The following is a 57,671-nucleotide window of genomic DNA, read 5'->3' on the forward strand; positions in this document are numbered from 1 at the left end:
CCCCCCCTCCCTTTTTTTTACACCACACGCCCACACCCGAGACCAACCCCTCTCATATCCGCGGCAGCGCCCGTTGTGTATAAGCGCCCGGGCCTGGGGGATCCCCCACGGGGCGGGGGGCGAACCGTTGCGATGGAGGCCCTTCCGGAAGGATGGACGAGCGCTCGTCGAGCGCCGCGTCGGCCACTTCCCGCAGCGACGGACCGCACGCCGCCAGGAAGATCACCAGGACCCACGGCAAGGCGATGACGGCAACGGCGTCGGAACGAGCCATGGGAGGGAAACCTCGCGGCACTGTAGCCACCTCCGGCAGCTTGGGTCAAACCACGCGCTGGTCGTATGATGGTCCGGTCCGCGCACTTGCGGAGACACTTCGGGCCGCATGCGAGGAGGGACTCCATGAAGCGATGGATCGTGCCGACCGCATTGCCCGCCGCTCTCCTGCTGGCGCTCCTCGTTGACAGAGGGCAAGCGCAGGAGCAGGAAGAGCGGTTCGTCGAGATCGACACCCTCAACGTCCGCGACACGCTGTACCACCTGGGGGAGGGCGGCGCGAACGGTCTGGCCCTGATCGACGAGATCAACGGCGGGGTCATCCTCGTCGGAACCAAGCTGCCCGGCTGGGGGCAGCCGGTGATAGACGCCGTCTACCAGGTCACCGACCTGCCGGTGACGACGATCATCAACACCCACTCGGATCGGGATCACACCGGCGCAAACAGCGAGTTTCCGGATGTGACCGAGATCATCGCCCACGAGAACACCGCGGCGAACATGGCCCGCATGGACCTGTTCGCGGGGAGCGCGGCGGGCCTGCCGAACACCACCTTCACCGACCGCTTCGGCCTGCTCGAGGACCTCGACCGCGTCGAGCTGTACTACTTCGGGCCCGCCCATAGCGACGGCGACATCGTGGTGGTCTTCCCTCAGAAACGGACCGCGTATCTCGGCGAGCTGTTCCCGGACAAGGCGGCGCCGGTCATCGACACCGCCAACGGCGGGAGCGGCATCGCGTTTCCGGAGACCCTGGCGAAGGTCGTGGAGGCAATCGACGGCGTGGACCGGGTCATCACCGCCCACGCCCCGATCCCGACGACCTACGCGGGGCGCGGCCGGCGCGACCGCGGCGAGCGACGCGCGTGGACGGGATGGCTGACCTGGGACGACCTGCGGGAGTACGCCGACTTCAACCGGGACTTCCTCACCGCCGTGCGCGCGTCCCACGAGGCGGGACGGAGCGTAGACGAAGCGGCAGCGAATCTGGACTTGCCGGAGCGCTACGCGGACTACGGCATGGAGCAGGCGCGGGCAAACGTCGAGGCGATCTACGCGGAACTGGAAGGCCGCTGACCCGGGCGAGGAAGACATCATGACAATGTGGCGTGCGGCGGCGGCGATCGGCGGCCTGTTGGCGCTTGCGGGCGGCGCGGCCGACATCCGCGCGGACGACTGGCCGGAGTTCCGGGGCGAGGGGCGCCTGGGCGAGTGGCGCGAGACCGGTCTGATCGAGTCGTTTCCCGCCGAGGGGCTCAAGGCCCGCTGGCGGGCGCCGATCAAGGCGGGTTTCGCCGGCCCGTCGGTAGCGGACGGCCGGGTGTTCGCGTCCGACTGGGAGCCGACCAACGGCATGCGCGGGACCGAACGCGCCCTGGCCTTCGACGAGGCGACGGGCGAGTTGCTTTGGGTCCAGGAGTGGGACGCAGACTACGCCGGCATCCAGTGGGAAACGGGCCCCGGCGCAACGCCGACGGTCGACGGCGACCGCGTATACGTCCTCGGCCGCACCGGAGTCCTCTCCGCCCTTCGCGTCGACACCGGCGAGTTGCTGTGGCGGAGAAACTACGGCGAGGACTACGCGGTGGATCGGATGCAGTGGGGTTTCGACTGGGGCTTCGCCAGCGCGCCTCTGGTCGACGGCGACCGGCTCATCTGCTTCGTCGGCGGCGAGCCCGACGCGCGCGTGGTGGCCTTCGACAAGATGACCGGCGAGGAAGTCTGGCGGGCCCTGCCGAGCGAGGAGGATCTCGGTGTCGCGCAGCCGATCATCGTCGAGGCGGGCGGTGCAAGGCAGCTTATCGTCTGGAACCCGGAGGAGGTGGCGTCACTCAATCCGGTCACCGGCGAGATCTACTGGCGGCAGCCGTACATCGTCGGCGGGGCAATGACCGTGGCGGTCCCCGTGCAGGTGGGAGCGCAACTGTTCTTCACGACCTTCTACGACGGCCCGATGATGCTGACCCTCAATCAGGACCGGCCCGAGGCCACCGTGGCATGGAAGGGAACCAGCAATAGCGAGATCCGGACGGACGGGCTGCACGCGGTCCTGGCCACCCCGATCATCGACGGCGGCTACATCTACGGCATCTGCAGCTACGGCCAGCTCCGCTGCCTGAACGCCACGACCGGCGAACGCATCTGGGAGACCCAGGAGGCCACCGTCGAGCGGCGGCGCTGGGCGTCCGGCTACATGGTGAGAAACGGCGACCGCGTGCTCATCAACAACGACCGCGGCGAGTTGATCATCGCGCGACTCAGCCCCGAGGGCTACGAGGAGGTGAGCCGCACCAAGCTCATCGCGCCCACCTCCCCGCCGGGCAACCGCCGCGAGCTCCGGTTCGTCAACTGGGTCCACCCCGCCTACGCCAACAAGCACATCTATACGCGCAACGACGAGGAGATCGTGGCCTTCTCGATGGACGCGGCCGACTACGAGTGAGTCCGCGGCGCCGCGACGGCGTCAGGCGCCACCGGAAAACCGAGGGAGGCGGCGTTCCGGCGAATCCGATCGTCAAACGACAGCACCTTCACATCCGGCGCCAGGTTCCTGACTGTCAGCACTGTCGCGAGGTGAATCGCGTCGAGGGCCCGGACCGGCTCACGTGGAAACGACCGCCGCGATCGATGGACGATCTCCGCGTCCATTGCGTAGAGCGTCCAATGCGCCGACGCCGTGTCAAGAATGGCCTGCAGCCGTACCGACTCGCTTGCAGTCAACCGTCCGGTCAAGGAGCCGCGGCGAAACGTCCTATCGCATTCGATCAGGGTCAGGTCGGATGTATGGACCGTATCCGCAGCTACGAGTTGAGACCAGGCTCGATCACCGCGCTCTTCGTCCAGAAGCCAGGCCACGACCGCACTTGTTTCGGCATACAGATTCACCGGTCACCCCGCGTATCGTCGAGCAAGTCCTGCACTATCCGGGTCGGCAGGCGGCGCGAAGGACGCGGGTAGACATCCGGGCGATTCGGGGCGCCGAGGCGAACGCTGCCCCCGCGCGCGCGGCGGCGTAGCTCCGCCTGCGCTTCGTTCTCGGTGGTGTGCGTGGGCGGTCCCAATTCGGCCACTATCCGGCCCCGGTGGGTGACGCCGACGCGCTCTCCCCGCTCCACCATGCGGAGGTAGGCGCTCAAGCGGTTCTTGACATCTCGAACACCGGAGGTCTTCATCGCACCCAATGTAGACACATGAAGCTACAATGTCAACGCGCTACTTCGACGCGGCAAAGCCGACGATGGGCGGATGGGACAGGAAGTCGTCCCAGAACGGATTGCCGCGCTCTGAAGGCCGCAACGAGATATCCACCCATCGGAACTCGGCGAATCCTGCTGCTCGAAACGCCTCCTCGTACGTCTCCGGCTTCAGATAGAAGTTCTGGACCTCGAACTGCCGGCTGTCCGCATTGAATACCGTGAAGTGAACGGTGTCTCCCTCGGACGGCGAGCTCGCGCACGTTCTCTCGAGTCCGTACTTCCTCCACGTGGCGTTCGCGGGAGGTGGATTCGGGACATTGTCATTGAGGCCCACGAACCGCCCGCCCGGGCGCAACGCGTCGTGACAGGCCTTGCAGAACCGCCGAAGTTGCTCACCCGTGCGAGCGTAGCCGAGCGAGTAGATAGCGACGACCACGTCGACCGGCTCAGACGCCGTGTATGCGGCGATGTCCGAAACGCTGTACTCGCAGCCGAGCGGGTCGCGCCGCTCCTCGGCTTGCGCCCGCTGGATCATGTGCGCCGAGACATCCACGCCGATCGCCTTCGATGCGCCAGCCCGCTTGAGCCAACGCGTGTAGAAGCCGTCGCCGCACGCCATGTCCAGCGTCGTGGCGCCGGAGATGTCTCCGACCAGCTCCCGCAGCGTGTGCTGTTCCACGACCTCCCGGAAGGGAAGCCGCATGGAATTCGCATACAGGTCGGCGATGGTTTCGTATTCCGTGATCTGATCCACCGGGCTCCTCCGTGACTTGCGTATCCTCAGCTCCTGCCGGGTACTCTACCGTGCAACAGGGCCGTCCGGTCACCTACGCGGGCGGATTGGCATCACGTCGCACGCATGCTCCGGAACAGCCGGCGATGCCCCTCCACGATCCGCCTCTCGGCTTCCGCATCGACGTCCAGGCTGCCGTTTCCGCGCTCGAACGTACCGCCGAGAAGAATGCCGTCCGCCCGCGGAAACATGTACAGCCCCCTCTGAATCGCGATGTAGTCGACCTCGGGCTGCGGAAACAGGATCGTCAACTGGCCTTTGGCCGGCATGAGCTTGCTGTCGTCGAAGAGCGCGCCGGCCCCGAGGCCCGTGCAGTTGATTACGATCCGCTCCGGCAGGGCCGCCACGGCCTCCTGGCCGCGCAGCTCACCCACGACGACCTTGCCGCCGGCGATATGCACGTCGCGTAACTGGGCGCTCAGGAAGATGGCCGGCTCGATAAGCATCGTGCGGACGCGCTGCGCGTAGGCCGCCGCGAACGGATGCTGGCCCGGCCCTAACTGGGTCGCGCTCGCGAAGACGTCGGGCAGGAGGTCGAACAGCCGGCTCTCCCGCGGTTCGTCCGACAGGTAGTAGTTGTCGATCCAGCGGACGCCGTAGCCGGCGCCCACGAAGTCCTGGAAGTACCGGAAGGCAATCCGGCTCGCCTCGACGAACTGCGTCATGAACGCGGGCGTCACCGCGTCGGGGTCGAAAACCGACGCCGGCGTCCATTGCCCGCCCGCCACGTTGGAGGTGGTGCGCGGCGGCAGATCCCGTGCGTAGATCGTCACCTCCCAGCCTCGGAGCTGCAGGAGGCGGGCGGTCGCCAGACCTACCACGCCGCAGCCGAGCACGGCCGCCCGGCGCTCACCCCCGGCGGTGGCCATCGCGGCCTCGCGCGCCGCGAGCTCGGCGGTTCCCCACGACAGCGTGATACCGCCGCCGCCATGCCCGTAGTTGTGGACGATCAGCTTGTCGCCCATCCGGACGGATTCCAGCCGGAAGCCGGCCGGCCGGTAGGGCCGAAGCCCGACGACCCGCCGGATGATGCGATCCCACGCGACGTCGACCGGCACGAGACCGGTCGCGCCCACACCCGGCCCTGTTACGGGCGGGCGGCGGATCCCGCAGGCGGAAGCGGCAACCGCGCCGAGCGCAGCCTGCCCGCCCAACCGCAGTGCCGCTCGACGGGTCACCATGGCGCGTCCTCAGGCCGACGGCCGGCGTGGCTGCTCGCTACCGTAGACGAACGCTTCCAGCTCGCCGTGGACGCGTTCGATGGTGCCTGCGGACGGCGCCGGCGTGAACGCCGACACGAGCAGCGCGGTCGCGCCGTTGACCAGCAGGGCCCAGATGGCGCCGTGCATTCCCAGCGGATGCGGCACAACCACCAGCGTCACGTACAACGTGGCCAGGCCGGCCGCGATGCCCGCGACGACGCCTGCCCGGGTGAGGGTCCGGCGGGTCGGGAAACAGACGCCGACCACGCCCGGCAGCAACTGCAGGGCGCCGGAACCCGACAGCGTGATGAGCACGACCAGGAAATCGAACGTGCTGACGGTGAGAACGTAGCCGACCGCGAGGAGCAGGACGACGAACACCCGCCCCACCCGCAGGTAGTGCGCCTGACTTGCGCCCGGCCGGACGTAGCGCCGGTAGATGTCGTGCGTGAGGACGGCCATGTTCGAGTGCAGGATGGAATCGAGGGTCGACATCGCGGCAGCGGTGGCGCCGGCCAGGATCGCGCCCGTCAGCCACGGAGAGACGTGCGCGAAAAGCAGCTCGGGAAAGATCCGGTCCGGGACGTCGAGGTCGGGCATCGCCACGGCGCCGCCGAGGCCGACGAACGCAGCCGGAATGTAAAGCGTCATCAGGTAAATCGGCGTCGTCGCGCCGAGCGCCCTCAGGGTCTTCGCGTCTACCGCGGTGTAGTAGCGGATGAGCATGTGCGGCTGCAGGATGATGCCGAACGACAGGGTGACGATCATCCCGATCCACATGCCGGGCGTGAAAAACCCGTTGGGTCCGGGCAGGGTGAGCAGGTCCGGCCGCTGCGCGGCAACCTCCCTCCAGAGCTGGAGCGGTCCGCCGAACAACTCATAGGCGAGCACGAGTGCGCCTATCCAGACGGCGAAGTACATCCAGACGCCCTGCAGAACGTCGGTCCAGTAAACGGCCCGCAGCCCACCTGCGATCAGGTAAAACGCCGCCACTATGAGCAGCAGCAACGTCCCGACCTCGAACGAGACACGCCCGCCGGTGGCCACCGTGATGATGTAGCCAAGCCCCTGCGCCTGAACCTGGATGTACAGGATGGTGAAGACCACGGACACGACCGCGACAACGACCCGGACCGCTTCCGACTCGTAGAAGTCGGCCAGCAGATCGGCCGGCGTAATGTAGCCGAACGCCTTGCCCAGCGCCCAGATGCGCGTGCCGAGGAAATACGTGATGGCGCCCGCCAGCACGGTCCACGCGCCCGCCGCCCAGAAACCGATGCCGTGCGTATAGAAGAATCCGCCCGATCCGAGAAACGCGAAGGCCGAATGGAACGTCGCGACGATGGTCAGGTAGAGGACGATGAAACCGGCCTTCCGGCCGTAGAGCATGAAGTCCTCCACGTCGACGGTCAGGCGCCGGTTCGCGAGCACGCCGAGGAGGAGGGTGAAGCCCAGATAGGCGACGATCAGGGCGGTCGCGACTTCCCAGGCTTCCATCGGGTTCCTTCTCGCGCAATGCCGTCAGGCTAGCCGGCGCCAGGCCCAGATCAGGATGCCGATCAGTGCGACGTACACCGCCAGCAGCGCGGAATACAGGAAGGGCGCCCCGAGAATCCAGGGTTCGGTGCGATTGAGCACCGTATGCGTAACTGGCGGCAGAGCCAGTAGAAACACCGCCAGGAACGCGACAACGGCAATCCAACCATCGCGGGTTCGGGGAATCAGATGCGAGCGCCGGGGCGCACCAATCGGCACGGGCTGCTAATCGGGCGATTCCACGCGAACCGTCACAACGTCCGTCTCGTGATACTGCTGGTGGCGGACGGATGATGCGAGGTGGCGGAGGAGCCGCAGCGAGACTTCCTGCTCGGCCCGGGCGCCGGTTACACGGTCCCCGAGCACGGCGATGCGGTCCTCGATGTTGGACTTGTCGGTTGCGGCAATGAACTCCAGTTCGGCGGCGCGGCCGTCGTTGCGCGCGCTGATCCGCAGACGCCGTTCGGTGGCGGCCTCTCCTTCATCGCTGGGTCGAATCAGCGTGATCAGCGTCTCCTCGCCCACCGCGCGGAGCCGGTCCGTCATTGCCTCATCCCAGCCGCGGCTGGACGCGAACTGCGCCAGGAACTTGTCGATCTTCGGGTAAGCGGCAGTGTTCAGGTCCGTCTGAAGGCGGAGCGGCCGCGGCCTCGACCACTCCAGGAACAGCGTCATGAGGATCGCCGCGAGGCCGCCGGACGTCATGCCGTTACTCAGCAGCCCGCTCCACGCCCCGAGCGCGTCGGCGAAGAGCAGCTCGTTCTGGAAGCCGAGTCCGATCCAGAAGCCAACGCCAGCCACGATGCCCTTGCGGTAGTCGGTACCGTCCTCGACGACCACCCGCATGCCGAGCACGAAGAGCGTGCTCATCAGCACGATGGTGTAGGCCCCGACCACCGGCCCCGGAATAGCGAGGATCAGCGACATGAACTTCGGCAGGAACGCGAGGACGATGAAGACGGCGCCGATGGCGACACCGACGGCGCGCGCCGCGACACCGGTGATGTCGGTGACGGAGACGCTCGACGAGTACGTCGTGTTCGGCACCGTGGCGGCGAGCCCCGACAGGAGATTCCCGACGCCATCGGCGGCGACGGCGCCCTGCACGACGCGGAAGTCGGTCGCCCGCGGCTTGCGCCGGGAGACACGCTGAATCGCGACACTGTCGCCAATCGTCTCGATGGCGCCGATCAACGTCACGAACACGAACGCGGGCAGCAATGACCAGAACGCGACACCGAAGTTGAGATCGAAACCCGGCCAGGCGCCCGCCGGCAGCCCGACCCATTCCGAATCGGCCACCAGCCGGGTGTCGTACAGACCGTAATAGGCCGCGGCCACACAGCCCGACGCAATCCCGATGACGGGCGCCCAGAGCCGCCAGTAGCCGGTGGCACGCAACGTGACCGCCACTGTCACCAGCAGCGTGACGATCACGCTCACCGGAGCCGCACCGGGCGATGAACCCTCCGGCACGTCGTCCAGCATGCCGAACATGATCGGCATGAGGGTCACCGGGATCAGCATGATGACCGTGCCGCACACCGTCGGCGTCAGGACGCGGCGCAGCAGCGACAGCTTCGTCGAAAGGCCGAACTGGAAGAGGGCGGAGAGGGTGACCAGGGTCGCCAGCAGTCCCGGTCCGCCCTCGGCGAGCGCCGTGACGCAGACCGCGATGAACGCGGCCGAGGTCCCCATGAGCAGCACGTGACCGGAGCCGATCCGACCGACACGCACTGCCTGCAGGATGGTGGTGATCCCGCTGATCGCGAGCGCTGCGAACGCTGCCCAGGAGAGGAAGTCCTCACCCGCGCCGGCCGCCCGCACGACGATGGCCGGCGTCAGGACGATCCCGGCGACCGTGAGCATCGCGAACTGAGAGCCCAGTCCCAGCGCGAGTGCCGGCGGAGGCGTTTCCTCGGGTTCGTAGCGAAGCTCCCTGACACGCTCGGCGCTCATCGCGCGGACTCCTCTCCGTAAACCAGCCGTGAAGGTTAGTTTGTACACCATTACACCAGGAAGCCGTGGTGAAGCCCGTGTCGCGCCGGCAGCGGTAGGCGTCCGGCGTCGGCGGTAGGCAAACCGCGCTACAATGACGCCATCCCGCCGCACGGGCAGCAATCCAGATGGCAAAGGTCAAGAGCCGGGTAAGTGGGGGGCAGCCGACGCCAGCCGGGCCACCTACGGGCAAGCACGTCTGCGTCTATCTTGGCGGACACCTAGGGCGGGACGAGCAATTCCGCGATGAGGCCGACGCCCTGGGTCGCATGATGGCCGCCGAGGGAATAGGCCTCGTATACGGCGGTGCGAGCATCGGTCTGATGGGCGTGCTCGCCAACGCCGCCCTCGACGAAGGCGGTTATGTCACCGGCGTGATCCCCCGGCAATTGTCGTACCAGGAGCTTGCTCACGAAGGGCTGAGCCGCATCGTCGAAGTCAACACGATGCACGAACGGAAGCACCTGATGCAGAGTCTCGTCCAGGGATGCCTGGCCCTGCCCGGTGGGTACGGCACGACCGAGGAGATCTTCGAAGCGCTGACGTGGTCCCAGGTTCCGGTCGAAATGCACGAGAAGCCGTGCGTGTTTGCGAACATCAACGGTTACTTCGATCACATGTTCAGTTTCCTCGACCACGCCGTCGAGCAAGGACTACTGCTGCCCCACAATCGCAACCTTGCCATGCAGGCGCCGACCGCCACGGGAGCACTGCAGAAGATCCAGAACGCCTGGGCCGAGGAGGAACAGGCGATTCTCGACGTGATCAAGTCCTACGAGGCGTGACGCCGCCGTCGCCGGCATGCAGTACGCGTTCGCTTCGGACGCCGACCAACGCCTGACGCTGACTGAATTCGTGCGCGAGCTGGAGGGCTGGCGCCGGTACGGCAAGGCAACGACCGTGTCGGAGTACGCCGGCGTGCCCGTCATCGCGAACGAGTTCTGGACGTCCAGGCAGCGGGCCGCGCACTCCCTGCACGAGATCTCCTACCGCGCATGCTTCAAGCCGCAACTGCCACGCTTCTTCATCACGCGCCTGACGAACCCGGATGACGTGGTCTTCGATCCGTTCATGGGACGGGGAACGACGCTGCTGGAAGCCGCGCTGCACGGGCGGCAGCCCCTGGGAAACGACGTCAACCCGCTGTCTCGCCTCCTGCTCGAACCGAGGCTGGACCCACCATCGATAGAGGCCGTCGTCGATCGCCTGAGCGCGCTGTCGCTGGACGACCCGGCGGCGCCTCCCGACGGCTTCGATGTCTTCTTCCACGAGCGTACGCTGAACCAGATTTGCCGTTTGCGGGAGTACCTGCGCGAACGTCGTGCCGGCGGTTCGACCGATGCTGTCGATCGCTGGATCCAGATGGTCGCCATCAACCGGCTGACTGGACATTCCCCGGGGTTTTTCTCCGTCTACACGCTGCCGCCGAACCAGGCAACCACCATCGAACGGCAGCGCAAGACCAACGCGCGCCGCAATCAGCGGCCGGAGTACCGCGATGTCGCCGATCTGATTCGCCGCAAGACGCGTTCGCTCCTGCGCGACGTGCCGCGCCAGGCGCCGGCGGAGCGGAACGGCGGGTTCTTCGAACAACCGGTCGGAGAACCGTTCGCCTACGACGGACCTCCGGTAACGCTCGCCGTCACGTCGCCGCCGTTCCTCGATGTCGTCAACTACCGGTCGGACAACTGGATGCGGTGCTGGTTCGCGGGCGTCGATCCCGAGGAGGTCGAGATCACGCAGACCGGCAATCTGGAGGCATGGCGCTCGCTCGTGCGGGAGACGCTCGAGAACGTAGCCTCGATGGCGTCCCACGACAGCGTCTTCGCGTTCGAAGTGGGCGAGGTTCGTAGCGGGTCGCTGCTGCTGGATCGTGTGGTCGTGGACGTGGCGCGGGACACGCCCTGGGAACCCGTCTGTGTCGTCGTGAACGAGCAGGCGTTCACCAAGACGTCCAACACCTGGGGCGTCCGCAACAACCGGGCCGGCACCAATTCCAACCGAATCGTCGTCATGCGGCGTGGTTGAGCCGGCGGCTCGTGATGAAACCCCCGCTGCATTCGAGCGGCGATGCATCCCGCCCGACCGTTCGGCTACACTTGGCGAACCGATGGCCGGCCGCGATCGCCGGCCGCTTACCGGCCCCGTCACGGGCCCGCTAGGAGAGCAGAGGATGGCCGAACGCAGACTGGACCGACGTCACCCCGATCCCGGAACGAGCCGGCGGGAGTTCTTCAAGTTTCTGGCCGCCAGCCCCTTGCTGGGCCTGGCTGCGTCGGGTCTGCCGGCAAGCTGGCAGCGCGCCCTTGCCCATGAGGCCGAGCGCGGCGCGGCGCCCGGATCCGCGGCGCTGCAGTGCCGGGCTTGCGGGACGGAGATCATCCCTTCACTGGAACAGCCTCGTTTCGGGGCCGCCCAGGAACCGCAACTGCCTCCCCAGAACGCCATCGAGGATCAGTTGACGGGGCAGATGATCGAGTCGCCGGACGAAGCCATCAACGTCTGGGACTTCGAGCGCGTGGCGCATGCCAACAACCTGCCCCAGCACTGGGACTACCTGCACATGGGAGTCGACGACTACGAAACGAGGCGTGCCAACCGGGAAGGATTCCAGCGCCTGATGCTTCGTCCCCGGCGGCTCGGCGGCGAGGAGTTGCCGGAGCTCGACACCTCGGCCGAGTTCTATGGCCGGCGCTGGGCCTCTCCCCTCTTTCTCTGTCCGGTCGCGAGTCTCGAGGCCTATCACACGCAGGGCGAGAGCGGCGCCGCGCGGGCGGCCGGGGCGAGAGACATCCTGCAGATGCAGTCGCATCAGAGCTCGCAGTCATACGTGGAGATCGCCGAGGCCCGCGGCGAGCCGCACTGGTTCCAGATCTACACGGTGCCCGACTGGAACGTGAACAAGCGGGTCATCGACCGCGTCGCCAGCGCGGGCTGCCCCGCCCTGGTATGGACCATCGACCTGCTGGGCGGCAGCAACCGCGAGTTGCAGCGACGCACGCTGGCGGGCGAGGGTTACGAGTCGGTGCTCTGCCAGAACTGCCACCAGCACCATCCGGACTACCTGCGGCCGATGCGGGCCGGCCTGGAGGGCCCCGAAGGCGAGCGCTATCCCTACACTTGGGACTACATCAAGCGCCTCAAGGACGCGAGCGACATGAAGCTCATCCTGAAGGGCATCATGACCGCCGAGGGCGCCGAGCAGGCGATCGAGCACGGCGCGGACGGGATCTTCGTGTCGAATCACGGCGGCCGGGCGGTGAACAGCATGTGGTCGTCGATCGACTCGTTGCCCGAGGTCGTCGGCGCGGTCCGGGGCCGGGTGCCGGTCTTCATCGACAGCGGCGTCCGTCGGGGCACCGACCTGTTCAAGGCGGTCGCGCTCGGGGCCGACGGGGTGGGGATTGGCCGCCCCTACGTGTGGGGTCTCGGCGCCTTCGGAGAGGACGGCGTCACCAAGGTGATCGACCTGATCCACGCGGAGTTCCGGATTGCCATGCGGCAGACGCGGACGACGTCGGTCGAGCAGATCACGTCCCGCTTCGTCATGGAGGCCAAGAACCCCATCATGATGCGTGACAACAGCTTCGGCTTCGGGTTGTGATGGGACCGATCGGTCCGCGCCCTGCCGCGCAACGAGGAGGACACAGGATGCTCGTCGCACGTCGAACCGGTTTCTTGCTCCGGTCCGTGACCGGCGCTGCGCTTGGTCTGGCACTGCTGGCCGGCTCCGAGGCGGCGGCGCAGTCCACGGTGGAGTTCACCGTCTCCGGCACATCGACGGTCCGGGGATGGACCTGTTCGGTCAGCGGAACGGCAGACGTTGCCTCCGGTTCGTCCGCGCCGGCCCCCGGCTTCGATTCCGGGGTCCAGTCGGCCACGCTGACGGTTCAGGTAGCCGACTTCGAGTGCCCTGACGAAACGATGACCGAGCATCTCCAGGAAGCGATGAAGCCGGAGGAGTTCGCCGAGATCACCTTCGAGCTCGAGAGCTACGAGGCCTCCGGGGCCGGCGCCCAAGCCAGCGGCGCGCTCACCATCCATGACGTGACCACGCCGGTGACCTTCCCGATTTCGCTCACCCCGGCCGCATCGGGTGTCGAGATCGCCGGTGAGGTCACATTGGACATGACGACCTACGGCGTGGAACCGCCTGTCGTCATGCTCGGACTCCTGCGCGTTCGGCCGGAGATACGCATCGAGTTCAGCGGCCTCGTCGTTCCGTAGCGACACCCGACGGCTCAGGGCAGCGTGCCCCGCGTCGGCCTCTTCGATCAATCCAGGTCGAAACGATCCAGGTTCATCACCTTGGTCCACGCCGCCACGAAGTCGCGCACGAATGCCTGCTGCGCGTCGTCGCATGCGTAGACCTCCGCGATGGCGCGGAGCTGCGAGTTCGAACCGAAGACAAGATCGACGGCGGTACCGGTCCACCTGATGTCGCCCGACTCGCTGTCGCGTCCCTCGAATACGCCATCCGACGACGAGGACGGCTGCCACGTCGTGTTCATATCGAGCAGGTTGACGAAGAAGTCATTGCTCAACGTCTCGGGCCGCTCAGTGAAAACGCCGTGTTCGGACTGGCCGACGTTCGCGTTCAGGACGCGCAGGCCGCCGACGAGGGCGGCCATCTCGGGAGCGGTCAGGGTCAGCAACTGCGCCCGATCCACCAACAGCTCTTCGGCGGCACGGCGGTGTCCGTTGCCGGCGTAGTTGCGGAACCCGTCCGCGGTGGGCTCCAGCACGGCAAACGACTCCACGTCCGTCTGTTCCTGCACCGCGTCGGTGCGCCCCGGCGCGAACGGAACCTCCACGTCGCGGCCCGCGTTCCGCGCCGCCGCCTCGACGGCGGCGCACCCGCCCAGAACGATGACGTCCGCGAGCGAGACCAGCTTCCCGCCGGACTGCGCTCCGTTGAAGTCCTTCTGGATTCCCTCCAGGACCCCGAGCACGCTCGCCAACTGGGCCGGCTGGTTCACGTCCCAGTCCTTCTGCGGCGCGAGGCGAATGCGCGCCCCGTTCGCGCCGCCGCGCTTGTCGCTCCCACGGAACGTGGAGGCGGAAGCCCAGGCGGTAGAGACAAGCTGGGAGATGGACAGCCCCGAGTCGAGGATCCGGCCCTTGAGCGAGGCAACGTCGTCCGCGTCAATCAGCTCGTGATGGACAGCGGGCACCGGGTCCTGCCACAGAAGCTGCTCGTCGGGAACCTCCGGGCCGAGGTACCGCGAAACCGGTCCCATGTCACGGTGCGTCAGCTTGTACCACGCCCTGGCGAAGGCGTCCGCGAACTCGTCCGGGTTCTCGTGGAAGCGCTTCGAAATCGGCGCGTAGATCGGGTCCATTCGCAGTGCGAGGTCGGTCGTCAGCATCACCGGGGTGTGCCGCTTCGACGGATCGTGGGCATCCGGCACGGTGTCCGTACCACCCGAGTCCTTCGGAACCCACTGGTTCGCGCCAGCCGGGCTCTTGGTCAGCTCCCACTCGTAGCCGAACAGGGTGTCGAAGAAGCTGTTGTCCCAGGTCACCGGGGTGGGTGTCCACGCGCCCTCCAGCCCACTGGTGATCGCGTCGCCCCCCTTGCCGCTCGCGAAGGTGCTCGTCCAGCCGAGGCCCTGCTCTTCGATGGAGGCCCCCTCGGGCTCGGGGCCGACGTGGGTATCCGGGGCCGCGCCGTGGGTCTTGCCGAACGTGTGCCCACCGGCGATGAGAGCGACCGTCTCTTCGTCGTTCATCGCCATCCGGCCGAACGTCTCGCGAATGTCCCGGCCGGCCGCAACCGGGTCCGGGTTCCCGTTGGGCCCCTCGGGATTCACGTAAATCAGGCCCATCTGCACGGCGCCGAAGGGGTTCGCTAGGTCCCTCTCGCCGCTGTAGCGCTCGTCGGCCAGCCACTCGGTCTCAGGCCCCCAGTAGATGTCCTCCTCGGGTTCCCAGACGTCCTCGCGCCCGCCGGCGAAGCCGAAGGTCTTGAGCCCCATCGACTCCAGGGCGCAGTTGCCCGCGAGGATCATCAGGTCGGCCCACGAGAGCTTCCGGCCGTACTTCTGCTTGATCGGCCAGAGCAGCCGGCGCGCCTTGTCGAGATTAGCGTTGTCCGGCCAACTGTTGAGGGGAGCGAAGCGCTGCGTGCCGGAGGCGCCGCCGCCGCGTCCGTCGTAGATCCGGTACGTGCCGGCGCTGTGCCAGGCCATCCGGATGAACAACGGGCCGTAGTGGCCGTAGTCGGCCGGCCACCACTCCTGCGACGTCGTCATCACCGCCTCGATGTCCTTCTTGACGGTATCCAGATCAAGCGTCTTGAACTCGTCGGCGTAGTTGAACTCCCCGTCCATCGGATCGGACAACGCGGAGTTCTGGTGGAGCACCTTCAGGTTCAGTTGATTCGGCCACCAACGCAGATTCTCCGCGACTCGAGCCGCCGTGTGCCGGTGGCCTACTACCGGGCACTTGCCTTCGCCCGCCGTCTTCTGATCAGCCGTCTCGTGCATGTCGTTCAACCCTTTCTGTTGTTTGCCCTTCCTGTCTTGCTGCCCGCGAGCCGGTTGCGACAGCCGGGACAGTACCCCCAGTAGATGACTTCGGCCTCCACGATCTCGAAGCCGTGATCGTCGTCGGCGGTGAGACAGGGCGCCTCACCGACAGCGCAGTCTATGTCGACCATGTCGCCGCAGGCGCGGCAGACGAGGTGATGGTGATTATCGCCGACCCGATCCTCGTACCGCGCGGGCGACCCCGCGGGTTGAATCCGGCGGGCCAAACCCCTTTCGACCAGCGTTCCCAGCGTGTCGTACACCGCCTGCCGCGAAATCGATCCGATGCTCCCTCGCACATCATCGGCGAGCTCGTCGGCCGTCGCGTGCGGGTGGGTCGCCATGGCCCGGAGCACGGCCAGCCGCTGCGCGGTGACCTGCAATCCGTGCTGCCTCAGGAGCCGCTCAGCGTCCTCGTTCACCACCGGAGGCTAATCCCTGATTCTGGACAAAGTCAAGTATTTGCATGGATCGAATATGATCGGCCTGCCATGCAGGCGGCGGCGCGATTCCCGCGGTCCAACGATTCCCGGCACCGTGCCCGGCTGGCCGGCCTCGTCTTCCTGTCCGGGGCGGCCAGCCTCGTGTACGAGGTGCTATGGCTGAAGGAGCTGAGCCTGCTCTTCGGGAGCACGGCGTACGCCGCCTCCACGACGCTCGCCGTCTTCTTTCTCGGCCTGGCGGTGGGTGGCGCGTTATTCGGGCGCTGGTCGCCGCACCTGCGGTCGCCGCTACGCGCCTATGCCTGGATCGAGCTGGCGGTCGCGGCGGCGGCAGCGCTGTACTTCGTGCTGCTGGAGGTCTACTTCCAGCTCTACGGTCCTGTCTACGACGCCCTCATCGACCGGCCCGCCGCCTTCAACGCGTTCAGGCTAGCGCTGGCAACACTGGTGCTCCTGCCCCCGGCCGCCTTGATGGGCGGCACGTTGCCGGTCCTCGGCCAGCATCTGGTCCGACAGCCGCACGAACTCGGGCGGTACGGATCGTGGCTGTACGCGATCAACACGATTGGCGCGGCTACTGGCGCGTTTCTTGCCGGTTTCGTGCTGCCGCTCGCGCTCGGCTTCGACCGGGCGTATCTGCTGGCCATGGCGGTCAACGTGGCGGTCGCCGGCCTCGCCTGGCGGATGTCGCGCATCGACGAGCGCGAGGCGGCGCCGGATCCGGGGGTGCCGGCCGAACGACACCGGCAGCGGGACCGGCGCAAGAAGGGCGCGCGACGCTCGCCATCGACCGCGTCCGCCGCCGACGCGGCCAGCCCCGCGTGGCTCCTCGCCGCCGTTGCCGGCCTCTCCGGCGCGTTCGCACTCGGACTCGAGGTGCTCTGGACGCGCATGTTCGCTCAGGTTCTACAGAACTCGGTCTACACCTTCTCGACCATTCTCGTCGTGTTCCTGGCCGCGCTGGCGACCGGCTCGGCGATCGCGAACCGCCTTTGCCGCGTACGGGGAGCGGCCCCGGCGCAGGTCCTGTGGATGCTCCTCACGCTGTCCGGCCTCGGCGTCGCCGCCACACCCTTTGTCTTCCATGATCTAACGGCCGGCGTCAGCACGCTGACCACCGGCGACGCCTGGATTTCCTACGTCGTCTCGATCTTCGGCAACACGATGGTGTTGCTGTTCGTGCCGGCAGCCCTGCTCGGCAGCGTCTTCCCCTACCTGCTGCGAGCCGCGGAAGGGTCGCCGGCCGCGCCGGGCGCCATCATCGGCCGTCTCAGCGCACTCAACACGGCCGGCGCCGTCGTCGGCTCACTCGCCGCAGGGTTCGTGCTGCTCGGTGCGATCGGGCTCTGGAACAGCATCCGGCTCATCGCCGCCAGCTACCTGGTCCTTGCGCTGGTTTGCGCCTGGCGCGGCTGGCGGACGCCACGCGCGCGGCTGCTGCCGACAGTGGCCACATTCGGCGCGGTGGCGCTGCTCGGCACCGCGCTCGACGCCTCGCGCCTGACCCTCGTCAACGTCACCACAGAGCGCGGCGAGGAGCTGCTCGCCACCTGGGAGGGACCCGAGGGCATCGTCGCCGTCGTCGAACGTGCCGGGAATCGGCACATCAAGATGAACAACTTCTACACCCTGGGGGGGACCGGCTCCATCGAGCAGGAGCAGAACCAGGCGCTGCTTCCCCTGATGACGCACCCTAGCCCGCGTGCGGTCTTTCTGCTCGGTCTCGGCACCGGCATAACCGCGGGTTCCGCCCTGCGGCATCCGGTCGAGCGGCTCCTGGTCTGCGAGATCGCGTCCGACGTGATCGTGGCCGCCGCGACCTACTTCAACGCACCGAGCGGCGGACTCTTCACCGACCCGCGGGCGTCCGTCCGTGCCTGCGACGCCCGCAACCACCTGCTGGGCACGGCGGAGCGCTACGACGTGATCATCGCCGACCTGTTCGTCCCCTGGCGGGCTGGCGTTGGCAACCTCTACAGCCGCGAGCACTTCGAAGCAGCGCGCGACCGGCTGACCGCCGGTGGGGTTTTCGTCCAGTGGCTGCCGCTGTACCAGGTCTCCCGCCGCGAGTTCGACCTGGTGGCGCGCACCGTGCTGAACGTCTTCGAGCAGGTCACGCTGTGGCGCGGCAGCTTCAGCCCGGAAATCGCGTACGTGGCGTTGGTCGGCGCGACGGAACCGACCGCGCTCGACCCGGCCGTGATCGAGCGCAACGGGCAGCATCTGAGCGGCGGGGCGCCGCTGCCCGACGCCACCGCCCTCGCGGTGACGCTTCCGTTCTACGCGGGAAACCTGTCGGCGGCCGACGGACTGATTCCGCCCGGGCCCCTGAACACCGACGATCGGCCGCTCGTCGAGTACCTGGCCCCGGTGACCCATCGGGAAGAACGCGCCGGCGCGGCCGGATGGTTCAATTCCGCCGACCTGGCGGCCTTTCTCCGGCGCCTGACGGAGTTGGCGCCGCCGGCGCGCGACCCGCACCTGGCGCTGTTGAGCCCCGCGCAACGGGACTTCGTCAGGGCCGGTCTAAGCTACTACGAGGGAGCGGTGGCCCGGCAGCTCGGACGCGATGCCGAGGCCGACGCGCACTTCCTCGACTTCGCCCAGCGCATCCCCATTGAGTTCTATCCACCCCTGGACGAGAGGGACGCGGACACCGATGTCGTCCCGTAGACCCCGCTGAATAGGATGCTCACTGGCAGGCTTGACCTGTCCGGGCGTCATGCCTTCCAATCGCCCCTGTTGGGACGTCCGAGTTCTGTGGAGGGATCAATGAGCAAGCGTCTGGTGCAAGCGGCTCTGGCCGGTCTATTGCTGATTGTCGTTGCGCCGCCAGCGGCCGCGGAGGTCATCCGATGGCAGGTCGATGGCCGGACGCGCGAGGCCATCGTTTACGGGCCCGAGTCGCCGACAGCGGAAGGAGCACCACTGGTCCTGGTGTTTCACGGGTTCGGCGACAACATGCGGAACTTCCAGCGCGCGAATCTTCACGTCGCCTGGCCGGAGGCTATCGTCGTGTACTTTCAGGGACTGCCGACGCGCCGCGGCCTTCCGGGTTGGCAGGGGGAGCCCGGCGCCGCCAACCGCGACCTCAAGCTCGTCGACGTGGCCCTCCGGTCGCTGCGGGAAACGCACAACATCGACGACGACCGCATCTACGCGACCGGCTACTCCAACGGCGGGATGTTCACCTACCTCCTCTGGGCGGAGCGCCCCGGCGTGTTCGCGGCCTACGCCCCCGTGGCGGCCCGCCTCCGCCCTTCGGTGCGCCCTTCGCAACCCAGCCCCGTCTTTCACGTTGCCGGCGCGCGCGATCTGGTGGTGGACTTTGCGGATCAGGAAGCCGCCATCGCGGTCGCCATCGAGGTGAACGGCGTTGACGCGGCGACAGAATGTGGAGCCGGCTGCACGGTGTACGGAGCCGGCACGGCCGCGCCGGTCATGACCTGGATCCATGGGGGCGCTCACGTCTACCCGCGCGGGACCAGCGAGCGGATCGTCTCGTTCTTTCGCGAGCTGTCCCGTTCGCGCTGAGCGCAGCCAAGAGGGCGTGCTAGGATTTTTTGGTGTGGGCCGCTAGCTCAATTGGCAGAGCAGCAGACTCTTAATCTGCGGGTTCGGGGTTCGATTCCCTGGCGGCTCACCACTACCGCAGCGTCTCCGGCGGCGCCGGACACGTCGGCGCCTCATTGAGCACGTCTCTCAGCCACCGCCGAGCCTCCTCGTCGAACTCTCTTTCTCGACGGGATCGCTCGCCTGCGAGCGCCAGCACGCTACTGCAGCAGGTCGAAGAGGTGCGTGTACTTGACGATCAGGCTCTTGCCGCTGCCGGTCGGGATGTAGTCGAGAAGGCCGTCGGTCTGGTTGTAGACGACGAACAGTCCGGTGTTGCCGTCCTGCAGCCAGCCGAAGCGGAGGTTTATCGACCAGAGGTCGGCGCTGTCGTTGTACTGCAGGAACGCCTGGGTGAACACGCGGGGCGAGAAGTTGTAGGCGATGCGGCTCGTCGCGAGGTTGGTGATGACATGCCCGGCCGGCAGATCGATGTCGTTGCGCGTCCAACGGAACTCCACGTTCAGTGCCTCGCCACGGCGGAGTTGCAGGGTCGGGCCGGCCGACCGCAGGGTGCCGCCGAAGAAGCCGCTCCCCAGGAAGCGAAACCCCCACGCGACCGGCGCCGAGCGGTTGGAGTTGTAGAAGAGGTTCGCTTCGTGCCAGGGGTACGAGCCGGGCGCCACGGTGACCCCGGATATCGGGAAGGCTCTGATCACCCCCTCTTCCCGGATGTTCCAGGCCGTGATCAGGGATGAGCTGTCCTCGAACTCGATGACGCTGTCCATGTGGAGGAGCGAGGTCTGGACGAACCGGCTGCCCAGACTCCAGAACCGGTTGAACGTAACGTGAGGCTGCAGCTCCTGAATGCGAAACCGGTTGGGACCGGGGCGCGTCGTGTTGAAGAGGCCGAAGTCCACCTTCCTGAACCCGGTGCGCCGGACGTAACCCACTTCCGGGTTGAAGTTCTCCCCCATCTCCATGTAGCCGGCACGCACCCGCCAGCTCTCGGCGTTGTAGTCGAGGGCCGTGTCCCAGGCGTAATCGCGGCCCCTGAGCCCCGGCGTCTGCGTCCGCGAGGCGAACCCGGAAACCAGCCCGTTCTGTCCGAAGCCCCAGCGTCCGTCGACGGCGAACGTCCGGTTGAAGTTGTCCGCCCCCGCGAGCGCGCCGGTCGCCTGCCGGCTGACGAGAAGCCCCCCGACGCTCGACCGGTTGGGCAGATCGCGCCGCATCCGCGCCACCGTGAAGTTGTTCGCGGGGGCTGACTCCCCCGCCGCCTCGGTCTGCATGTTCAGGAAGCCTACGGTGACCGATTCGGTCACCTTCCCCGACAGCCGGGCGCCGGCTGTAATCGGAATCGCCTCGCCCGCGGCGCCGATGCCGATCCGCCGGCTGAAGAACAATTCGGTCTGACCCGGGTCGTTGAACGCCGCACCGCCGCTGTTGCTCACCGTGAACGCACCGGCGTTCTCCAGGAAGAACGGCCGTTTCTCCGGGAAGAAGAGGTTGAACCGGTCGAGGTTGATCTGCTGATCGTCCACCTCCACCTGCGCGAAGTCGGTGTTGTAGGTGAGGTCGAGAGCCAGCCCCGAGGTCACGCCGTACTTCAGGTCGCCGCCGAAGTCGCCGAGGTTGCTCGTGATGTCGCGTGCGACGGCGGTGTCAGGACGGCGCGCCGTCTCGCCGACGACGTACGGTGTCAATTGCAGAGTGCGCCACAACCCCTCGGGCGCCACGATGCCCGTCACCTGGCCCGCCTGGGAGACGCGGAACAGATCGAACTGCCGCGGAATCGGCGCCCAGTACGCCGTCTCGTTGCGCCGTCGGATGTTGCGCTGGAAGTTCACTCCCCAGGTCTGGGCGGAACCCGCCGGAAAGCGGAGCGTCCGGAACGGGATCGCGAACTCCGCGCTCCAGCCGATCTCGGAGATCGCGGTGCGTACCTGCCAGACGCCATCCCAGTTCTGGTTGAAGCCGCCGCCGGCGCCGCGCGCCTGGCCGCCCTGTCCCGTCCGTCCCATGCCGCTGCCGCCCGCCCCCTCGTTGGCGAGTTGGCCGTCGTATTCCTGTCCAGACGGCGACGTCCCGAAGACGAACCCATTCTGCCGGTCGAAGAAGGTGTCGAAGATTAACTGGAAGCTGTCGCTGTCCATGAGCGACGAGTCGCGGCGGCTGTCGGTCACGATGATCGACGCCGGGTCCCGGTCGTAGCAGACGACGCCGACGTAGATCGTGTCGGCGGTGTAGATCATCCGGACTTCGGTCCGCTCCGACGCGGGCTGCCCTTCATCGGGCTGGTTCTGCACGAAGCCGGTCGCCGGCTCCGCCTCCGCCCACGCGGGGTCGTCCAGCACGGCGCCGTCGAGCACCGGTGCGTTAGCGGCAGCAATGGCGGTCAGCGACCGAGTTCCGCCGATCGACGCGACCTGGATGCCGGCAGTCGCGGGAGCCGGCTCGGCGGGCGCCTGCTCACGGCTGCGCCGCCGCGGGACCAGCTAACACACCGGCGGCGAGGCCGAGTGCAGCTACTCGCCTGGCGCCGGCGCGCCCGCAGGGCCGTGCGAGGACGCGGGCCGCCAGACTGCCGCCGGAGCGCCTTTGTGATGGCCAGCGGCTCATCGCTTCCGTGCTCCGGAGCGCCGGTCAGTCGTGGCCGTCGAGGACGTCGAAGAGGTAGCTGTACTTCAGGATGACGCTGCGCCCGGCGTACTCGGGAAGGTACTGACCGATTCCCTCCGTCTCGTTGTAGACGAGGAAGAGCCCGGTGTTCGCATCCTGCAACCAGCCGAACCGGAAGTTCACGGACCAGAGTTCGGCGCTGTCGTTGTGTTGCACCAGCGTCTGCACGAAGACGCGCGGCGAGAAGTTGTAGCCCAGGCGGATGCTGGTCAGGTTGGTGATGGTGCTGCCGCTATCCAGGTTGATGTCGTTGCGGCTGTAACTGAGGGACAGGTTCAGGATCTCGCCGTAGCGGGCGCGGATCCGCGGCCGTAGCGTCACGATGTTCCCGCCGAAGAAGCCGCCCGCCTCCGCGCGTATACCGGCGCCAAACGGCGCGGACCGGTCGGAGTCGTACGAGTACGAGAATTCGCTCCAGTCGTAGCGGTCGGCCGGGATGCCCAGGCCGGAAACGCTGAACTCCTCGAAGACATGCTCGCTCCGGACGTCCCACGCAAAGCCGGTGGACGAACTGTCCTCGAACTCGCCGGTGAAATGCATATGGAGCAACGATGTCTCCATGATGCCGTCGAAGTTCCAGAAGCGGGAGAAAGTCACGTGCGGCGTCAGCTCCTGGAACTTCAGGAAGCGCTCGGGCCGCGACGTGTTGTTGACCGCCAGGTCGTACTTCCGGAACCCGCGCCGGCGCAAGAAGCCGACCTCCGGGTTGAAGTCCTCGCCATTCTCCTGATAGCCGCTGATGATGCGCCACATCTCCGAGTTGTAGGTGCCGGAGAGGCTCATCGCGTGGTCACGGCCGGTGTACCCGGGCGTCTGCGTCCGGCCGAGGAACCCCTGCACCATGCCGCTCTCGCCGATTCCCCAGCGGCCGTCGAGCGCGTACGTGCGATTGTGGTTCTGCGACCCCGCGAACACGCCCGTGGCCTGGCGGTTGACGAACAACCCGCCGATGCTCGACCGGTTCGGCAGGTCGCGCCGGAGCCGCGCCACCGTGAAATTGTTGGCAGGGTTGACCGTGTCCATCCCCTCGGTTTGCATGTTGAGGAAACCGACGGTCATCGTGTCGGTCACCTTGCCGGACAGACGCGCGCCGGCGGTGATGGGGATCGGCGTGCCGGCCGCGCTGATCCCGATCTTCCGGCTGAAGAAGAGCTCGGTCTGGCCCTGGTTCCGTCCGCTCGCCGAGCTGTTGCTCACCGTGAACGCGCCCGCGTTCTCCAGGAAGAAGGGGCGTTTCTCCGGGAAAAAGAGATTGAAACGGTCCAGATTGATCTGCTGATCGTCAACCTCGACCTGCGCGAAATCGGTGTTGAAGGTACCGTCCAGCGTAAGCCCCGACGTGACGCTGTACTTCAGGTCGCCGCCGAAGTCGCCCACCCCGCTGGGCCCGCTGCCGGGATCGCTATCGCGCGTCGACAATTCCCCGACGACGTAAGGCGTCAACTGGAGGTGGCTCCCCCCCCCGACCGGGGCGAGCAGGCCGGCGAGCTGCCCCGCCATCGAGACGCGGTAGAGGTTGTACTGGCGTGGGAGCGGCGACCAGTACGCGGTCTCGTTGCGGCGACGAATGTTCCGCTGGAAGTTGATGCCCCACGACTGTTCCTCGCGAGCCGGATAGCGGATCGTCGTGAACGGGATGGCGAACTCCGCGCTCCACCCGACATCGGAGATCCCCGTCTGCACCTGCCAGGCGCCGTCCCAGTTGATGTTGAAGCCGCCGGCGCTCCCCCGCGAGAACCCGCCGCCGCCGGAACGCCGGGAGCCGCCACGGGGGCCGCCCTCGTCGATCACCTGGCCGTCGTACTCCTGCCCAGCCGGCGTGGTCCCGAAGATAAAGCCGTTCTGGCGGTCAGAGAAGGTGTCGAAGACGATCTGGAAGCTGTCGGCGTCCGTCATCGACGAGTCGCGACGGCTGTCGCTCATGATGATGGACGCCGGGTCGCTGTCGTAACAGACGACGCCGACGTAGATCACCTCGCCGGTATAGACGATCCGAACCTCGGTACGCTCGGACGCGGGCCGTCCCTCGTCGGGCGCGGTCTGGCGGAAGCCGCCTACCGGCGTCGCGTCCGCCCAGGCAGGGTCGCCCAAGACGTCCCCGTCGAGCGCCGGGGGCTGTTCCACCTCGACCGCGCGAATGATCTTGGCGGTCCCCTGTGCGGCGATTTCGAAGCCCGCGACGGGGCCCGGTTCGGCCGGCGCGCTGCCCGATCCCTGGCTGCCGTTCGGATCCTGGCCGCCGTCGGGCGCCTGGCTACCGTCCGCCTGCCCACCCGTCAACGGACCCTGGGCGGCGACGGCGGGAACTACGGGCAGGCAGACCAGCGCGGCGAGCGAGAAACCAAACGCAATCCACCGGCTGAGTCCGAGTCCGTACCGACCGGCGACGATGTGCATCAGAACGTCAGGTGGTCGACCAAGGTGTGGCGGCTGCTGTCAATACGAAAGGACGCTCCGCGCCGTGCCACGTTTACACACCTCGGACACGACGGTTGCGTAGATCCTAACAGGTATGGCGGAGGCGCGCTCCCAGAACCTCACCCCTTGCCGCCACCCGTGGTCCCGGTCAAGACTACGGTGCGGCGCCGGGTGGCGCCGCCCGATTCAGGAGATTCGATTCGACCTGGGAGAGCAGCGACGATGACTCGATACGCCCCGATCCGAACCGCCCGTCCGCCCCACCGGAACCCGCCGCGCCGCGCCCTGACCGGACTCATCGCCTGTCTGGCGGTGGCGCTGAGCGCCGCCGCCTCGCCGGCCGACGCCGCGTCCTGCGACAGACTGACCGGCCTGTCCCTGGAACGGACCACCATCCGAAGCGCGACGCTGGTGCCGCAGGGGACGCAACTCGATCCGGAGATCGACGGACTCCCGACCGACCTGCCCACGCTGTGCCGCGTCCAGGCGGCGACCGAGCCGGCGATCAACTTCGAGGTGTGGTTGCCGGCGGCGGACTGGAACGGCAAGTTCCATGTGTCGGGCAACGGCGGCATGGCCGGCGTCATCAGCTATGCCGCGATGGCCAATGCGCTCCGCCGCGGCTATGCGGTCGCCAGCACCGACACCGGTCACGTCCGGCCCGGCTCCAGCGGGTTCGACGCCTCCTGGGCGATCGGCCGTCCCGATCTGGTCGAGGACTTCGGCCACCGCGCGGTGCATGTCACGGCGGAGCACGGGAAGGCGATAGTCACCGCTTTCTACGACCGTCCGCCCGCGTACAGCTACTTCGTCGGCTGCTCGAAGGGAGGCCAGCAGGCGCTCATGGAGGCCCAGCGCTACCCGGACGACTTCGACGGGATAGTCGCCGGCAACCCGGCGAACGACTGGACGCGATTCTACGCCGGCGCGCACCTCTGGTACGCCCTCGCGACGCTGCGCGAACCGGAGAGCTATATCCCACCGACGAAACTGCCGCTCCTGGCCCACGCCGTCAACGCGGCGTGCGACGCGCAGGACGGGATCGCCGACGGCGTTCTGGACGATCCGCGCCAGTGCGGGTTCGATCCGGCCGACCTCACGTGCGCCGGAGGCCGTGACGGGAACGACTGCCTGACGCCGGCGCAGGTCGAAGCGGTCAAGGCAATCTGGGCGGGAGGCCGCAACTCGGCCGGCGACGTGATATTCCCGGGCCTCGTGCCGGGCGGCGAGAACGGCCCGGGCGGCGGCTGGGGCACCTGGGTGACGGGGCGAGAACCGTTCACCAGCCTCCACTGGCGGGCCGCGGACGGCTTCTTCAAGTACATGGTGTTCGAGGATCCGGACTGGAACTTCCGCGCGTTCGACTTCGACGCGGACCTGGAGTTCGCCCTCGACAAGGTGGGGCATGCCCTCGACAGCGCCGATCCCGACCTGAGCCGCTTCCGCGACAACGGATCGAAGCTGATCGTCTACCACGGCTGGAGCGATCCCGACATCTCGCCGATGGGATCGGTCAACTATTACGAGTCGGTTGTCGAGGCGGCCGACGGCGGGCGGGGGCCGGCGCTCGACGCGACGCGGGACTACTTCCGCCTCTTCATGATCCCCGGCATGGGCCACTGCTCCGGCGGTCCCGGCTACAACCGGGTCGATCCGCTGCCCGCCCTTGAGCGCTGGGTCGAGGAGGGAGTCGCGCCCGACACCTTGATGGCGACGCGCGTCGAGGACGACGAGGTGACGCGCAGCCGGCCCATCTGCCCCTACCCCGACGCGTCCACGTGGGACGGCACCGGCGATCCCGACGAGGCGAGCAGCTTCGCCTGCGCCGCCGCCCGGTAGCCCGTCACGCGCCGACGCGCGGAGTGCCCGAAGGACGGCGCCGTGAACCTGCATCTCGCCATCCTGCTGATCTACGCCGCCGCCCTGATGGGCATCGGCCTCTGGATCGGCCGGCGCGTCCGGGGAGCATCCGACTTCTTCGTCGCGGGACGCCGGCTCGGTCCGCTGCTGCTCGGCTCGACGATGCTGGCCGCGAACATCGGCGCCGGATCTACGGTCGCGGCTGCGGGCCTGGGCTACGCCGATGGCCTGAGCGCGTGGTGGTGGGTCGGATCGGCCGGCATCGGATCGATCGTCCTCGCCCTCTGGATCGGCCCGCGCATGCGGCGCATCGCCGCCCGCCACGGCCATCGTACGCTGGGCGACTACCTGGAGTACCGCTTCGGCCGCGAGGTCCGCGCCACCATCGCGCTGCTCCTCTGGTTCGGCACGCTGGCCCTCCTCGCCGTGCAACTCATCGCGATTGGCTGGGTACTCAACGTCGTCGTCGGTCTCGACCGGTGGGTCGGCTGCCTGATCGGAGGCGTCGTGGTGACGGCCTACTTCGCCGCCGGCGGCCTGCTGACCGCGGCCTGGGTGAATGTCGTGCAGCTCGCCGTGCTGCTCGCCGGGTTCGCCGTCGCGTTGCCGCTGGCGCTTGGGGCGGCGGGTGGATGGGAAACGGTGTGGGCGGCAACCTCCGCCATCGACGGCTACTGGAGTCCCTGGCAGGGCGGCGCGTCCGGCTGGTTCTACCTGGTGATGCTGGGGCCGGCGTTCATTGTCTCGCCGGGGCTGGTCCAGAAAATCTACGGCGCGCGCGACGACCGGACGGTCCGGATCGGCGTCGGCGTCAACGCCCTCGTGCTGCTCGCGTTCGCCAGCGTGCCGCCCCTGCTCGGCATGATTGCCCGCACTACCCATCCGGCGCTGCCGGAACAGGCCCTCGCGCTGCCGACGCTGCTGATGGATACGCTGCCGCCGGTCGTCGGCGCGCTCGGACTCGCCGCCCTGTTCTCGGCCGAAGTGAGCTCGTCCGACGCGATTCTCTTCATGCTGGCAACCTCGCTCTCGCAGGATCTCTACCGCCGGTTCGTTCATCCGGAGGCTGACGAGCGGCGGATGCTCACGGTGGCGCGCCTGGCGGCGGTCGCGGGCGGCGCCCTCGGCACGGTGATCGCAATTGTCGCCGTCTCCATCGAAACAGTCCTCGCGGTTTTCTACACGCTACTCACCGTCAGCCTGTTCGTCCCGATTCTCGCCGGCCTGTACACGCGCCGCGTCGGATCGCCCGAGGCGCTGGGCGCCATCGCAGGCGGCGTCAGCTTGTTCATCGTCGCGCAGGTAGCGGGTGGCGGCGCCCGAATCGCGGGATGGACGCCCGCGATGATCGGGTTGGCCGGCGCCGCGGTTACGGCCCTGCTGGTGCTTGCGGTACGGCGCCCCCCGCGACCGGAGAGCGGTTGAGCAAGGCGGCGGCGGCACGAACCTCGGCCGGGATCGCCTGCGGCGTGATATCCCCGGCCGCCCCGTAGCGGTCGAGACGGTCGAGTTCAGCCACCAGGCGCGCTGCGAAACGGCCAGGTTCTCGATCGATCGATGCATCCAGCGATGTCGTTGGGGGACAGCAGCGCACGTCGACATCGGGCGCCTGCCGGTCGAACGTGGCGGCGCAGCGACGCATGACGAACGGCTTCGCGACCAGCAGCGCACGGCGGACGGTGACGCCGGCACGGTCGAGGGCGGCAAGACCGAAACGGACGTTCTCCAAGGTGTTCGTCGCCAAGGGCTCGGTCACGACCGCGCCCGCCGGAACGCCGTCACGCATCAGCCGGTCGCGAAACACCAGCGCCTCCGGCGCCTGAAAACGGTTGCGGGTCATCCGGCCGTAGTGCCCGGTCACCAGGACAACCGGAGCGTAGCCGGCCCGGAACAGCTCCGCCGCGCGCGCCGGAACGGCGAACGCCTGGCTGCCGAAGACAAAAATCACGTCGGCAGGCGCCGGCGGATCGGCTACCGCCAGGAACTCCCAGAGTGGATTCGCTCGCTGCGCAAGCATCGCGTCAGCTTAGCAGTCCCCGGTGGAACTCCCGGCGCCGGCGGCAGCCACCCGCGCCCTCCGCCGGGTGCTATCATCGAGCGATACCTGCCGTGCGACAGAACCTTCCATGACACGTGCGCTTGTCACGGCTGGCCTGTTTCTCTTCGCCGCGTTGCTGCCGTCCCCCGCACTAGCCCAGGAGGCGGGCGGCGGACTCACGATGATCGACGAGAACGGCCGGCAAGCGATCGAAACAGCCGTCCTGCGCGATCAGGAGATGATTGCGGTCGACCGTCTGGCCGAGTTGTTCCGCTTCGACCTGAGCGAGGACGTCCGCACCCGGACGGTGACGCTGTCGGCGGGCGGCCGGTCCGTGATCCTGACGGCGGAACAGGCCCTCGCGTCGGTTGCCGGTCGCCTGGTCTCGCTCGCCGCCCCGGTCTACCGGCTCGGTGGCGACTGGTTTGTTCCGCTCGACTTCGTCAACCGGGCGCTCCCGTCCGTCGCCGGCCAGCCGGTCGAGTTGCGCCTCGCTTCAAGGCTGCTGCTCGTCGGCAACGTCCGCATCCCCCGCGTGGCCGTCCGCTACGGGCCTCGCGGCGAGGGTGGCCGGCTCAGCCTGGAGGTAACTCCCGAGACGCCGTACGAAGTAATCGAAGAGCCGGGCCGCCTGCTGATCCGTTTCGAGGCCGCCGCAATCGACCTGGCGGCTCCCCCCGCCCCGCGCGGCAACATGGTGCGGGCGATCACGCATGACGAGACGCTGCCCGGCCTTGCCCTCGACCTCGGCCCGGCGTACGGCTCCTACCGCGTCATCGGCGCGCTGCCGCGGTTCGCGGTCGAGCTGGAGCCCGCCGACGCGGCCGCCGCCGACGTGAGCGCGCGCCCGGTCCCAACCACGGTGCTGGGCGATCCGGCGAGCCGACCGGTCCTCCGCACCGTCGTCATCGATCCGGGCCACGGCGGTGATGACGAAGGCACCCGCGGCCCGAACGGCACCCTGGAGAAACACGTCACGCTGGCGGTCGCCCAGCGGCTGCGCGCCGAGCTCGAAAGTCGGCTGGGCGCCCGCGTGATCCTGACGCGGACCGACGATCGCGGCGTCCCGCTGGATCAGCGCGCCGCCATCGCCAACAACAACCAGGCCGACGTCTTCATCAGCCTGCACGCCAACGCGTCGCTCAGCGAGATCCCGGCCGGCGCGGAGGTCTTCCACCTGAGCATCGACGAATACGGCGCCGAGGCGCGTGAGATCGCCGAGCGTGAAGGCGAGTTCCTTCTCGCCGCGGACGGCAGACAGCGGGAGATTGACATGGTTCCGTGGGAGCTGGCGCAGGCCCGCTACCTCTTCCGCTCGGAATTCCTGGCCGACCTGGTCGAGGAGGAACTGGCGGTCCGCGTCCCGATGAACGAGCGCCCGCGCACGGAAGCGCCGTTCCGCGTCCTCGCGGGCGCCAACATGCCGGCGGTTCTCATCGAGATGGGCTACGTCTCCAACCCGGAACAGGAGGCCCAACTGGTCGATCCCGTCTTCCAGGGATCGATCGTCGAAGCGCTGGTCGCCGCCATCGTCCGCTTTCGGAACCGCCTGGAACAGGGCGACTTCCTGCCGCCGGAGGTTGAGCCGCCGGACATCGAAGCGACCGGCGCAGGTGATCGCCGGCAGGAAGTAGAGGTGACGGAAGACGGCGCCACGCGCGACCGGAGGCGGGAGTAGCGATGCCCTTCCGCCCGTTGCGGCGCCGATGGGCCAAGCGCCCCTGGGTCGCCGCCGCCGCCTTGCTGGGACTGCTCGCCATCACGTTGGGTGTCGCCGTGGCGCTGGTCGTCCAGCGGTGGGAGGCGGCGGCCGGAGCCACGTCCGCGGGTGACGCCGGCGCCGCCGGTTCGAACAGCGGAGCCTTGCTGACGGCGACCCTCTACTACGTGACAGAAGATGGCCGCGCCCTGACCCGGCAGGAGACGTTCGTGCCGCTCGAGGCGGACCCACTGGCGCGGGCTCGCGCCGTCGTCGAGCAGCAACTCACTCCGCCTCCCTCACCGCTCCTCTCCCCGTTTCCGACCGGCACCAGCCTGCGCGCCATCTACCTGGCTGACGACGGGAACGCCTTCGTCGACCTGAGCGAGGACGTGACCACGGGACACCCGGGCGGTTCGGTCGACGAACTGTTCACGGTCTACGCCCTGGTGAACGCGCTCACGGTCAGCGTTCCGGAGATCGTCGCGGTGCAGATCATGGTGGAGGGGCGCGAAGTGGACACGCTGGCGGGGCATGTCGACCTGCGCCAGCCGCTCGAACCGAGCCTCGTGTGGGTGCTGGATGACGAAGTTCTCGAAAGCCCCGACGGTCCGGATGCGGATGATCCGGCCGGCGAACCGCTCGGCGACGAAGCGGGTGGCGACCTTGGCCCGGAGGGGGACGACCGTACATGACCGACGCGCAACGATCCGACGACCGCACTGACTCCGAGCTGCGCGAGACACGGATCACGCCCGACTACCTGTTGCACGCGGAGGGCTCCGCCCTGATAGAGGCGGGACGCACCCGTGTCGTCTGCGCCGCGAGCGTCGAAGATCGCGTGCCGCCGTTCCTGCGGGGGCAAGGCCGCGGCTGGGTCACCGCGGAATACGGCATGCTGCCGCGCGCCACCACCACGCGGTCCATTCGCGAAGCGGCAAAAGGACGCGTGGGCGGTCGAACGCAGGAGATTCAGCGGCTGATCGGCCGCTCGCTCCGTGCCGTGACCCGCCTGAACGATCTCGGCGAGCGAACGATCCATGTCGACTGCGACGTGATTCAGGCGGACGGAGGAACGCGGACGGCGTCGATAACCGGCGGGTTCGTCGCCCTCACCCTTGCCCTCGACAAGCTGCGCGCCGACGGCGTGATCGCGCGTCTGCCGATCAACGACTACGTCGCCGCAACGAGTGTCGGCATCGTCGGCGGCCGGGCTGTCGCCGACCTCGCCTACGACGAGGACTCGCGGGCGGATGTGGACATGAACGTCGTCAAGACCGGCGACGGCCGCTTCATCGAGGTGCAGGGAACCGCCGAGGGCGAACCCTTCGACCGCGCCGCCCTGGACAGCCTGCTGTTGCTGGCGAGCGATGCGATTGACCGGCTCATCGAGCTCCAGGAATCGGTCGTCGGCAACCTCGTTCCCCGACGCCGGTGATGACGGTCGTCATCGCCACCGGCAACCGCCACAAACTGCGGGAAATTGGCCATCTGCTCGGTGGCCTTTCCTGCACGATCGATCCGATCCACGCGCACGCCGCGGCGCCGGCACCGGACGAGACGGGAACGACGTTTGCCGAGAACGCGCGCCTGAAGGCGCTCTACTATTCCCGCTTTGTCCCCCACCTGACCATCGCGGAAGATTCCGGCCTCGAAATCGACGCCCTGGACGGGGCACCGGGCATCCACTCGGCACGCTTCAACGGCGACACCTATGCCGAGAAGTTCGAAGCCCTCTACGCCCGGTTGCGCGAACGAAACGCGACGGCCAGCCCGGCGCGGTTCGTCTGCGCGCTAGCGGCGGTCGACGACGGCCGGGTCGTGTTCGAAGCGACCGGCAGGATCGAGGGGAGGATTGCCGAGACGCCGGCCGGCGCCGGCGGTTTCGGCTACGACCCAATCTTCCTCTACCCTCCGTTCGGCTGCACGCTGGCGGAAGTGAGCGCGGACCGTAAGGCGTCGATCAGCCACCGCGGCGCCGCGTTCCGGCAGGTCCGGGCGTTTCTCGAGTCCCGCCTCAAAAGCCGGGCTTGAGCGTCCCTTCTACACGCCGGCGGACTGTGCGGCTGCATCATCCGACCGCGCGTCAGAGGCGTCGGCGCCGGGCAACTCGTCGTCCACCTCCGCCGGCCTTTGGGGCAAGACTATCGTAAAGACCGACCCGCCGCCTGGGCGGTTCGCGGCCTCCACGGTGCCACCATGCAACCCGACGAGGTGCTTGACGATGGCGAGGCCCAGCCCGGTGCCGCCCGGGTTTCGCGCCCGTGAATCCTCAACGCGATAGAAGCGCTCGAACACCCGATCGAGATCGGTATCCGGAATGCCGGGGCCCCGGTCGGCGATGCGGATCCTGACTGCCTTTCCGCCTCCGTTCGCCGAAGCCGCGACGTCGATGCTGCTACCGTCGGGCGCGTAGTGTGCCGCGTTCTCGACCAGGTTCTTCAGGACATCGTGCATCTTCGCCGGATCGACCACGAGTCGGTTCGCACTCGGGTCGATGTCGGGCTCGACTCGCTGCCGCTTCGCGCCGAGCACCGGCGCGAGTTCCGACGCGATCCCGGAAACGAGCGTCTCGGTCGCGGACCGCCGCAGGTGCAACTGCTCCTTCCCGGAGTCGAGGCCGGCCAACCGGAGCAGATCCGCCACGAGCCGCTCCATCCGTTGGGTATGCCGTTTGATGATGTCGAGGAACCGTCGCTCCGACTCCGGGTCCGACTCCTCTTCCAGGGTGTCGACGGCGCCGCGGATGGCCGTCAGCGGCGTGCGGAGCTCGTGGGAGACGTTGGCGACGAAATCCTGCCGGATCTGCGCGGCGCGACGGAAGTCACTGATGTCGTGCAGCACGATGACCACGCCCGGCTCGTCCTGCGCGGTGTACGGCGCGGCGCTCGCGAGGCAGATCTTGACCGGCTCGGTGCTGAGCGTGATCTCCACGCGGCTCGATCCGCCCGCTTCCAGCGCCCGGCCAATCTGCTTGGCGACATCGGGGTGCCGGATCAACTCGACGTAGTGGTGATCGACCGGCGTCTCCGGAATCTGCAGCATCTCGCACACGGCGTCGTTCGCCATCTGCACCCTCCCGCGGGCGTTCACGACCAGCACGCCCTCCGACATGCTGCCGAGAATGGCGTCGGTCAGGCGGCGGTTGCGCGACAGTTCCGCGAGACGGCGGCCCAGCTCCTGCACGGAAACGTCGAGCGCGCGCGCGACGGTACCGATCTCGTCGTTACCGTAGTTCCCGACGGGCGGCGTCAGGTCGCCCTGGCGATAGCGCTGCGCCGCCTCCGCGATTGTCCGCACGCGCCGGCTCATGGCGGTCGACGTAATCCAGGCCAACACGAGCGCGCCGCCGAGCGCGAGCAGCAACCCGACCGCGGTGGCGCCCTGCACCGAGGTGATCTGGTCGTCCACGGCGGTCAGTGGGAGGGCGAGCCGGACGAAGGCTATGTCCGGATGGTCCACCCTCACCGCCGCGTACAGCAGGTCGCGGTCGACCGTCGTGCTGTAGCGCCGCATCACCCCGACCCCGGCATCCCGCGCGATCGTGATTTCGGGCCGCGCGCCGTGGTTGTCCAACGCGGCGAGCGACGCGCCGTCTTCCGCCGAGTCGCCCAGCACCCGCCCTTCGGCGTCGACGATCGTGACGCGCGCATTGAGCCGCTCACCGAGCGAGTCGGCTTCGCGGTCGACGTCGGCCATCGAGCGGCCGCCGCCGCTCCGCTCCATCAATTCGGCGACGAGCTGAGCTTCGTCGACCAGCTCATTCGTGATCCGGTCGAGAAGCTGCCCTTCGAGGGACCAGGCGACCAGCGCGGCGGCCAGCAGCAGGCTCACGCCCGCGATACCGAACGCAGCAAGGAAGAGCCTGGTGCGTAGCTTCATGCGGGGGCCGGCTCGCGATCGACCAGCTTGTAGCCGAACTGCTTGACAGTGACGATTGCCGATTCGAGTACCGGCAGCTTCTCACGCAGCCGACGAATGTGAACGTCTACGGTGCGGGTGCCGCCCGTATAGGTGTAGCCCCAGACATCCGACAGCAGCACGTCCCGGGACAGAACCCGCCCGCGATGCTCGATCAGGTACTTCAGAAGGAGGAACTCCTTCGCCGTCAACCGCACTTCCGTGTCGTCACAGGTGACGACGTGACGGTCCGTATCGACCGTCAGCGGACCGACGGTCAGGAGGCTGCCGGCGGGCCGATCGCGGCGCGCGCGCCGCAGCACGGCTCCGACCCGAGCGACCAGTTCCTTCGGGGAGAACGGCTTTGTCACGTAGTCGTCCCCACCCAGCTCGAGGCCGACGATCCGGTCGGTCTCCTCGGTCTTCGCGGTCAGCATGATGATCGGGACACTCGAGATCATCGGATCGGACCGGATCGCCCGGCAAACGTCCAGGCCGTTCTCGCCGGGCAGCATGAGGTCGAGGACCACCAACGCCGGGGGTTGGGCGCGCACGCTCGAGACCACACCCATTCCGGAAGGAAAGACCTCGGACGCGTACCCCGCCTTCTGGAGATGGTGCGCCACCAGTTCGGCGATGTCGCGGTCGTCCTCGACGACCAGTATCCGTGCGGCGCCATTCTCAGTAGCCAGCTTTTCCCTCCTGTGCGTGGTGTCGCACGTCGCGGCCCGACACCATGAAGATCACCTCTTCCGCCACGTTGGTCGCATGGTCACCGATACGCTCCAGGTGGCGCGAAATCAGGATCAGCTCGAGCGCCGGCTCCGTCGTGGCCGGATTCTGCAGCACGTAGCTGAGCAGTTCGCGGAACACCTGTTCCTTCAATCCGTCGAGCTCGTCGTCGCGGTCGAGCACTTCGCGCGCAAGACTGGTCCCGTGTCGGACGTAGGCGTTGAGCGAATCCCGCAGCATTCCCTGAGCGAGATCCGCCATGCGCGGAATGTCGATGAGCGGTTTGACGGGCGGATGCTGCAGGTAGCGGAAAGTCGCCTCCGCGATGTTGATCGCGAAGTCGCCGATCCGCTCGAGATCGCTGTTGATCTTGAGGCCGGAGACGACGACCCGCACATCCTCGGCATCCGGATGGTAGTTGACCAGCAGTTCGTAGCAGCGCTTGTCGATCTCGATCTCGAAGTCGTTGATCGACTTGTCCCCGCCGAGCACCTGCTCCGCCAGATCGAGATCGCGACTGACGAGGGCCTGAACGGACGCCCGAACCTGTTCCTCCACTTGCCCGCCCATGGCGAGGAGGCGTTCCTTCAGCGTGCTCAGCGCTTCGTCGAAGCTCACGACCGCCGATTTATCGTCACCTCCAACAGGCGTCACGGCTACTGCATCCCGGGTGTCTCGTCAGACTACTCCCAGGGGCGCGGACGCGGCAACCGTTGCGGCTCCGCCGCCGCGCGCGAGCGTTTCGCACCCGTGACGGCACGGTAAATTCTGAGTGAATTGACCCCCACGGACTGCTACCGTGCACGAGGCAGCGCGCCGATCAGGAGGTCCAGGACCCGTATCACCTCCCCCGGGTCCCGCACACGGTAGCAGGCGGCGGTCGGCCGATCCGCCGGCGCGACGACAATCGAGACGCCACGGCCGCCGAGGCGCCGGAAGACATCCTCGTCGGTTTCGTCGTCGCCGATGTAGACCACCGACGACGGGTCGATCTCCAGGGCCTCGATCAGCCATTCCACCGCGCGGCCCTTGTCCCAGTCGATGTCGGGACGCAACTCGAACACCTTCTTGCCGCCCTCCCGTCGCAACGCGGAATGGGCCCGCGCCACGCTGCACACCGCGGCGTCGACCCGCGCAACGTCGCTAGCCGCGGCGAGCCGGTAGTGGGTGGACACGCTGTAGCGCTTTCGTTCCACCAGGACGCCGTCGATGCCATCGAGCGCGCCGCGCAGGGCCCGCTCGGCCGAATCCACCTCGGGCAGAAGGGCCGCCGCCGCCTCGTAACGCAGTCCGCTTCCCGTCGGCCCGTCGATGTCCATGCCGTGGCAGCCTGCGTAGCCGAGCTGTTCGAGCTGCACGAACCCGCGCATGACCGCAACGTCGCGTCCCGTGACGATCGTGACCGGGCAGCGCTCGGCGAGGCGGGTCAGCCGATCCCGCGTGCCGGCGGCCAGCGTCGCCTGCTCGGGACGGTCGACGATCGGGGTCAGGGTGCCGTCGTAATCGAGGAACACGCCGGCGCGCCCGCGAGTCAGCCGCGCGAGCCAACGCTCGATCTGCTGTGGATCGAGGGCCAGGGGCAGCGCGAGCGCCGAAGCTGTGGACGCCGCGATCACCGTCCCGCCGCCTGCTCCGCCTCCCGCAGCACTCGCAGGAGGTTGCCGCCCCACAGCTTCGCAATCTCCTCTTCGCTGTAGCCGCGGCGGACCAACTCGACGGTGACATTCAGCGTCTCGCTGGCGTCGCTCCATCCCACCACGCCGCCACCGCCATCGAAGTCGGAACTAATCCCCACGTGGTCGATGCCGATCAACTCCACCGCGTAGTCGATGTGGTCGACGAAGTCGGCTACCGTCGCATCGGGCCAACGCCGATTGAGCGACTCCACGCGCCCCAGGTAGTCCTCGTGCGGTTCGGCGCCCAGCTCCTCCGACGGCTGCCCCGGGATCATGCCGAACGAGTCGCGGATGTTCTGGTACTCGATGCCGTGGCGGAGCCCGGACTCCGTCAGGAACGCTCCGAGCGCCACCACCTGGACGACGCCGCCGTTCTCGGCGAGCGCGCGGAGCTGCTCGTCGTCCAGGTTGCGCGGCATTTCCATCAAGGCGCGCATGCTCGAATGCGAGGCGATAACCGGCACGGTGGAGAGCCGGACGGCGTCGAGCATTGCCGCCTTCGAGATGTGAGACACGTCGACCAGCATGCCGACCCGGTTCATCTCCGCGATGACCTCTTCGCCGAACGGGCTGACGCCGTCGTGCTCGGGGACGACCTCCGCGTCCGGGTCGCGCATGCTGGTGGTGGCCGAATCCGCGATGTCGTTGTGGCCGCTGTGGGCCAGCGTCATGTAGCGCGCCCCCAGGCCGTGGTAGGTCTCCACGAGCGCGAGGTCGCGTCCAATCGCCCAGCCGTTCTCGATGCCGATCAGCGCGACCAGTTTGCCTTCGGCCGCTATCCGCTCCACGTCGTCCGCCGAGTACGCAATGGAAATCTCGTCCGGGTACATCTGCTCGGCCATGCGATGGATGGCGTCGAACTTGGTCCGGGCGTCCGCCTTGGCCTGGGCCTCGTTTTCCGGGGTCCGCTCCGTCTGGCCGACGTAGACGATCCAGAAGCCGGCATCGAGCCCGCCCGCCCGCATCTTCGGCAGGTCCACCTGGAAGTCGCCGTCGACGCCCGGATCGACCTCGCGCGTCGCAAAGATAAGGGGGATGTCGATGTGGCTGTCGAGCGTGATGACCCGCTCATGGATCTCCGTGGCCGTGGCCAGGAGAGCCCGTTCGGCGCGTTCCTCCGGGGTTCCCAAGTTGCAACCGGGCAGGAATACGGCCGCCAGCGCCAGCGCCAGCGTCGCGGTCGCAGGGATCGTCCTCACCGTCTGCCTCATCCAGAAGCGAGGAGCTTGCGCCCCCTTGCCGGCGCGTTGGAAGTCTCGTTGGCGCGAAACTTCTACGGCGCGAACTCCTTACGCCGCATCAGCATACTACGCGGAATGCCGGCGGCGACGGCAACGGCCGGCGCCTGGCAGCCCGTGTTGAAGCCCTGCGTAGCCACTAAGGCAGGGACAGGTCGATTCGAACCGCGTCGCCGAGGTTCGCGACCGTATGCACGGCCAGGTAGAGGCGGCCATTCCGAAGGGCGTGCATCTCGGGGCTGCTCAGCCGCAGCCGCCCCGCCGTGCGGGCGCCGCCGCGACGGGCGAGCTGGCGCACCACCGGGCCGTTGACGGCGTCCTCAGCCGGACCGCGCCGGTGCAGGGCGACCGACAGCACGTCGTCATCGAACAGGCCGAACGTCGACACGCGGTAGTCGAGCGTGCGCGTCGCCGATTCCAGCACGAAGCGCGACTGGACCGACAGCTCTCCGTCGGCCTGCACCATCACGTCGAGGGCGATCGGCGCGGGGGGCTCCACCAGGCTCGGCGTGAAGTCGGGCGGCCGTCGGTGTGGGCCGCTCTGCTCGTAGGCATAGGCGAGCTCGATCAGACGCGACTCCGACCAGGGGCGCCCGAGCAGCTCCAGGCCGACCGGCATGCCATCCGCCGCCGCGCCCGCCGGCACCGTGATCGCCGGCAATCCCGACGTCGCGCTCAGCGAGCAGTTGCTTCCCTGCTGCGGCTGTCCGATCGGCCGGGCGGTCCGGCGAATCGTGGGATACACCAGGGCGTCCAGATCCTGTTCGTCCAGGAGGGCCATTACGGTGTCGCGCACCGTGTCCCGTTTCGCGATCGCCTCGCGGTACTCGTCGGTCTCGCGCGTCTCGACCTCGAGCGTGTTCTGGAGGCCCACTTCGAGGATGTCGTGGTACAGCCCGGTCTCGACGAAGTCCGCGACGGTGCGGACGTAGGCGCCGGGCGTCGCCTGGAGGTACGCGTTCAGATCGAACCGGAACTCCTGGCCAATCACCGAGGCGCCCTGCGTCAGCTCGGACAGGTCGGGTTCCGTGATCTCGACCGACGTGGCGCCCTGCGCTTCCATCTCTCCCACCGCCCGCTCGATCACGTCGCGGACCGGCCGTTCGGCGTTCCCCTCGCCGAGCAGCGCGTCCACGACGCCGATCCGCGCGCCGGCCAGCGCGTTCGCGTTCAGGGCAGCAGTGTAAGTGTCGGGAATTTGTCCCTCGCCGAGGCTCGTCGTCGGATCGGCCGGATCCGGGCCGACTGTCGCGTCGAGGGCCAGGGCCAGGTCTTCCACCGAACGGGCAAGCGGACCGCCGATGTCCTGCGTCGTGGAGAGAGGGATGATGCCGTCTCCGCTCGCCAGGCCGCGCGTTCCGCGGAGCCCCACCAGATGGTGGTGGGCCGAAGGGATTCGAATCGAGCCGCAGGTGTCGCTCCCCATGCCGAAAGCGCCGAAGCTGGCCGCTACCGCCGAGCCGGTGCCGCCGCTCGAACCGCCCGGGTTGCGCTCCGGATCGTAGGGATTGCGGGTCTGGCCACCGTACGACGCGACGGTCGTGATGCCGCGGGCCAGCTCGTGCATGTTGGTCTTGCCCAGGATGATCGCGCCCGCCTCGCGCAACCGCCGCACTTGTGTCGAATCGTCAGGCGGGACCGACGTGGCGAGACCCAGCGTGCCCGCGGTGGTCGGCATGTCGGCGGTGTCGTAGTTGTCTTTCACCACGACCGGAATCCCGTGAAGCGGGCCGCGCACCGTGCCATCCGCCCGTTCCGCGTCGAGGGCGGCGGCTTCCTCGCGCGCGTTCGGGTTGAGCGCGATCATGGCGTTGAGAGTCGGACCCTGCTGATCGAACGCCGTAATGCGGGCAAGGTAGCCCTCGACCAGGTCGACGGACGTCACTTCCCCCGACTCCAGCGCGGCGCCGAGTTCCCGGACGGACTTCTCCATGACGTCGAAGCCGGGCTCCGTGTCGGCGACATCGCCGCCGCAGCCGGACGCCACCAGAATCAACAGCGGCAGCAGAAGTGTCGGGCCCGCGAGCCGTCGCCTCAACCTGTCCCTTGACATCTCGTCCTCCCTCGTACTGTCTGCGCCTTCGAACCCACAGCGACCGCCTCAGACGAAGCGGCACGCCGCGCGCATCGCCCGATCGAGCCGCTCGAGGTACTCGTTCCGCGGGATTCCCACCGCGCCGAAGCGTGCCAGGTGCGGCGTGACCCACTGCACGTCGAGCAGCCGGTAATCGCGCGCGCGCAGCCGTTCGACGAGCGCCGCGAGGGCAACCTTGGATGCGTCGGTTTCCGTGTGAAACATCGACTCGCCGAAGAAGGCGCCGTGGAGCGCCACGCCGTACAGCCCGCCTACGAGGGCGCCGTCGCGCCAGGTCTCCACCGAGTGGGCGTAGCCTTCGCGGTTCAGGGCGCCGTAACTGTCGACGATGACCGGGTCAATCCAGGTACCGTCCGCCTCGGGACGCGAGGCGCAGCCGGCCACCACGCGATCGAACGCCTGGTTGATGGTCACGTCGAATCGTCCCTGCCGCAGCACGCGCTTGAGCCGCCGAGGTCGATGGAACCCCTCAAGTGGCACGATACCCCGCTCCGGCGGTGAAAACCACCGAATCTCGCCATCGACCGACATCGGGAAGAACCCGGCTCGGTACGCCCGGAGGAGCATGCTGGAGGAAATCATCCGGAATGTCGTATATATGATGCATGGTCACCGAGTCCCACCCTCAGACCGAGTTCACCTCCGAGGCAATCACCCGTAGTATCCGCGTCCGAGTCCGGGCTCGCTATACGGAGGAACATTCCGAACCCCTGCAGCAACGCTGGCTGTTCCTCTACACCATCACCATCTCCAACGAAGGGGACGAGACGGTGCAGTTGATCAGCCGCCACTGGCGAATCACTGACGGGGCCGAGCAGGTTCAGGAGGTGAAGGGGCTCGGCGTCGTCGGACGCCAGCCGACGCTCGCGCCGGGCGAGTCGTTCGAGTACACGTCCGGATGCCCGCTCGGCACACCGTTCGGATCGATGCAGGGGACCTATCAGATGGTGACCAACGACGGCGAACGCTTCGAAGCCGAGATCGCGCCGTTCGTGCTGTCGGGACCCTACACGCTTCACTAGAGCCGCGCCACTACGACGCCCGCCGCTTCCAACCCGTCTCGCAACTGCCGCGCGATGGCGTCAGCGCCCGGCGTGTCGCCGTGCACGCAGATCGTCCCGGCGGTCAGCGCCACGCGCGTCCCGTCGATGGCGGTGACCGCGCCGTCGCGGACCATGCCGACCGCGCGGGCCACGGCCGCCGCGGGATCGTGGATCACGGCTTCCGGCTCCGTGCGCGGCACGAGCGCGCCGTTCGCCTGATACGCCCGATCGGCGAACACTTCGGGCACGACGGCGAGCCCCGCGTCGCGTCCCGCGTCGACAAGCGGGGACCCGGGAAGTCCCAGGAATGCCAGGCCGGGATCACACGCCGCGACCGCGCGCGCCACCGCATCCGCCAGGGTCCGGTCGCGCGCCGCCATGTTGTAGAGCGCGCCGTGCGCCTTGACGTGACGGACAGCCACCCCTTCGGCCGCGGCGATGTCCTGCAGCGCCTCCACCTGTCCGCGGATCAGGGCGTCGATCTCCGCCAACGGCAGGTCGATCTCGCGCCGGCCGAATCCCTCCCGGTCCGCGAAGCCGGGATGCGCGCCGACGCCAACTCCGGCCGCGCGTGCGGCGCGAACCGTCGCGCGCATCGTCTCCGCATCGCCCGCGTGCGCTCCGCACGCAACGTTGATGGAAGTGACTACCTCCATCATGCGCCGGTCGAGCGCACGCGCCGCGTCGCCCGGCAGCTCACCGAGATCGCAATTCAAGTCGACCCGCTTCGTCATGGCCGCGCCTCCTCGCTTCCGCCGGTGAGCGCGATCTGGCGTTCCGCCGCGGCGATCGCGCCTTCGAACCAGACCATCCATTCGTGCCCGTGCTGCTCCATGTATCCCGTCGATACGCGGCCCGCCGCCATGACGAACGCACTCCGTTCCGCCGGCGAGAGGACATGCACCACGCCGCCCGCCGCCTCGAACGCCGCGACCGCGGCGGCCGTGCGGCGGCGCTCCTCCGCCCGCACCAGGCGCGCCAGTTCTCCGACGGCGGCGTTCATCGCCTGCCGCAAGTCGACCGGCAGCGCCTGGTACGCCTCCTCGCGCATCAGCCACAGGCCGGCCGGATACCCGTGATCGTCGCGCGTCAGGTATCGGAACGCGCCGTCGCCCGCGCCGCCCGACGTCAGGTCGATGACGCTGCCCGCCCGGGCGTCTACGCGCCCCTCCGCGGCGAGGACGGCGCGATCGCTCCATGACCGCGGCGCCGGCGTCGCTCCGGCAGCGCGCGCCCACGACGCCAGGACCGGCGAGTCGGCGGTCTCGAGCGTCACGCCGCCCAGGTCGTCCGGCATGCGTACCGGCCCCGCGCGCGTTGCGATGCCGCGCCAGCCGCCGCCCCCGGACAGGCCGAGCAGCCGCAGGCCCGGCTCGCCAAGCAACGCGTCGCGCATCCGCTCGAAGAAGACGCCGGTGAACACCAGTTCCACCACCGCGTCGGACTCCAGCAGATACGGCACGTCGAGGACGTGAAACTCCGGCACCAAGCGGGCCGCTTCGGGCGTCGACGCCAGGTAGATGTCGATCTCGCCCGCCACGAGCGCGTCGAGACAGGCGTCCGGGGCACCGCAGGATTGGCCTTCGGTGTCCACGTCGACCGTGAGGCGACCGCCCGAGAGCGCTTCGATCAGATCGCCGGCCGATGCGATGGTGTCCGGCGCGCCGCTGCCGGCCGCGCCGGGCATTGTCAGGGCAGCGAGAACAAGACGGATAGTCGCGCCGGTCACGATCACGATTCCCAGACGGTCTTCACGTGCGGATAGTCGAGGATCTTCGTGTCGGCGGTCACCACCGGCGCCGATCGGCGGCGGGCCTCCGCGACGATGATCCGATCCGCCGGATCGCGGTGGAACGGTTCTGGCAAGGCAAACGCTTCCTCGACCGACTCGAGTTCGACCGGGAGGACCGTCCAACCGTTCAACTCGACGTAGTGCCGGAACCAAAGTCGCCAGTGCCGGTCTATGGCGATCCGGCCACGCTCGGCGGCACCGGCGATCTCTGCGCAACTGATGGCGGACACGCACACCTCGGTATCATCCGCTTCGAGCAGGGACCGGGCGCGCGCCGTTAGCTGGCCGGGATCGCTGACGGCCCAGACAATCGCGCACGTGTCGAGCACCACCGTCACGACTGTTATTAGAGCAGGTCCTGTGTCTGTCTTCCGCACGCCGGACGGGCGGAGCGTCAATCAGATCGCCGGATCGAGTGACGCCCGCTCGGAATCCCCCATCTCGACGCCGCCGTCCGGGAAATAGTCGGTCCACCGGTCGCTGACGCGCTGCGCGATGTCCGGCCGGCAGCTCAGTTCCGTCGGGAACGACGGCTTGAGGCGCGCGTCGATGACGATGGGTGGCGTGTAGGCCAGATGGTGGCGCACGGCGCGGGTGGCCGCGGCGTGGATGTCGGCGGCCGGCTCGAAGCGGGTGAATGTCGTCCAGAGGAAGTTCATCGGGGAGGCGGCGGCGCGGTCGGGCTCGTCGGTCAGGACGACGAGGGGCCAGTCGCGGAACGCCGGCGCCGCCGCGAAGCGTGCCGCCGCGTCGGGCTCCGACGCATAGCCGGGTGCGCCCACGACCAGGCAGCCGGGACAAAAGACGTGCACGGCCGTGACACCCTGAGGAAGCTCGGCCGTCGAGAACTGCTGCGGCAACGTCCGGACCGGCGGCCCGAGTCCGAGCCAGACCCCCTTGGATCCCCGGTTCACTTCCGGCCCGGTGTAGTCCAGGGTGTCCATCGACAGGTTCGAGAACACGTAGAGGTCCGTTTCCGGATTGGTCCGCTCCAGCAGATGGACCAGCGTCCGCCGGAAATCGCGCAGGTCGACCGGCTCATCCGTGACGAGCAGGAACTTGGTGAGCGAGAGCTGGCCCTCCCCCAGGATCCGAAACGCGCTCGCCATCGCCTCGCGCGCGTAGCGCTGGCGCACCACCGCGGCGCCAAGCGAGTGGTAGCCCGTCTCGCCGTACGACCACAGGTCGACCACGCCCGGCATCACCAGCGGGAACAGTGGTGACAGCAGCTCCTGGAGAAGATCGCCGATGAAGAAATCCTCCTGCCGCGGCTTGCCGACGACGGTCGCGGGATAGATGGCATCGCGCCGGTGCGCGACCCGATCGACGGTCAGGACCGGGTAGTCGTGGGCAAGCGAGTAGTAGCCGTAGTGATCGCCGAACGGCCCCTCCGGCCGCCGCACGTGCGGGGCGACGGAACCGATCAGGGCGAACTCGGCGCTCCCGATCAACCGATGCGGCCCGAGGCCGCCGACCATTGGCAGCCGCTCACCGGCGAGCAGCGAGGCGAGCATCAGTTCCGGCACGTTCTCCGGCAGCGGGGCGATCGCGGCCAGCATCAGGGCGGGCGGGCCACCGAGAAAGACAGTCGCCGGCAGCGCCTCGCCGCGCGCCTCCGCCGCCGCGTAGTGGAAGCCGCCCCCCTTGCCGATCTGCCAGTGCATGCCGGTCGATCGCGCGTCGTGGACGTGCAGGCGGTACATCCCCAGGTTGTGGCCCGGGCGCTCGGGATGCTCGGTGTAGACGAGGGGCAGGGTGATGAACGGCCCGCCGTCCTCCGGCCAGCAGGTGATGGCGGGCAGCCGGTCGAGCCGCACGTCGCCCGTCACCACCTCCGTGACCGGCGCGCGGCGCCGCGGCCGCGTCCCGATCCGGAGGAGCGAACCGGCGACGTCGCGCGCCCCCCACAGCTTGGCCGGGGTCGGCGGCATGATCGTCTCGGCCAGCTCCACCACCCGCCGGATGAACTGCAGCGGCCGCGTCCCGAAGGCGAGCTCGGCGCGCCGCGCCGTGCCGAACAGGTTGGTGACGAGGGGGAACGCGGCGCCCTGGACGTTGGTGAACAGCAGCGCCGGCCCGCCCGCCGCGATCACGCGCCGGTGGATCTCGGCCGCCTCCAGGACCGGATCGACCGGCGTGTCGATTACCGCCAGGTCGCGGTCGCGCCGGAGTTGCTCGATGAACGTGCGCAGGTCGGAGAACCCGCCGGATGCGTCCGCCATCATTCGGGGAGGGCAAACGCCCAGAATCCGAGGCCCGACGCGATCGCGACGTACTGCCGGCCGCCCACCTCGTAGGTCATCGGCGAGGCCTTCCAGTCCTGGTTGATCGGGATGTGCCAGAGCGGCTCGCCGCTTGCCGCTTCGAGGGCCGCGAACGCGCCGCTGTCCTCGCCGAAGAAGACGAGGTCGCCGTCGGTCGACAGGACCCCGGAATAGGTCTGCGCCTGCCCCGTCTGCGGGTAGCTCCAGACCGTCCGGCCGGTCTGAATGTCGATGGCCCGGATGAACTTCTGGTTCGGCGACCCGTCGGCAAGCCGGACGGTGCCGCCGAGCCAGCTCCGGCCCCTCTGCCACTCCTGATCGTTCTTCGTATAGGTCATGCACGACTCGTGGGCGAGCAGGTAGAACAGGCCCGTGCCGGGGTGGTAGCTGGTCGCCCACCAGTTGGTGGCGCCGCGGATCGCCGGACAGACGTCGACGCCCTCTTCGGTCGGATCCGTGCCGGGCCGCACGATCGGCCGCCCCGAATCGTCGAGCCCGTCGGCCCAGGTCTGGTTGACGAAGGGCTCGCCCAGCAGGAATTGGCCGTTGGTCCGGTCCAGCACGTAGAAGAAGCCGTTGCGGTTGCCCTGGACGAGCAGCTTGCGAGACTCGCCGAGGAACTCCTCGTCGATCAGCAGGAGCGGCTCCTGCGCGTCCCAGTCGTGGGTGTCGTGCGGCGTGAACTGGAAGTACCAGACCATCTCGCCGGTCTCCGGTCGCAGCGCCACCACCGAGTTCGTGTAGAGATTGTCGCCGGGGCGGCGGTCGCCATTGAGGTCGGGACACGGATTGCCGGTCGCCCAGTAGAGCAGGTCGAGCTCCGCGTCGTAACTGCCGGTCAGCCACGTCGCCCCGCAACCGCGACGCAGCACTTCCGGGTCGCCCCAGGTCTCGGAGCCCGGCTCCCCCGGGGCCGGAATCGTCCAGAACCGCCAGGCCCGCTCCCCGGTGCCGGCATGGAAGGCATCCAGGAATCCGCGCAGGCCGGTGTCGCCCGCGCTGATGCCGGCGATGACCAGATCGCCCACCACCAGCGGCGCCGCCACCGCGCCGTAGTGCTCCCGGTAGTCGTCCATCTCGGTGTCCCAGATCAGCTCGCCGGTGAACCGATCGAGAGCGATGACGTGGGCGTGGTCGGTCACCGTGAAGACGCGATCGCCGCGCACCGCGACGCCGCGGTTCAAGCCGATCGCCGGGTCGCCGACCAGCCCCTCGGTGCGCGGCTGGGCGTACCGCCAGATCTCGCGGCCGGTCGCCGCATCCAGGGCGTACACCTGGTTGACGGCGGTGACGTACATCACGCCGGCGATCACCACCGGGGTCCCCTCGATCATCGGCATGTCGGGAATCGGGTAGAACCACTCCAGCGCCAGGCGCTCCACGTTGTCCCTGTCGATCTGATCGAGCGGACTGTGCCGGTTACCGCTGTCGCTGCCGTGGTAGGACGGCCAGTCGGTGAAGGGCTCGACCCCGGCCTCCCGCCATGCATCTCCCTCGCGGCGCAGTAGGCGGATGCGCCCGTCATCCGTCCGGAGCTGGGCGTCGAAGGTGCTCTCGTTCAGGATGGTGCCGGCCACCGTGCCCCCGCCCGCGAGCGGCAGTTCGCCGGGACGCGTCCGGGGAGCGCGCGGGTCGCGCGCGGCCGGCGCCGCCGCGGCGGCCAGGTCCTTCAGATACGCGATGAGCGGGTCGAGCTCGTCGGGCGCAAGGTCGAACGCGGGCATGCCGCGGGCGGGATCCCCCTCGGTGATGATCCGGGCCAGATCGTCGGGACCGCGGGCATGCAGGACCGGCAGGATGGAGCGCGCCCGGTCCGATCCGGCGCCGTCTCCGCCGTGGCAGAGCACGCACTGCGACTGGTACGACTCCTCTCCCTGCGCCGCTCCCTGCGCCGCAGCGAGACTCGGGAAGGCGCAGGCAAGTACGATGCCGGCCGACCAGCGCTTCGTCAGCAGTCCCTGCACGCGGCCATGATATGACGCCCGCGGGCCGGCGCGGGGCCAGGGCCGGCTGACTACAATGCCGGTATGGACAGACGATTCCTCCGCGCCGCCGCCGCGCTGTTGGCCTTTGCGCTGTTCGCGGCCCTCGTGGGGCCTCCCCTCGCCGCCCAGGCGGACCGCTACCCGGCCTCCGGGCACGGCGGTAACTACATGTTCAACTTCTATTTCCCGCCGGCCCCCAGCTCCACCCCGTGGGCTCCCGCCTGGGCGCCGGACGGTGCGTCCATCGCGGTGGCGATGGCGGGTTCCATCTGGCGCGTCGACCCGGAAACCGGCGTCGCCGACGAGCTGACCTACGGCGACAGCTATCACTCGTCGCCCGACTGGTCGCCCGACGGCGACTGGATCGTCTACACCGCCGACCACGACGGCGCGCGCATTCAGCTCGAGATGCTGAACGTCGCAACCGGCGAAACGCACGCGCTCACCGACGACGACCAGATCTACGCGGACCCGGTCTTCTCACCCGACGGCACGCGCATCGCCTACGTCGCCACGACGCCGAGCGGCTACTTCAACGTCTACATCCGCCCGGTCGCCGACGGCCAGTGGAGCGGCGACGCGATTGCGGTAACCCGCGACAACGACTTCGGGCGGAACCGCCTCTACTTCGGCCCCTGGGACATGCACCTGACGCCGGCCTGGCTGCCGGACGGCGACGAGTTGCTGCTGGTCTCTAACCGCGGCATCGCACTCGGCTCCGGTAACGTCCTGCGCGTGCCGGCGCGGGAAGGGGGCATCGACGAGGCGGCCACCGTCCTCCGGGAACAGACGCTCTACCGGACGCGCCCCGACGTGGCGAGCGATGGCCGGCGTTTCGTCTATTCGTCGACCCGCGGCGCGGCGGACCAGTTCAACAACCTGTACGTGCAGCCGACCGCCGGCGGCGAGCCCTACAAGATCACGTTCTTCCAGCACGACGCCTTCCATCCCCGGTGGTCGCCGGACGACGAGTGGATCGCCTTCATCACCAACGAGGGTGGACTGCCGCAGCTCGCCCTGCTCGAGACGCACGGCGGCGCCCTCCGGATCGTCACTATCGCGCACCGGCGGTGGAAGCGGCCGATGGGCGTGCTGTCGGTCACGACGCGCGACGCCGCGACCGGCGCCGCGGCCGCGTCACGTATCCACCTGACCGCGCCCGACGGCAAGTTCTACGCGCCGCACGACGCCTACGCGCGCATCGGGGTGGCTGGCGACCACGCCTTCCACCAGGCGGGGCGGTTCACGGTCGAGCTGCCGGCGGGCCGGGCCAACCTGACCGTGGTCAAGGGTTTCGAGTACTGGCCGGAGGAAGTGACGGCCGACATCGCGGCCAATGCGGTGACCGAAGTGACCGTCGACCTCCGCCGGATGACGGACATGGCGGCCCGCGGCTGGTACAGCGGCTCCACGCACGTTCACATGAACTACGGCGGCAACCTGCACAACACCCTCGAGAACCTGATGATGATGTCGGACGCCGAGGATCAGGACGTGGTCGCCGAGCAGGTGGCGAACAAGGACAACCGGATCCTCGACTATCAGTTCTTCGTGCCGGGCGGCGGCGCGCATCCGGTCTCCACGCCGGAGCGCCTGCTCGTGGTGGGACAGGAGTACCGTCCGCCCTTCTACGGCCACGTCTTCATGTTCGGCATGCGGGACCACCTGCTCTCCCCCTTCACGATGGGTTACGAGGGAACCGCCATCGAGAGCCTCTACCCCAGCAACACCGACATGTTCCGGAAGGCGAGGGCGCAGGGCGCGACGGTCGGCTACGTCCATGCGTGGACCGGGGAGAACGATCCGCTGGACGGCAACCTGGGCGGCGGCAAGGGGTTCATCGTGGATGCCGCCCTCGGCACCACCGACGCGGTCGAATGGTCTGACGCCGCGCGCGCCGGCTTCTACCCGGTCTACGCCGTCTGGAACAACGGCCTGCGGGTCTCCGCGACGGGCGGCGAGGATTCCATAAGCAACCTGCACCGGATGAAGCTCGTCGGCTCGGTGCGCACCTACGTGCACACCGGCGGCCACGGTCTCGACCTCGATGCCTGGCTGCGTGGCCTGCGCGAAGGGCGCGCGTTCGTGTCGAACGGGCCCCTCGTCGAGTTGACCGCGAGTGGCGGGTCAACTGCCACGGGCGGGCGGCCAGCGCCCGCGAACGGCCGTATGCCGGGCGACACGGTGGCGCTCCCGGCGGGCGGCGGCGCCGTCGCGCTGACCGGCCGCGTCCTGTCCATCGAGCCGCTCGAACGGGTCTTCGTGGTCTGCGGCGGCGAGGAGCAGGCGGACATCCCGCTCGCCGCCGACCGGTTGAGCGCCACGTTCACCCTCGAGATCGCCATCGACCGTAGCACGTGGTGCCACCTGCGGGCCGAGGGCAGCCCCGCCGAGCGCGGCGTCCTGGACGTCGGCTACGCCCAGGCGTTCACCAATCCCATCTGGTTCACGGTGGACGATCGGCCCGTCCGCGACCGGACCGCGGCCGCCTACAGCATCCGCTGGATCGACAAGCTCCGCGAGATGGCGGACGCCTGGCCCGGGTGGCGGTCCGAGCGCGAGCGGGCCCACGTCTTCGCGCAATTCGACGAGGCGCGGGCGATCTACGAGGGGTTCGCGGCCGAGGCTCCGTAGAGCAGCGTTGCTCGCGAAGGCCAGTCGACCAACTTGACACGATGCTGACGAGCACCCGGTACTGGCGGCTGCGGGTCGGTGACTACCGGGTCATCTTTCGTATCGAGATGACGCGCGTGGCCGTGATGATGGTGATGACCGTCCGGCATCGGAGCAAGGCCTATGGCTGACACAGTAGTGCTGACACGAGCGGAGTACGAAGAACTGGTCGCCGGCCGGGCGGATCTTGAAGACCGTCTGGCCGCAATGGAGGGGGACGACGGCACTCGGGGCGACCATCGATACCCTTGTGAGCCTTGGGCGCGACGAGTAGCGGACCGATTCCACTTCCCCAGAGTAGAATCTCCTGCCGGCGCGGACGCGATGTCCGCCCATGAGTCACGAAGCAGGGGGCAGGAATGGCGGACCGGATTGCGGCGGGCGGACTTCAGGTCGACCAGGAACTGTACGACTTCATCAACGACGAGGCGCTGCCGGGGACCGGCATCTCCTCGGAGGAGTTCTGGGCCGGCTTCGATCAGCTCGTTCACGACCTCGCGCCGCGCAACCGTCAGCTGCTCGAGAAGCGCGAAGAACTGCAGCGGCGGATCGACGCCTGGTACAGCGAGAACCGCGACGAGCCGATCGACCTGGAGGAATACAAGAACGTCCTGCGCGAAATCGGCTACCTGGTGCCGGAGGGAGACGACTTCTCGGCCCGGACGGCGAACGTGGACCCGGAGATCTCGACGGTGGCCGGCCCGCAGCTCGTCGTCCCCGTCACCAACGCGCGCTACGCCCTCAACGCCGCGAACGCGCGCTGGGGCAGCCTGTATGACGCGCTCTACGGCACCGACACGATCCCCGAGGACGACGGCTGCGAACGCACCGCCGAGTACAACCCGGTCCGGGGCGACCGCGTCATCGCGTGGGCGCGCGACTTCCTCGACCGCGTGGCGCCCCTCACGGCGGGCAGCCATGCGGACGCGACGACGTACTGGGTGTCGGGCGGCGCCCTCGCCGTCACCCTGAAGGACGGCTCCACCCAGTGCCTCGCCGACGCATCGCAGTTCGCCGGCCACCGTGGCGAGCCGACCAGCCCCTCCGCCGTCCTCCTTCTCAACCACGGCCTGCACATCGAGATTCGGATCGACCGCAATCACCCGGTCGGCAAGGCGGACGACGCCGGCGTGCGCGACATCATCCTGGAAGCGGCGACGACAACCATCATGGATCTGGAGGATTCGGTCGCGTGCGTCGACGCCGAGGACAAGGTGCACGCCTACCGGAACTGGCTCGGGCTGATGAAGGGAACGCTGACGGCGAGTTTCGACAAGGGCGGCCAGACCGTCGACCGGACGATGAACGCGCCGCGCGGCTACACGGCGCCCGACGGTTCCGCCGTCACCCTGCCCGGCATCAGCCTGATGCTGATCCGGAACGTCGGCCACCTGATGACCAATCCGGCCATCCTCGACAAGGACGGCAACGAGGCGCCGGAGGGCGTGCTCGACGCGGTGATCTCGTCGCTGATCGCCGCCCACGACGTCAAGAGCGGCAAGAACAGCCGCGCCGGCTCCATCTACATCGTGAAGCCCAAGATGCACGGCCCGGAGGAAGTCGCCTTCTGCGATCGGACGCTCGCCCAGGTGGAGGACATCCTCGGGCTGGACCGCCACACGATCAAGATCGGGATCATGGACGAGGAGCGGCGGACCACGGTCAATCTGAAGGAGTGCGTCCGCGCCGCCGCCGACCGGGTTTTCTTTATCAATACCGGATTCCTCGACCGGACCGGCGACGAGATGCACACGGCGATGGAATCGGGGCCGATGATCCGCAAAAAGGAGATGAAAACCGCCGACTGGATGGTCACCTACGAGGACTGGAACGTCGACATCGGACTGGAAACCGGACTGCCCGGCCACGCGCAGATCGGCAAGGGAATGTGGGCGATGCCGGACCTGATGGCCGAGATGGTGAAGCAGAAGATCGGCCATCCCCGGCAGGGCGCGAACACCGCGTGGGTTCCCTCCCCCACCGCCGCGACGTTGCACGCGACGCACTACCACGAAGTGGACGTCACGGCGCGCCAGGAGGAGCTCCGGTCGCGCCCGCGCGCCGACCTCGACAAGATCCTCACGATCCCGCGCGAAGAGAATCCCGACTGGTCGCCGGAAGAGATTCAGCAGGAGCTCGACAACAACGCGCAGGGCATCCTCGGCTATGTCGTCCGGTGGGTCGAACAGGGGATCGGCTGCTCGAAGGTGCCCGACATCAACAACATCGGCTTGATGGAAGACCGCGCGACGCTGCGGATCTCGAGCCAGCACATCTGCAACTGGCTTCACCACGGCATCTGCACCGAGGAGCAGGTGCGCGAGACGCTGGGGCGGATGGCCGCGGTGGTCGACGGCCAGAACGCCGGCGACCCGAATTACCGGCCGATGGCGCCCAACGTGGAAGACAGCGTCGCCTTCCAGGCCGCCTGCGACCTGATCTTCAAGGGCCGCGAGCAGCCGAGCGGCTATACGGAACCCATCCTGCACGCGCGGCGCCAGGAGGCAAAGGCGAAGTACGGCCGGTAGGACCGGCAGAGGTCGAAGCAGATGGAACCAGCCGCACCCGGCGCCGACGCAATCCCGGCCCGTTACCCCCGCCCGGTCACGCTGGCCGACGGAGGCGAGGTGACCGTCCGACTGATGAGCCCGGACGATGTCGACGCGGTCGTCGCCTTCGCGCGCAGCCTCGCCCCCGAGGAGCTGATGTACCTCCGGGTGAACATCACCGAGCCGGAAGCCGTGCAGCGCTGGGCGCACTACGTCGAGACGGGCCGCACCTTCACGGTGCTGGCCCTCGACGGCGAACGGGTGGTTGGCGAGGTGAGCCTGCTCCACAGCCGGACGAGCTGGACGCGCCACATCGGCGAAGTGCGGCTGCAGGTGGCGCCCGTGGCGCGGCGGCGGGGACTGGCGCGCCTGCTGGCCGAGGAGATCGAGTGGATCGCGCGCCAGATGCGCCTTACGATGCTGACCGCCCGGATGACGCTCGATCAGGAGGCGGCGCAGGCCTTTTTCCGGCAGCTTGGCTTCCGGCGCGAAGCGGTGCTGTGGGACTACGTGATGACGGCAGACGGGACGTTGCACAATCTGCTGATCGCCACCAAACGACTGTAGGGCCGTGGCGACCAGCGAGGGCGGCGGCCCGGGATTGGACCGAACCGCTTTGAACGGCACACCAGACGGACGAGGAGGAGACTGTGGCTGACGAGACTTCCGCCGGATTCGATGCACTGCTGACCGAGGACCGCGTCTTCGCGCCTCCCGAGGAGTTCGCGAAGAACGCGAACATGAACGACCCGGACATCTACGCCAAGGCGGAAGCCGACCCGGAGGGGTTCTGGGCCGGGATCGCGAGCGAGCTGGAGTGGAGCCGGCCGTGGGACACCATCCTCGACTGGCAGCCGCCCGACGCCAAGTGGTTCGTCGGGGGAAAGATCAACGCCAGCGTCAACTGCGTCGACCGGCACGCGCTGGGCAGCCGCCGCGACAAGCGGGCGATCGTCTGGGAAGGCGAGCCCGGTGATCAGAAGACGCTCACCTACGGCGAGCTGCACGTCGAAGTGCAGAAGTGCGCGAACGTGCTGAAGCGGCTCGGCGTCGGCCACGGCGATCGGGTGGCGGTGTACCTGCCGATGATCCCCGAGTTGCCGATCGTCATGCTCGCTTGCGCGCGGATTGGCGCCGTGCACAGCGTCGTCTTCGGCGGATTCTCCGCCGAATCGCTTCGCGACCGGATCAACGACATGCAGGCGAAGCTGCTCGTCACCGCCGACGGCGGGTTCCGGCGCGGGGGCGTCGTTCCGCTCAAGGAAATCTCGGACGCGGCGCTCGACGGGGCGCCGAGCGTCGACGCGGTGCTCCTGATCAAGCGCGAGGGGCTCGAGACGCCGTTCCAGGTGGTGGCGGGCCGCGACCACTGGTACCACGAACTGATGGCGCAGGTGCCGGAGACCTGCGAGGCGCGCGAGAACGACGCCGAGGACCTGCTGTTCACGCTCTACACCTCAGGCACCACCGGCAAGCCGAAGGGGATTGCGCACACGACGGGCGGCTACCTCACCGGGACCTACATCACGACGAAGTGGGTCTTCGACCTGAAGGAAGACGACATCTACTGGTGCAGCGCTGACATCGGCTGGGTGACCGGACACAGCTACCTCGTGTACGGCCCGCTCGCCAACGGCGCCACCTGCGTCATGTACGAGGGCGCCCCCGACACGCCGGGCCGCGACCGTTTCTGGGACATGATCGAGCGCCACAAGGTGACCATCTTCTACACGGCGCCCACCGCCATCCGCGCCTTCATGAAGTGGGGCCCGGAACATGTCACGAAGCACGACCTCAGCACGCTGCGGCTGATCGGATCCGTGGGCGAGCCGATCAACCCCGAGGCATGGATGTGGTACCACACGCATGTCGGCGGCGGTCGTTGCCCGATCGTCGACACCTGGTGGCAGACCGAGACCGGCAGCATCCTGATCACGCCGCTGCCGGGTCTGACGACGCTCAAGCCGGGCTCCGCCTCGCGGCCGTTCCCGGGCCTGCGGCCGGCGGTGGTGACCGAGGCCGGCGAGGAGGTGAAGGTGGGCGGCGGCTACCTGGTGCAGACGCGCCCCTGGCCATCGATGCTCCGGACGATCTACGGCGATCACGACCGCTACGTCGCCACCTACTGGGGCCGCTGGGGCCACGCCACCTACGTCACCGGCGACGGGGCCAAGGTGGACGACGACGGCTACTTCTGGCTGCTCGGCCGCGTTGATGACGTCCTCAACGTCGCCGGCCACCGGGTCGGCACGATGGAGGTCGAGAGCGCCCTCGTCGACCACCAGGAGGTGGCCGAAGCGGCGGTCGTCGGCAAGGAGCACGAGATCAAGGGGCAGGGGATCTGCGCCTTCGTCACCCTCAAGGAGGGAGTCCAGTCCTCGGACGAGAAGGTGGAGGAACTCCGCCAGCACGTCGCCACGAAGATCGGCGCCATCGCCAAGCCGGACGAGATCCTCTGGACCGTCGACCTGCCGAAGACGCGCTCCGGCAAGATCATGCGCCGTCTGCTCCGCGACATCGCGGCCGGCAAGGCGCTGGGCGACGTCACGACGCTGGCCGACCCGTCCATCGTCGCGAAGCTGCGCGAGCAGTACGAGGAGAAGGAAGGCTAGAGCGCCGGGTGCGCCGGCCGGTACCCCGGTCGGTGCGCCAGCCGGCACGGCGTCCGGGGCGCCAGCCGGCACGGCGTCCGGTGCGCCGGCCTCCAGGCCGGCACCCTACGCCCCCTCCAACAACCGCCGCATTTCCGCGGCCCGGCCCCGGATCCGCCCCTGCCCCCGCTTGTGAAAAGCGGACGCGGACGCCCCACACCATCGCGGTCCCGCAGGCCACGGCTCCCGGCGCGCGGCCCAGCCAGAAAAGTTCATTAAAAAGACCCTAAATGTACATCGAACAGTCATGAGCAGCGTGTATATAGGGCATGGACAAACTGAGATGTCGAAGTCGACTGCCAATGCGTCCGGGCTGCTCAAGGCAAAGGTGCTGCCGCCGGAGTTGCCATCCAGATACGTTAGCCGCCCAGCACTGCTGCAGCGCCTGGAGCACACCATGGAACGCAGGGTGACCGTGCTGCAGGCGCCCGCCGGATTCGGCAAGACAACCGTCATGGCGGACGTCGTTCGTGCGCGGAAGCGAGACGGAATGGTCGTCGCCTGGATCTCCCTGGACGTCGAGGATACGCCGAATCTCTTCGGCAGCTATCTGGCCCTTGCGCTGGAGCGGGCGGGACTGGATCTCGGTCTGTCCGGGTCGCCCGTTACGCGGTCCGCGTGGCCAGCGTTACAGCAACTGGGCACGCTGGCCGGCGCCATTGAACAGCATGCCGCGCCGTGCCTGCTGGTGCTCGACGAAGTCGACCGCCTGCCACGGCGTACGGTCCGGCTGGTCGACCTGCTGCTGGAACACGCGCCGAGCAATCTGCACGTCGTCATGGCGTTTCGATCCAACCCGGGAGTCAACGTCGGAACACACCTCCTGAGCGGTGGAGCGATCGTGCTGGGCACGGAATCGTTCCGCGTTCAAAGGGCCGACATAGACCGGTTCCTGGGCCGGGAACTGTCGCGGAAAGAACGGGCCGAGATCGAAGAACGCACGGCCGGCTGGCCCTTTGCGCTGATGGTCTATCGCAGCGTGGGGGGCGCCGATGCGGAACAAGCTGGTAGAGAAGCGGCGGAGCTCACCAGGAACTACATCGGCCTCCACGTGCTGCGCGACTTATCGGACAAGGAACAGGCCTGCCTTTTCGATCTCGCGGTCTTCGACTGCATCGACGGGAGCCTCGTGGATGCCGTGCTGGGATCGAACGATGCCCGCATGCTGTTGACCGCACTGCCGGCGCTCGACGGCCTGCTGCTGCCGGGTAAGGGAGACGATGCAGCGAAGCGTCTGCATCCCCTGCTCAGGGAGTACTGTCTCGATGCACTCTCCGTCGCGAATCCGGCACGCAAGCGTTCCCTCCACACGAAGATCGCACGGGAACTCGTTCGCCGAGGAGGACAACTGACGGCGTTGTGGCGGCACGCCGGCGCGGCGGCCGACAACGATCTTCTGGGCGAGCTCATCGAGCGGTCCGGGCCGTTCCAGTTGTGGCTACACGAGGGAACGGCGCGATTGGCCTCCGCGGGGCGGTTCCTGACCCGGGAAACTACCGCCCGGTATCCGCGGCTCGATCTCCTCCGCTGCATTGTTCTCTGCCTGTCGCTGAAGTGGGATGAGGCAGAGACGCTGTTCCAGACGATCTCGCAACGGACCGACGGGTTCACGCGAGACCGGGATGGCGGCAACGCGGAAGCGCTGGCCGTCGACGCGATGTTCACGCGAGCCGTCCTGAGGGGTGGCGCCGATCGGCTCCTGCCTCACGAACTCGAATCACGGTTTCCGGCAGGAGATCCGCTGCCCGGTGATGAAGAGGGTCGGGCCCTCGCCTGCGCCCGGCACACCATGCTCTGCATTGCGTGCTACGAACATGCGAGCTTCGAGGAGAGCGCGCGGCACGGCCTGCGGGCGCAGGCGCACTTCCGGAAGGATGGGTGTTTCTTCCGGATCGTTCTGGACGCCTGCCTCGGGATGGCAGCAATGGCGCAGGGGCGCGTGCAGGAGGCCGTTGAAAAATACCGGGACATCCGGCGGGCCACCAGGAAGTTCTTCCCGGCCGATCCCTGGATCAGCGCCATCAGCAACGCACTGACTATTGAACTCGATCTCGAACGGAACCGCGTGAGGGCGGTCCGGCGCAAGACTCTGGAGCGCCTCACGCAGTCGCAGGGCGTTTGGGCCGATGGCTATTCGACGAGCGTAGCGGTGAGCGCCGAGTTGCTGTTCGAGCAGTGCGGTGAGGCAGAGGCCATCCAGCTCCTGACAAGGTCGGTTGACCGCGTTCGGGCGACGCGCAACCGGAGCCTGTTGAACACTATCTCGGCACTGCTGGCGGACTACCTGACGCAGGCGGGCCAGTCGGAGCAGGCCGGAGCGGTATGGCGCGACCACGCGTTGCCGTGCGACGCCGCCGAACTGCTCGACCTGGAGCGGCAGTCATGGCGAACGATGGAAGCCCTGTCGTGCGCACGAATCCGGCTGTTGGAGGCGCAGGGCGAGTTCGACGCCGCCAGCGAGCTCGCGCACAACCTGGGCCGTGTTGCGGGGGATCGCGGCCTGGTCCGCACGCTGCTCCGGGGCATTGCGTTGTCGATGTCGGTCGCCCACCGCGCAGGTCAACCCGATCGCGCGCTGGAACGTCTGGTCGGGTTTATCCGCGCCACGCGTGGCGTCGACTACACGAGGCCGCTGGTGCGCCAGCGTGAGGTGAGCCGGCTCGTCCTGCAACGGCTTCTCGACACGGACTGCGACGACGACCTGCGGCCGGCGGCCGAGTCGTTACTGGCCCAGGTAGTCGGGCCGGAGACGGGCAGCCCGTGCTTCTCGCCGCGTGAGCGGGAGATCCTGACGCACGTGGCTCGCGGCTTGCGCAACAAGGAGATAGCGGAGCTTCTCGAAATCACCGAAG

46 protein-coding genes and 1 tRNA gene (1 of these 47 running past the window's edge) are annotated in these 57,671 nt (G+C 68.2%); 22 read left to right on the top strand and 25 right to left on the bottom strand.

Features of this window, described 5'->3' with window-relative positions:
* Positions 1-52: 52 nt before the first annotated feature.
* Positions 53-274, bottom strand: a complete 222-nt coding sequence (locus F4Y45_04880; protein MXY23839.1) for a hypothetical protein — start codon at positions 272-274, stop codon at positions 53-55.
* 65 nt (positions 275-339) lie between these two features.
* Here F4Y45_04880 and F4Y45_04885 point away from each other — a divergent pair, with 65 nt between their 5' ends.
* Both F4Y45_04885 and F4Y45_04890 read left to right on the top strand, forming a co-directional pair.
* Complete coding sequence (locus F4Y45_04885; protein ID MXY23840.1) at positions 340-1,350, top strand: MBL fold metallo-hydrolase; 1,011 nt, start codon at positions 340-342, stop codon at positions 1,348-1,350.
* A gap of 19 nt (positions 1,351-1,369) precedes the next feature.
* Positions 1,370-2,716 (top strand): PQQ-binding-like beta-propeller repeat protein, encoded by a 1,347-nt coding sequence (locus F4Y45_04890; protein MXY23841.1) that lies wholly within the window; start codon positions 1,370-1,372, stop codon positions 2,714-2,716.
* Here the strand turns inward: F4Y45_04890 and F4Y45_04895 are convergent.
* The 7 genes from F4Y45_04895 to F4Y45_04925 form a co-directional block, all read right to left on the bottom strand.
* Entirely contained in the window at positions 2,707-3,159 is a 453-nt protein-coding gene (locus tag F4Y45_04895) for a type II toxin-antitoxin system VapC family toxin (protein ID MXY23842.1), read from the bottom strand. The genes F4Y45_04890 and F4Y45_04895 overlap by 10 nt on opposite strands.
* Positions 3,156-3,446, bottom strand: a complete 291-nt coding sequence (locus F4Y45_04900; GenBank protein MXY23843.1) for a hypothetical protein — start codon at positions 3,444-3,446, stop codon at positions 3,156-3,158. Before F4Y45_04900 ends, F4Y45_04895 begins: the two co-directional genes overlap by 4 nt.
* Before the next feature lie 40 nt (positions 3,447-3,486).
* A complete protein-coding gene (locus F4Y45_04905) occupies positions 3,487-4,224 on the bottom strand; it encodes a class I SAM-dependent methyltransferase (protein ID MXY23844.1) in 738 nt (245 codons plus the stop codon).
* 92 nt (positions 4,225-4,316) lie between these two features.
* On the bottom strand, positions 4,317-5,444 hold the full coding sequence (locus tag F4Y45_04910; protein ID MXY23845.1) for an FAD-binding oxidoreductase: 1,128 nt from the start codon (positions 5,442-5,444) through the stop codon (positions 4,317-4,319).
* Between the two features lie 9 nt (positions 5,445-5,453).
* Entirely contained in the window at positions 5,454-6,962 is a 1,509-nt protein-coding gene (locus F4Y45_04915; protein ID MXY23846.1) for a sodium:solute symporter family protein, read from the bottom strand.
* A gap of 24 nt (positions 6,963-6,986) precedes the next feature.
* A complete protein-coding gene (locus tag F4Y45_04920; protein ID MXY23847.1) occupies positions 6,987-7,220 on the bottom strand; it encodes a hypothetical protein in 234 nt (77 codons plus the stop codon).
* A gap of 6 nt (positions 7,221-7,226) precedes the next feature.
* Positions 7,227-9,011, bottom strand: a complete 1,785-nt coding sequence (locus F4Y45_04925) for a hypothetical protein (GenBank protein ID MXY23848.1) — start codon at positions 9,009-9,011, stop codon at positions 7,227-7,229.
* A 116-nt stretch (positions 9,012-9,127) separates the two neighbouring features.
* Between F4Y45_04925 and F4Y45_04930 the strand changes: the two genes are divergently transcribed.
* From F4Y45_04930 to F4Y45_04945, 4 genes are all read left to right on the top strand, one after another.
* Positions 9,128-9,784: a TIGR00730 family Rossman fold protein gene (locus F4Y45_04930; protein ID MXY23849.1), complete on the top strand. Its 657-nt coding sequence runs from the start codon at positions 9,128-9,130 to the stop codon at positions 9,782-9,784.
* A 16-nt stretch (positions 9,785-9,800) separates the two neighbouring features.
* Entirely contained in the window at positions 9,801-11,027 is a 1,227-nt protein-coding gene (locus tag F4Y45_04935) for a site-specific DNA-methyltransferase (GenBank protein ID MXY23850.1), read from the top strand.
* An 82-nt stretch (positions 11,028-11,109) separates the two neighbouring features.
* Entirely contained in the window at positions 11,110-12,603 is a 1,494-nt protein-coding gene (locus tag F4Y45_04940; GenBank protein ID MXY23851.1) for an alpha-hydroxy-acid oxidizing protein, read from the top strand.
* Positions 12,600-13,226, top strand: a complete 627-nt coding sequence (locus F4Y45_04945) for a YceI family protein (protein MXY23852.1) — start codon at positions 12,600-12,602, stop codon at positions 13,224-13,226. Before F4Y45_04940 ends, F4Y45_04945 begins: the two co-directional genes overlap by 4 nt.
* A 47-nt stretch (positions 13,227-13,273) precedes the next feature.
* On the opposite strand, the gene katG is transcribed toward F4Y45_04945, so the two are convergent.
* Both katG and F4Y45_04955 read right to left on the bottom strand, forming a co-directional pair.
* Complete coding sequence (gene katG / locus F4Y45_04950) at positions 13,274-15,487, bottom strand: catalase/peroxidase HPI (protein MXY23853.1); 2,214 nt, start codon at positions 15,485-15,487, stop codon at positions 13,274-13,276.
* 5 nt (positions 15,488-15,492) lie between these two features.
* The gene (locus F4Y45_04955; protein ID MXY23854.1) at positions 15,493-15,951 is read right to left on the bottom strand and encodes a transcriptional repressor; all 459 of its coding nucleotides are present in this window, start codon (positions 15,949-15,951) and stop codon (positions 15,493-15,495) included.
* A gap of 69 nt (positions 15,952-16,020) precedes the next feature.
* Here F4Y45_04955 and F4Y45_04960 point away from each other — a divergent pair, with 69 nt between their 5' ends.
* From F4Y45_04960 to F4Y45_04970, 3 genes are all read left to right on the top strand, one after another.
* Positions 16,021-18,645: a hypothetical protein gene (locus F4Y45_04960; GenBank protein MXY23855.1), complete on the top strand. Its 2,625-nt coding sequence runs from the start codon at positions 16,021-16,023 to the stop codon at positions 18,643-18,645.
* Positions 18,646-18,744: 99 nt separating this feature from the next.
* Entirely contained in the window at positions 18,745-19,506 is a 762-nt protein-coding gene (locus F4Y45_04965; GenBank protein ID MXY23856.1) for an esterase, read from the top strand.
* A gap of 36 nt (positions 19,507-19,542) precedes the next feature.
* A tRNA-Lys gene (locus F4Y45_04970) sits at positions 19,543-19,618 on the top strand.
* Between the two features lie 127 nt (positions 19,619-19,745).
* Here F4Y45_04970 and F4Y45_04975 read toward each other — a convergent pair.
* Both F4Y45_04975 and F4Y45_04980 read right to left on the bottom strand, forming a co-directional pair.
* Positions 19,746-21,896, bottom strand: a complete 2,151-nt coding sequence (locus F4Y45_04975; GenBank protein ID MXY23857.1) for a carbohydrate binding family 9 domain-containing protein — start codon at positions 21,894-21,896, stop codon at positions 19,746-19,748.
* Positions 21,897-22,170: 274 nt separating this feature from the next.
* Positions 22,171-22,755: a hypothetical protein gene (locus F4Y45_04980; GenBank protein MXY23858.1), complete on the bottom strand. Its 585-nt coding sequence runs from the start codon at positions 22,753-22,755 to the stop codon at positions 22,171-22,173.
* Between F4Y45_04980 and F4Y45_04985 the strand changes: the two genes are divergently transcribed.
* Both F4Y45_04985 and F4Y45_04990 read left to right on the top strand, forming a co-directional pair.
* Positions 22,678-26,463, top strand: a complete 3,786-nt coding sequence (locus F4Y45_04985; protein ID MXY23859.1) for a tannase/feruloyl esterase family alpha/beta hydrolase — start codon at positions 22,678-22,680, stop codon at positions 26,461-26,463. The genes F4Y45_04980 and F4Y45_04985 overlap by 78 nt on opposite strands.
* Positions 26,464-26,505: 42 nt before the next feature.
* On the top strand, positions 26,506-27,909 hold the full coding sequence (locus F4Y45_04990) for a sodium:solute symporter family protein (protein ID MXY23860.1): 1,404 nt from the start codon (positions 26,506-26,508) through the stop codon (positions 27,907-27,909).
* Here the strand turns inward: F4Y45_04990 and F4Y45_04995 are convergent.
* The gene (locus F4Y45_04995) at positions 27,854-28,501 is read right to left on the bottom strand and encodes a YdcF family protein (protein MXY23861.1); all 648 of its coding nucleotides are present in this window, start codon (positions 28,499-28,501) and stop codon (positions 27,854-27,856) included. The genes F4Y45_04990 and F4Y45_04995 overlap by 56 nt on opposite strands.
* A 109-nt stretch (positions 28,502-28,610) precedes the next feature.
* Here F4Y45_04995 and F4Y45_05000 point away from each other — a divergent pair, with 109 nt between their 5' ends.
* From F4Y45_05000 to rdgB, 4 genes are read left to right on the top strand one after another with little or no spacing between them, the layout of a single operon-like run.
* Complete coding sequence (locus F4Y45_05000; GenBank protein MXY23862.1) at positions 28,611-30,200, top strand: hypothetical protein; 1,590 nt, start codon at positions 28,611-28,613, stop codon at positions 30,198-30,200.
* Positions 30,201-30,202: 2 nt separating this feature from the next.
* Complete coding sequence (locus F4Y45_05005) at positions 30,203-30,916, top strand: GerMN domain-containing protein (protein MXY23863.1); 714 nt, start codon at positions 30,203-30,205, stop codon at positions 30,914-30,916.
* The gene (locus tag F4Y45_05010; GenBank protein MXY23864.1) at positions 30,913-31,659 is read left to right on the top strand and encodes a ribonuclease PH; all 747 of its coding nucleotides are present in this window, start codon (positions 30,913-30,915) and stop codon (positions 31,657-31,659) included. Before F4Y45_05005 ends, F4Y45_05010 begins: the two co-directional genes overlap by 4 nt.
* Positions 31,659-32,255, top strand: coding sequence for an RdgB/HAM1 family non-canonical purine NTP pyrophosphatase (gene rdgB, locus F4Y45_05015; GenBank protein ID MXY23865.1), 597 nt, complete (start codon positions 31,659-31,661; stop codon positions 32,253-32,255). The genes F4Y45_05010 and rdgB overlap by 1 nt, the downstream gene beginning before the upstream one ends.
* 9 nt (positions 32,256-32,264) lie before the next feature.
* Here the strand turns inward: rdgB and F4Y45_05020 are convergent, their stop codons facing one another.
* The 7 genes from F4Y45_05020 to F4Y45_05050 form a co-directional block, all read right to left on the bottom strand.
* On the bottom strand, positions 32,265-34,103 hold the full coding sequence (locus tag F4Y45_05020; protein ID MXY23866.1) for a HAMP domain-containing protein: 1,839 nt from the start codon (positions 34,101-34,103) through the stop codon (positions 32,265-32,267).
* Positions 34,100-34,813: a response regulator transcription factor gene (locus tag F4Y45_05025; GenBank protein MXY23867.1), complete on the bottom strand. Its 714-nt coding sequence runs from the start codon at positions 34,811-34,813 to the stop codon at positions 34,100-34,102. The genes F4Y45_05020 and F4Y45_05025 overlap by 4 nt, the downstream gene beginning before the upstream one ends.
* On the bottom strand, positions 34,803-35,507 hold the full coding sequence (gene phoU, locus F4Y45_05030) for a phosphate signaling complex protein PhoU (protein ID MXY23868.1): 705 nt from the start codon (positions 35,505-35,507) through the stop codon (positions 34,803-34,805). The genes F4Y45_05025 and phoU overlap by 11 nt, the downstream gene beginning before the upstream one ends.
* 140 nt (positions 35,508-35,647) lie before the next feature.
* Positions 35,648-36,604, bottom strand: coding sequence for a trehalose-phosphatase (otsB, locus tag F4Y45_05035; protein MXY23869.1), 957 nt, complete (start codon positions 36,602-36,604; stop codon positions 35,648-35,650).
* Positions 36,466-37,740 carry a membrane dipeptidase gene (locus tag F4Y45_05040; protein ID MXY23870.1) on the bottom strand — a complete coding sequence of 425 codons (1,275 nt, stop codon included), beginning with the start codon at positions 37,738-37,740 and terminating at the stop codon, positions 36,466-36,468. Before F4Y45_05040 ends, otsB begins: the two co-directional genes overlap by 139 nt.
* A gap of 166 nt (positions 37,741-37,906) precedes the next feature.
* Positions 37,907-39,820 carry a CHRD domain-containing protein gene (locus tag F4Y45_05045; protein MXY23871.1) on the bottom strand — a complete coding sequence of 638 codons (1,914 nt, stop codon included), beginning with the start codon at positions 39,818-39,820 and terminating at the stop codon, positions 37,907-37,909.
* 48 nt (positions 39,821-39,868) lie between these two features.
* Complete coding sequence (locus F4Y45_05050; GenBank protein MXY23872.1) at positions 39,869-40,444, bottom strand: leucyl/phenylalanyl-tRNA--protein transferase; 576 nt, start codon at positions 40,442-40,444, stop codon at positions 39,869-39,871.
* 23 nt (positions 40,445-40,467) lie between these two features.
* On the opposite strand from F4Y45_05050, the gene apaG reads away from it, so the two are divergent.
* Positions 40,468-40,884, top strand: a complete 417-nt coding sequence (gene apaG, locus F4Y45_05055) for a Co2+/Mg2+ efflux protein ApaG (protein ID MXY23873.1) — start codon at positions 40,468-40,470, stop codon at positions 40,882-40,884.
* Here the strand turns inward: apaG and F4Y45_05060 are convergent.
* Genes F4Y45_05060 through F4Y45_05080 form a run of 5 tightly spaced genes read right to left on the bottom strand, consistent with a single transcriptional unit; the run spans position 40,881 to position 47,384 of the window.
* Positions 40,881-41,639, bottom strand: a complete 759-nt coding sequence (locus F4Y45_05060) for a LamB/YcsF family protein (protein MXY23874.1) — start codon at positions 41,637-41,639, stop codon at positions 40,881-40,883. The two genes, apaG and F4Y45_05060, sit on opposite strands and share 4 nt — an antisense overlap.
* On the bottom strand, positions 41,636-42,634 hold the full coding sequence (locus tag F4Y45_05065) for a hypothetical protein (protein ID MXY23875.1): 999 nt from the start codon (positions 42,632-42,634) through the stop codon (positions 41,636-41,638). Before F4Y45_05065 ends, F4Y45_05060 begins: the two co-directional genes overlap by 4 nt.
* 2 nt (positions 42,635-42,636) lie before the next feature.
* On the bottom strand, positions 42,637-43,095 hold the full coding sequence (locus F4Y45_05070; GenBank protein MXY23876.1) for a type II toxin-antitoxin system VapC family toxin: 459 nt from the start codon (positions 43,093-43,095) through the stop codon (positions 42,637-42,639).
* Entirely contained in the window at positions 43,096-44,919 is a 1,824-nt protein-coding gene (locus tag F4Y45_05075; protein ID MXY23877.1) for a UbiD family decarboxylase, read from the bottom strand.
* Positions 44,919-47,384 (bottom strand): PQQ-binding-like beta-propeller repeat protein, encoded by a 2,466-nt coding sequence (locus tag F4Y45_05080; protein ID MXY23878.1) that lies wholly within the window; start codon positions 47,382-47,384, stop codon positions 44,919-44,921. Before F4Y45_05080 ends, F4Y45_05075 begins: the two co-directional genes overlap by 1 nt.
* Between F4Y45_05080 and F4Y45_05085 the strand changes: the two genes are divergently transcribed.
* The 6 genes from F4Y45_05085 to F4Y45_05110 all read left to right on the top strand — a co-directional run.
* Positions 46,989-49,580, top strand: a complete 2,592-nt coding sequence (locus F4Y45_05085) for a hypothetical protein (GenBank protein MXY23879.1) — start codon at positions 46,989-46,991, stop codon at positions 49,578-49,580. The two genes, F4Y45_05080 and F4Y45_05085, sit on opposite strands and share 396 nt — an antisense overlap.
* Before the next feature lie 41 nt (positions 49,581-49,621).
* Positions 49,622-49,750, top strand: coding sequence for a hypothetical protein (locus F4Y45_05090; protein ID MXY23880.1), 129 nt, complete (start codon positions 49,622-49,624; stop codon positions 49,748-49,750).
* Positions 49,751-49,978: 228 nt separating this feature from the next.
* On the top strand, positions 49,979-52,147 hold the full coding sequence (locus F4Y45_05095) for a malate synthase G (protein MXY23881.1): 2,169 nt from the start codon (positions 49,979-49,981) through the stop codon (positions 52,145-52,147).
* Between the two features lie 21 nt (positions 52,148-52,168).
* The gene (locus tag F4Y45_05100) at positions 52,169-52,735 is read left to right on the top strand and encodes a GNAT family N-acetyltransferase (protein MXY23882.1); all 567 of its coding nucleotides are present in this window, start codon (positions 52,169-52,171) and stop codon (positions 52,733-52,735) included.
* Between the two features lie 83 nt (positions 52,736-52,818).
* The gene (gene acs, locus F4Y45_05105; GenBank protein MXY23883.1) at positions 52,819-54,780 is read left to right on the top strand and encodes an acetate--CoA ligase; all 1,962 of its coding nucleotides are present in this window, start codon (positions 52,819-52,821) and stop codon (positions 54,778-54,780) included.
* Between the two features lie 286 nt (positions 54,781-55,066).
* On the top strand, positions 55,067-57,671 hold the 5' portion of the coding sequence (locus F4Y45_05110) for a hypothetical protein (protein MXY23884.1). It continues 101 nt past the right edge of the window; the window shows 2,605 of its 2,706 coding nt (coding positions 1-2,605); it begins with the start codon at positions 55,067-55,069; its stop codon lies off the right edge, out of view.

It is taken from the genome of Acidobacteriota bacterium, assembly GCA_009838525.1.
GTDB lineage: Bacteria > Acidobacteriota > Vicinamibacteria > Vicinamibacterales > UBA8438 > VXRJ01.

What these genes read in the sequence shown, in the direction of transcription:
- katG (MXY23853.1), bottom strand. Translation starts at nt 15,487, where the DNA reads ATGCACGAGACGGCTGATCAGAAGACGGCGGGCGAAGGCAAGTGCCCG.
- F4Y45_04995 (MXY23861.1), bottom strand. Translation starts at nt 28,501, where the DNA reads ATGCTTGCGCAGCGAGCGAATCCACTCTGGGAGTTCCTGGCGGTAGCC.
- F4Y45_05060 (MXY23874.1), bottom strand. Translation starts at nt 41,639, where the DNA reads ATGACGAAGCGGGTCGACTTGAATTGCGATCTCGGTGAGCTGCCGGGC.
- F4Y45_04890 (MXY23841.1), top strand. Translation starts at nt 1,370, where the DNA reads ATGACAATGTGGCGTGCGGCGGCGGCGATCGGCGGCCTGTTGGCGCTT.
- F4Y45_04880 (MXY23839.1), bottom strand. Translation starts at nt 274, where the DNA reads ATGGCTCGTTCCGACGCCGTTGCCGTCATCGCCTTGCCGTGGGTCCTG.
- F4Y45_04960 (MXY23855.1), top strand. Translation starts at nt 16,021, where the DNA reads ATGCAGGCGGCGGCGCGATTCCCGCGGTCCAACGATTCCCGGCACCGT.
- F4Y45_05040 (MXY23870.1), bottom strand. Translation starts at nt 37,740, where the DNA reads ATGAGGCAGACGGTGAGGACGATCCCTGCGACCGCGACGCTGGCGCTG.
- F4Y45_05085 (MXY23879.1), top strand. Translation starts at nt 46,989, where the DNA reads ATGGACAGACGATTCCTCCGCGCCGCCGCCGCGCTGTTGGCCTTTGCG.
- F4Y45_05050 (MXY23872.1), bottom strand. Translation starts at nt 40,444, where the DNA reads ATGATTTCCTCCAGCATGCTCCTCCGGGCGTACCGAGCCGGGTTCTTC.
- otsB (MXY23869.1), bottom strand. Translation starts at nt 36,604, where the DNA reads ATGGAGCGACGCCAGCGAGACGCTGAATGTCACCGTCGAGTTGGTCCG.
- rdgB (MXY23865.1), top strand. Translation starts at nt 31,659, where the DNA reads ATGACGGTCGTCATCGCCACCGGCAACCGCCACAAACTGCGGGAAATT.
- F4Y45_05095 (MXY23881.1), top strand. Translation starts at nt 49,979, where the DNA reads ATGGCGGACCGGATTGCGGCGGGCGGACTTCAGGTCGACCAGGAACTG.
- F4Y45_04965 (MXY23856.1), top strand. Translation starts at nt 18,745, where the DNA reads ATGAGCAAGCGTCTGGTGCAAGCGGCTCTGGCCGGTCTATTGCTGATT.
- F4Y45_04915 (MXY23846.1), bottom strand. Translation starts at nt 6,962, where the DNA reads ATGGAAGCCTGGGAAGTCGCGACCGCCCTGATCGTCGCCTATCTGGGC.
- F4Y45_05045 (MXY23871.1), bottom strand. Translation starts at nt 39,820, where the DNA reads ATGTCAAGGGACAGGTTGAGGCGACGGCTCGCGGGCCCGACACTTCTG.
- F4Y45_04925 (MXY23848.1), bottom strand. Translation starts at nt 9,011, where the DNA reads ATGGTGTACAAACTAACCTTCACGGCTGGTTTACGGAGAGGAGTCCGC.
- F4Y45_05020 (MXY23866.1), bottom strand. Translation starts at nt 34,103, where the DNA reads ATGAAGCTACGCACCAGGCTCTTCCTTGCTGCGTTCGGTATCGCGGGC.
- F4Y45_04885 (MXY23840.1), top strand. Translation starts at nt 340, where the DNA reads ATGATGGTCCGGTCCGCGCACTTGCGGAGACACTTCGGGCCGCATGCG.
- F4Y45_05010 (MXY23864.1), top strand. Translation starts at nt 30,913, where the DNA reads ATGACCGACGCGCAACGATCCGACGACCGCACTGACTCCGAGCTGCGC.
- F4Y45_05005 (MXY23863.1), top strand. Translation starts at nt 30,203, where the DNA reads ATGCCCTTCCGCCCGTTGCGGCGCCGATGGGCCAAGCGCCCCTGGGTC.
- F4Y45_05075 (MXY23877.1), bottom strand. Translation starts at nt 44,919, where the DNA reads ATGGCGGACGCATCCGGCGGGTTCTCCGACCTGCGCACGTTCATCGAG.
- F4Y45_05100 (MXY23882.1), top strand. Translation starts at nt 52,169, where the DNA reads ATGGAACCAGCCGCACCCGGCGCCGACGCAATCCCGGCCCGTTACCCC.
- F4Y45_04930 (MXY23849.1), top strand. Translation starts at nt 9,128, where the DNA reads ATGGCAAAGGTCAAGAGCCGGGTAAGTGGGGGGCAGCCGACGCCAGCC.
- F4Y45_04910 (MXY23845.1), bottom strand. Translation starts at nt 5,444, where the DNA reads ATGGTGACCCGTCGAGCGGCACTGCGGTTGGGCGGGCAGGCTGCGCTC.
- F4Y45_05090 (MXY23880.1), top strand. Translation starts at nt 49,622, where the DNA reads ATGCTGACGAGCACCCGGTACTGGCGGCTGCGGGTCGGTGACTACCGG.
- F4Y45_04985 (MXY23859.1), top strand. Translation starts at nt 22,678, where the DNA reads ATGCTCGCTCCGGACGTCCCACGCAAAGCCGGTGGACGAACTGTCCTC.
- apaG (MXY23873.1), top strand. Translation starts at nt 40,468, where the DNA reads ATGGTCACCGAGTCCCACCCTCAGACCGAGTTCACCTCCGAGGCAATC.
- F4Y45_05000 (MXY23862.1), top strand. Translation starts at nt 28,611, where the DNA reads ATGACACGTGCGCTTGTCACGGCTGGCCTGTTTCTCTTCGCCGCGTTG.
- F4Y45_04940 (MXY23851.1), top strand. Translation starts at nt 11,110, where the DNA reads ATGGCCGGCCGCGATCGCCGGCCGCTTACCGGCCCCGTCACGGGCCCG.
- F4Y45_04935 (MXY23850.1), top strand. Translation starts at nt 9,801, where the DNA reads ATGCAGTACGCGTTCGCTTCGGACGCCGACCAACGCCTGACGCTGACT.
- F4Y45_04900 (MXY23843.1), bottom strand. Translation starts at nt 3,446, where the DNA reads ATGAAGACCTCCGGTGTTCGAGATGTCAAGAACCGCTTGAGCGCCTAC.